Source organism: Legionella rubrilucens (assembly GCF_001468125.1).
GTDB lineage: Bacteria > Pseudomonadota > Gammaproteobacteria > Legionellales > Legionellaceae > Legionella_C > Legionella_C rubrilucens.
In genome coordinates, this window is the sequence record NZ_LNYT01000005.1 from 1 (window position 1) to 57,671 (window position 57,671).

A 57,671-nucleotide genomic window follows, 5' to 3' on the forward strand; every position below is an offset into this window, starting at 1 on the left:
TCTCGAACTCAGAAGTGAAACAGACTCGCGCCGATGATAGTGTGAGGTTTCCTCATGTGAAAGTAGGTCATCGCCAGGGCTTTATTCTAAAGCGGCTCAGTAGAACACTGGGCCGTTTTTTTTGCTTAAATTTTTGCTGGAATGGGGGAAACACTGGGCTTTACCTCACCCCAGCCTGTCCTGCCCGCGCAGGCAACTGTCCATTGGCGTGGCGGGTGTTCAACTCAAAAATGACAACTCTTGCCCGCCATTCCGGGCATCACCATCCGGGATTTGAATAGTTGCCCGCCTGCGCGGGCAAGACAAGGTAGTACCTGACAACCTCCTGAAAACCCATCCTGTACCGGCAGGTTCCTTCTGTCCATCCGTTAATCCAATTCCCCACCGCGATGGAAAGACAACAGAATAAAGGCCACCCACTCAGCCTTTACCTCACCCCATCCTGTCTTGCCCGCGCAGGCGGGCAACCATCCGTCCTGTGAATCCAATGCTTGCCGTCTTAGGATATAGCCCGTTTACGGCTAATGCCATCATGATGGTCGCGTTGCTAACTTCAATTCATTTCTTAGTCAATCTGAATCTGCGTATCTCCCCACTACAGGAGTAAGCTCTCCCGAAAACAGGGGTATCCTCATCCTGATTTAAGCCTTACCAGCCTATTGGACTTTTACCTAAAACGATGTCTGGGAAAGGACGCAACTCAGGTAATAACTTCGGCTTTGAGTATTTTTTAACTCGTAAATGAGTTTCATTTACGATAGAATGGAGAACCCTATTTTGGGAAGCAGGGTAATATGTTAGTAAGTCGTATACATGAATTTCTCATCCTATTTTCTAATAAAGAGCAACCAATACATCCAGGCGATGCTGCTCTCATTGATGAAATGGGGCTGAAATATGCCAGTTTATCACCCGATTCTGCTCTCAAGGAGCAAGACTTCAATGCACTCTTGGGCTATTACGCCAAACGATGGGAGGGTATTGTTGATGGTGATGCGGATTATACATTTAATGCGTCGGGTGTTAATCAGCCTTGGGTTGATCTTGCCCAGGATTTAGGCCGAGAACTGAAAAAGAGTTATCTCGAAGTCTTAATGCCTGTGACCAGATTCGATCCGGACAGCTTTTCTAAAATTTCATCCCACTCACCCAGTTCACTTTTTTTAGGTGACGATGATAAAACCTGGCATAGCGTTGAAGCCCTGATCAAACAGTTGAAATTAACAGGGATGCTGGCAATCCATGATATCCCCAAAGACATCAGTCCCCGAATTTTATCAATAAAAGAAATGTATCGTTTGCAAAGTAAAACGGGCGAAGGGTTATCTTTTAATTTGGGTAATAAGCAATACGAGAGCTTTTGGGATTATTTACTTAACGAAATTGCACCTGGCTGGAAAAAGTCAGAAGACTATTCCCCTCAATTACTTATGAGCTTGTTGGATGTACTCAACGCCGTAGAGAATAAAAATCCTAAAGAACTTCGCTTTGCTTTGCTCAACTTACAAGCTGAAATTAATAATTGCACCTTGAAACAGGCCAGCAATTTTTATGGACTTAAGTTCATTTATCAGAATAAATCCATCTACCTCTTCGAAATTCTGATCGCTTGCTGGAAAAACGACGCAGACATTGAAGACAAGCTTGTACCCGTGGCGCAGTGGCTGTCGGTTAAAAATCCTGCCTTTATCTCCACAAGTCCTGCGTTTAGCACAGGTTATGAGGCAATAAACGCCGGTCCGTTTTTTACTATCTCCAATCTGGAGGAACTGCTTAATCAACTGGACTGCCGACCTTACGCTCATCTGAATGCCCCTTTACAGAAAATCAGGGACATGTTGAAAAAAAAATCAACCATTGATAAGGAGGTTTCGGAAGAGATCGCAGCGCTTTTCAAGTCGCGATGGAATAGTATTATTGATACGTCTAACGATTACCTGCGTTTAACATCAGACGTGAATAAAGGCTGGATTACGCTGGCCCAGAGGCTGGCGGGAGCTGGGCTTATCAACCGTAATTATTATCGCATCCTCATCCCCAGCCTGTCCCATGACACCGATCCGATTACAGCGGTTTCGTTAATGGCTTATCCCCTGACGTCATTTATCCTGTCGAATGATGGGACTCAATTGATATTGTTGACTAATTGTGTCTATCACCATAAAACCCACGGCACCTTTTACAATTGTAATCCGCAGGTCCCTGTACCCCTTACGCTGAAAGAAGAACAACGTCTGAAATTTACTAAATTTTATGATGATTATCTGCGGGCTGAGGAAGGCAAATCGATCCCTGCCATTCAAAAAAGCACCGTGGAGGCGTTGACTAAACTGGTTAATGGGGCTTTGCACCCGATCGGTTTAATTTATGGTAAGGAATATACCCTTAAAGAATCGGTCGAGGCTGAAATAGCCTATGGTGAATTCAACGAGTTTGTGAGAACACTGCCAGAGGATGAGCGCGAGCGCTTGTATCAGCAAAAAATCACCTGGCGTCAGGATCGCTACACAGTGGCTCAAATTATGTTTGATATTCAAAAAGGTAAAAGTCATGAGGATACGAGTCGTGAATGTGTTGCGGTGTATACGAAACATTTAGCGAAACTGGTCTGTGATTACAATCCGCAGGCTGAGTTAAAAAAATTCAGTGAATTAAAGGACATGCAGGCTTTTTCCGCGCGACGGGTTTATCGAAGTTATGATGGCATTGATGAGGAAGAGGCTACGCGTCGCGTTCTGATTATTATGGTTTCGTTGATGACCCATAAATTTAATTGTGCTTTAGCCGGAGGGTATAATTTATCTTTATGGGATTCCAGTAATTCAGTCACTAAAACGGGCAGTGAACTGTTTGCTGCCGCCGAAGAAGCACTCAAAAATGGTACCAATAACATGCGTTTTGTTTATGCTTCTATCATGGAGAATATCATTATCCCTGCTCTGCAGGATGAAAGGGTGAGGACTGTCATATTGCGTTCTACCGATACCCATGAATGGCTGCAGAGTGTTAAGAATGGCTCTTTGTTTGATAGCAATCGAACTGCTTTTGATCCGAAAATTCTGGTTGTAGTGTTATCGGAGCTGGCAACTCAAAAGCCGGAATTAAGAAAAAGCATGGAAAATTTTATTGAGGAAGCACTCCATACCTTGGCCCAGAATCAAAACAACTACCAGATCTGGATCAGGGTGAATATCAAATTGGTCGACCTGTTAACTAAATTGGGAACACAGAAAGAAGATGTTTTAAGAAAGTTACGCGGTTATAAACTGGAGTCACCCCACCTGTTTTATGAAAAGGTGTTCGACTTTTTACTCTATCGCTGCGTTTATCAGAAATTTAAAAACCAGCATGGCGGGTTTTTTACCCCGGATGTTGATCATGGTGTTCAATCCATCAAAAATAAACTGGGTGAGGTGAAATTTAACAATTTAGCGGATTTGTCATTCACCGGCGTATTGAAGAAATTCAGCGAGGTCATCAACTCCAACGTCGAAACGTCGCAACACAGGTCGTTTTTAAACGAGTACATCGAGAAAACATTAGGTTTGGAAATTTCAGAAAAACCAGCTCACTCGCTTGTATTGTATTCCTCCTAGTAGGAGGCAGGCAAACGCTGATTGATGAGTTTCATCAAGCTCTCATAACGGCGATGAAAGCGGTTGTCCTGGCTGCTTGCAGCCACGATTGCACACCCTGGGGCGTCCACGTGATTGCAGTTTCTGAATTTACAGGAGGCGGCGAGTTCCCGGAATTCTCTGAAACCGTAAACGATATCAATCACCGGCATTTGCCACAGACTGAATTCCCTCACGCCCGGCGAATCAATTAAATCCCCCCCATGCGGCAAGTGATAAAGGCGTGAGTTGCTGGTGGTATGGCAACCTAATTCGGAGATTAAGGAAATCTCGGCGGTTTGAATGTTGTCCTCCTCCGGTAAAATTTGGGATATGATTGACGATTTGCCGACGCCGGATTGACCCACAAAAACACTGGTTTCATTAGCCAGTAACGACTCAAGGCATTCATAGCCAAGGTTTTGTTCGCGGCTGATAAATAAAACAGGATAATCCAGGGGGGCATAGGTTGCCAGGAATTGTTCTTTTAAGGTATCGCAGGGCAAGTCCACTTTATTAAGAAGAATACAGACTTTCAATTTCAGGTGCTCCGCCATCACGAGGTAGCTGTCAAGCAGCGGCCAGTTTAATTCCGGCTTCACTGCTGCAACCACCATCAATTGCGTTATATTGGCGGCTACTGCACGCAGCGTACCCCGTTTGTCGGGGCGTTCGAGAACGGTTTTGCGAGGATAGCAGCTCACAACAACGCCTTGATCAGTCCCCTGGGTCTGCCAGATCACCCGATCGCCTGCAACGAGCGACTCGATATTAGGTCGAATGGAGCAATGCACACGCCGCCCATCCGGGGCTTCGACTTCGGCATGGCGGCTATATCGCGTTAAAACGAGACCTTCTTCACTGTTTGACAAGTCATTGGTGACATCAACACGGTAGCTGGCCTGTATTTTCTGGATGCGGGCGCTTTGTTGTTTATTGATTCGTCTTTTACTCATAATCAATGAAGTCTATAATGGCTGAAACTGCAGTATGATGGCAAATTGAAATGAAAGACAGTCTTGCGTCAATGTATTCCTGCTTTTACATGAGCAATTGAGCACGTGTCATTGCTCTGTTGATATGCCAAATTTTTGCCTTATTGACTTTTTATTGGTAAATTTCCATAAAGCAAGTGTATGAAAATAATCGCCCGTTTTCAAAAAAAACGACAGTCGTTAAGAAAAGGTAGAGTATGAAAGTATATCTGGTGGGCGGCGCTGTTCGTGATCGACTGCTTGGTTACCCGGTCAAAGAACAGGATTGGGTGGTTGTTGGCGGTACGCCTGAACAATTATTACAGCAAGGCTATCAACGGGTCGGCAAGGATTTCCCGGTTTTTCTGCATCCTGAGACGCGGGAAGAATATGCGTTGGCACGCACGGAACGGAAAAAAGGGCCGGGGTATTATGGTTTTGATTGCCACTACGACGTCAACGTGACATTGGAAGAGGACTTATTGCGGCGCGATTTGACTATCAATGCCATGGCCATGGACGAACAGGGACGACTGATTGATCCTTACCAGGGGGTAAAGGATTTACAGGATAAATGGTTAAGGCATGTGTCACCGGCGTTTGCGGAAGATCCGGTGCGTGTATTACGCGTGGCGCGGTTTGCCGCACGGTATGCTCATTTAGGCTTTCGGGTAGCCGATGAAACCCGCCTGATGATGTACAGGATGGTTAACAATGGCGAGTTGCATCACCTGGTCGCTGAGCGGGTCTGGCAGGAGCTGGAGAGGGCCTTGTCGGAAAAAAATCCGGACGTGTTTATCATGACCTTACGATCCTGTGGCGCCCTGTCAGTGGTATTACCCGAAATTCAGGCTTTATTTGGTGTGCCCAACACACGCCGTTACCATCCCGAAGTCGACAGCGGCATCCATACGTTAATGGTTTTACAGGCGGCTGTTGAATTAACCGATGACACCACGGCTCGTTTTGCCGCTTTGGTGCATGATTTGGGTAAAGCGTTAACACCGATGCGCAAATGGCCAAAACATCACGGTCATGAAGAAAGCGGTGTGAATGTGATAGAATCCTTATGCCGCCGTCTGCGTGTTCCGGCTGAATACCGTAAACTGGCTGTGCTGGTTTCGCGTTTTCATTTACTGATCCATCGGGTGGACGAGCTGCGGCCTCAGACCATTGTTAACGTGCTGGAGCGAACGGATGCCTTTCGCCGGCCGCAGCAGTTTGAAAAATTATTAACTGTTTGCGAAGCAGATTCACTGGGGAAGGGAAAAAATCGCTACGGACAAAGCGCTTTTTGGCGCGCTATGTACGCGGTCTGCAACCAGATTTCTGCACAGGCTTTGCTTAACGAAGGCTATCAGGGCGCTGCCATCAAGAATGAGTTGAGCAAGCGTCGTGCGGCAGCCATTAAATCGAATCTTGATTCGTGGGAAAATTATGAAAAACAACAATAACTTAATCTGGCTGGATTTGGAAATGACGGGGCTTGAACCCGAACGCGACCGAATTATCGAAATCGCAACCATCGTGACCGATTCCAATCTTACTATTCTGGCCGAGGGTCCGGTCATCGCTGTTCATCAAAGCGAGGCGGTGCTGTCAGGGATGGATGACTGGAATACCCGGCAACACAACCAGTCCGGACTGGTGAAACGGGTTCAGGAGTCAACCGTCAATGAAGCCCAGGCGGAACAAATGACCCTTGATTTTTTAAAGCAGTACCTGGACAAAGGCAAATCACCCATGTGCGGCAACAGCATTTGCCAGGACAGGCGTTTCCTTTACAACTACATGCCGGAACTCGCAGCCTTTTTCCATTATCGCAACCTGGATGTCAGTACACTCAAAGAACTGGTAAAACGCTGGCGGCCGCAATTAATGAATGGCGTCATTAAAGAATCCAAACACCTTGCCCTGGATGACATCAAGGATTCCATCGCTGAATTGGTTTATTATCGCGAACATTTTATTAATAGGGGGGAAAGTACATCATGATTGAACGTGAACAACTGGTTCTTCCCAACGGCGCAGACAAATTGCTGCTGCATTCCTGCTGTGCACCTTGCTCCGGGGAAGTCATGGAGGCTTTGCTTTTTTCAGGCATCGATTTTTCCATCTTTTTTTATAACCCGAATATTCATCCCGTGCAGGAATATGAAATTCGTAAACAGGAAAATATCGCCTTTGCCAAAAAACATAATATTCCTTTTATTGATGCGGATTATGACAAAGACAACTGGTTTGCTCGCGTAAAAGGGCTTGAGTGGGAGCCTGAGCGAGGTAAACGCTGTACGGCCTGTTTTGACATGCGTTTTGAACGCACGGCACTGTATGCGCATGAACACGGCTTTCCCGTCATCAGCAGCTCACTGGGTATTTCGCGCTGGAAGGACATGAATCAGATCAATGACGCCGGCACCCGCGCAGCAAGCCGGTATCCCCACATCGAATACTGGACTTACAATTGGCGTAAAAACGGCGGCGCGGCGCGCATGTATGAAATTGCCAAGCGCGAAAATTTTTACAAGCAGGAATACTGCGGTTGCGTTTATTCGTTGCGTGATACGAACAATTGGCGTAAACAAAACGAGCGCGATCGGATTAAAATTGGTATTAATTATTACAGCAATGAACTGGATTCATCGGATTCCAGTTCAGTCGAGCAATAGGACGGCGAATGGGGCATCATCACCATCATCATTCCGGAGAAGGCCATGCTCATGAGCATCATCATGGGCCCGCTGAATTTAATCGAGCCTTCCTGATTTCCATCATCGCCAATGGCGTGTTTGTGATCATTCAGGTTTTGTATGCTTATTGGGCTAATTCAACCAGCCTGCTGGCGGATGCCATTCACAATCTGGGGGATGTGCTCAGTTTGATTCTGGCCTGGATAGCCAATGGGCTGCTCAAACGACTACCGACAGAACACACGACTTACGGCATGAAAAAAACCTCCATTCTCGCTGCCTTGGCCAACGGGGTCTTGCTGGTGTTTTCCTGTGGTATTATTGCTACGGAAGCCATGTATAAACTGTTCTCTCCTTCCGCAATCGAAGCCCTGTCAGTCATGATGGTGGCGGGTCTTGGTATTGTCGTTAATGGGACGACAGCGGCCTTGTTCATTCGTGGCAGTGATGATTTGAATATTCGCGGTGCCTACCTGCATTTGTTTTATGATGCGCTGATTTCTGTCGGGGTTGTGATTTCGGCTGCCTTGATGTACTGGACCCAGTGGTTGTGGATTGACCCCCTGGTGGGCTTATTGATTGCCTTTATCATCCTCAAAGGAACCTGGACGCTGTTTACTGACAGCTTTCGTCTGATCATTGATGCGGTTCCGCGCGGTATTTCCTGGACTGCGGTGCAGCAATTGCTGCAGGCGGAAAGAGGGGTGGAGCAGGTGCATGATTTGCATATTTGGGCATTAAGCACCAAGGAAAATGCCTTGTCGGTGCACTTATGGATGCCCGAGCAGGAATTAAGCGATGATGCCCGTTTGCGGTTGGTCAGGCAGCTTAAGGAAGAGCATAATATTCACCATTCGACCATTCAGGTAGAAAAAAGCCTGGCTTATTGTGATGACGCCTGTGCGGGGACTAACAATCCCTGTTCCAGTTAACCATTCAGCAGCGCTTTTCGTTTTTGCCAATCAGGAAGGAACTGGTTCATGAAGCCGTGGAAGCGATGATTATGGCTTGCTTCCAGCAAATGCACCAGTTCATGCACCACCACGTATTCAACACAAGCCAGGGGTTTTTCAGCCAGCATCAAACTGAACCACACGCGTGCGGTGCGGGTGTTGCAACTGCCCCAGCGGGTTTTCATTTTTTTAATGCCAATGGCATGGGCTTTAACCCCGATTATTTTTTCCCAGCGAGGGATAAGTTCATTCAATTGCTGCCTGAGTTGTTCACGATACCACCGCTGGACAAGCGAGGCTTTGTCGTCGTAAGACGCTTCGGCTGCGATATTCAAACACAAGAATGGCTCATTAAGTGAGCAAAAAGGGCGTTTCGAGGTCGGCTTGATCGTTAAGATGCAAGGATGGCCAAAGAGATAATGAATTTCCCCGTCATTGTAGTGTCGCTGGGTGGATGGCATCCGGGATAAAAAGCGTTGACGGCTTTGCTCAATCCAATCCTGTTTAGCGATAATAAATTGTTCAATGGTCTTTTGATTCATGCGCAACGGCGCACTGACCCGAATGCGCCCATCAGGAGGGTAGACACGCAGGTGTAAATTTTTTATGGGTTTGCGGACCAATTCACAACGCAGGCCGCGAATTTCAAAAACGGAATGAACCACTTGCTGAAACAGTCAGGTAAATAAAAAAGTAGATTACCACCAATCCCCAAAAAAAGCCGCTTGATTTTGGTATGTTTCTACGCAAACAGACTTGTATTTTATAAAGTCCGGTTTACCATAGACTATTACATGACTTTATTGTGAGGATCACATGAAGATTGAGTTAAAAGCCAATATCCCCCTTGACGAGCAAATTAAAACTTTTTTTATGAATCCGACTCAAGGGGAAAAGAAAGAAGAGGATGCTCGTGACAAGACACTGGATTTGGCTGGCTCGAAACTTGGAAAAAGGAAAATTTCAGAATTAATTGCCATGGTGGAAGCCATCAAGCAGTACGCGCCTGGCATTGAAACCGTCGATTTATCGCACAATGGCCTGGGTTTTCTGAAGGCGGAGCTGGCCCTGTTGATTGCGGCCTTTAAAGATTCCAGCATTAAAAAATTAATTTTATGCGTTAACAATTTAGGCGCAAACAAGGCCGAGGATTTACTGGTCATCGCCAATTCCTTAGCCAAAAGCGGGCTGTTAATGTTTGATCTTGCCAATAATTCGCTGCAAAAACTGGATTTACATACGCTTGAGCAATTCTTGAAACAACTCAATACGCCCAAGCTTGAAAGCGTGAGATTGGATGATTCGAGCCTGTCTGGGTTAACCGGTGCAGACAAAGTCGCCGAGATTCTTTTTGAAGCGCTGGGTCAGAAAGTGAAATTTGAGGCTGACGAACAAAAAGAATTAAGTTTTATGGGAAGGGTAAAGCAACGCTACGAAGCGCTGGTGAAAGGGGAGTATCCCAATCACAATCCCTATTCCTTTTACCAGAATCAATCAAAAAAGGGTGATAACAGCTCACCTGTCGGCCAAAGTAACCGCTTTGTATAAGCCTGCACCCCGAAAATGGGGTGTTATGGAATGGCGAAAAGAAAGGAGAATCAAGTGGATAAATCAGCCCTCATTATACGCAATGTGTCTGCACTGACGGACTCGGAAGTTGCGTCGATCATTGCCTTATGCCAGTTTAAAAAACCGCTGGTCATTAACGACGCCTCGCCCGCGAAATTGAAAGAATTTCAGACCAAGCTGAATAACAATGAAGCCATTCCTGCCAGTCTGATGCGTGAAACCAGTGTCAGGGATTTTATTTACGCCGCCACCCGGCAAAATACGGGGGATCATTTGATTCTGCATCTGGATCACAACAAGGAGGATGCTGAAGCCTACATTTTAGGTAAACTGGAAGACTATGAGCAAAATCGCCACGTCAGCGTGTTTTATCTGGGCGGCGGTCACGGCGGCGGATTTAATGGCCAGGTGGATGAAGAGACAAGCGGACTTAAGAAAAAAACCGTCCAGGCGATTATTGCCAAACTGGAAGACAAAGGCATGAATACGGGGGCTGCCATTTTTGGTTCCTGTTACAGTGCTGCCTTTACCAATGAGTTTCGGGATTTTTTGTTAGATGACGGCATCATGCTCGCCGATTCCGTGGAGTGCGGCCATAACGGATTTGATAACCTGGTTCGCTGGCGGCAGCATGCGGACAATATTCCGTTTTTCAGCGTCGAAGAAATTCAGGCGTTTAAGGTCAAGCCCAGCGACATGCGCACCAAATTTAACGAGTTGGTGGGCATGCATGACGCACTGGCTAAACAGCACCTGGTGGAAGCCTACGCACACCATTCCCAGCAAAATCCGGCCAACCTGACTTATCAGGGTGTGAAATTAGTCCTGGATCAAAACAGCCAGTTGGCAGATACGGTAAAAAATCTGCGCACCGATCTGCTGGATCAACAGATTCTCGCCTGCAGCACCGAATTGCAGGCGTTGGGGCCTAATCCTGTTCTGGCAGATGTGCAGAATGCGCTTGGTCACTACCCCTGGGTCAACGCCTACGTGCAGCAGGCCACCGAAGCCTGTGCTTATCGTGATAAGACCGATGACTTCGTCGCCGCATTGACAAAAGAAATTAATCTGTATGAGACGCAACATAATCCGGGTGCTGACGATGATATTTCAGGTGCGTTATTGACTCATTTGCAAACCAAATTTCCCAGCGCACCCGCGAAAAATTTTTTTAAAATATTTGATGATTACGCTAAAAACATAGTCTTAAGTGAAAAATTAGGGGAGTTTAAAGAGGCGGCCAATGGTTTTAAAAACTACTTAGACACCCAGTACAACCCAGACTACGGTGCTCATGTTCCGGTCCATGCTTCAGAGGGCGACCTCTACAAACAAGTCGTCGTGTCCATGCAAAAGGAAACCGTGACCAGCAAAGTACTAAGCAGCAATGACGACTCGCAATTGATGGAGCTCGATCCCACGACTGGAAAACCGCTGCACACCTGCGATGATGCCTTCGACCGGGTGAAAAAAGTCATCAATATCATCGGTAAGAATCAAAACATCAACCTGGTGGTTGAGCACTCCGTCGACACCTTTAACCAGTCCAGTGTCATGAGTGAGTTCAATGAAAGTTTTGCTGCCGCCATGCTGGAATCCGCACGTCTACTTAAAGCGGCGCGTGAAGCCCAGGTCATTGTGGTGAAGCCTTTGCCGATAGACAATGGCGCGGTTGACCATTTGCATTCCCTGAAAGATCAGCTGGGAAAAATAAAAGACGATGCCAATGCCGTTGTGGAGCAGCACGGCAACGGTGACGACGAACATCCCAACGTTTAATGCGGATAGAATCCTGATCAGGCAGGGAGTGCCTCTGCCAGGTTCTTCTTAAAAAAATCCAATATGTATAATTGTTGGCTTATATGGTATTATTTGGTCATTTCGGCATTGACCTGTGGTTTAATGCGGTGCAGTGGATTAACCTGAAACGAGCGGATGAATAGATTGTTTTTTAAAAAAACCTTATTAATGATAGGCTTACTGTTGTGTCTGACGACCACAATCACTCAGGCCCAGCGTGCGGTGGCGATTACTATCGATGATCTTCCTTTTGTTGGTGAAAGCAAAAATTTCCACCTCAATAAAATCATTGAAACATTAACGGCGAATGGTGTGCCTGCGACAGGGTTTGTTATTGCCAGTGAAGTCACCGAAGGCAACATGCCCATGCTTAAGAAGTTTCGAGATTCGGGATTTGGCGTCGGTAATCACACGTTGACCCATGCCAATCTCAATCGCATGGACACCCAAGCCTACATCGACGAGATCAAACAGGCCGATAACATTTTAAAGCCGGTGTTAACCCGCCCTAAATATTTCCGCTTTCCTTATCTGGTGGTGGGACAGGGTGAGAAAAAAGAGCGTGTGATGAATTACCTCGCTGAAAAACATTACCATGTGGCCCCAATCACCATCGACAGCCGTGATTTTGTTTTTAACCAATTGCTGATGTCGGTTCCTGAAAAAGAGCGCCGCTTTTTTATGGGCGTGCTCAAACCCTGTTATATCGATTTCATCTGGGAACAGACGCTCAAAGCGGAAGAACACAACCGGGTTATCCATAAACCGGATCAACCCCAGATTTTATTGATCCACGCTAACCTGCTGAATGCATACGCCCTGCCGGATATTATTAACCTTTATCGTCAGAATGGATATCACTTTGTGAGCCTCGATGAAGCGCTTTATCCTGAGTCTGCCGGTAAAACCGGTTCCATTAAACGCCGGCTTAGGCAATTTTACGATACTCAAATAGAAGAATTTATGGCTTGGGATTGATTATCCCCTGATAAGTACGTGTATGCCAGACGATCAAAAAATGTCGACTTATTGGCTGTCCTTTTGTCAATGGCGAGGGCAGGATGCTGCCATGAAAGAACAACACCTGCTGAAATCGGCCCTCTTGCTGATTGATTACCTTAAGGAGAAAGGGGTAGAGCCGTCGATAATTGATGCTCATTTAAACGAAGCACCTTTCGGTTTATTCAAGGCGCTCGATCAATTCAATGGCCGTTCTTTCGGCACCTTGTTATTCGCAAAATTACGTTTAAGCGATTACCTGCAAACACTGAAAGACACCACGAGCGCAGAAAGCCTGTGTCTAAAACCTCTTGAAGCCATTATCACCGGGCTTTATGTCGAGCCGCGAGAGAACCCGAAACAAGGGATTTTCGAGCTGATTGCTCATTTAAACCGATGGTTAACACTGAAGCCTGAATCCTACCAGGACAGGGATGAAGCAAGAAAATTATGCCTGGTCTTTTATCTCTTACTGAAACTGCTAACCGCGACCGTATCCAACCTGAGTGCCCTGAACAGAACACTGGCTTCGCGTTTTATTCCATTACAAAACGTAGCCAATGACGCATTTAAATTATTGAAAGCTGTCAATGAACAATGGCAGCAATTGGCCCCGCAGGGCGATCAGAAATCGCCTGTGCCGGAAGAGGCACTCCTGCAACAGCAATCTTGCTGGCTCGTGGCTTTCCGACAAAGATACCAGTCTATTGCTCATCAAAAGAAGACGCATCAGGGCAAACTGGCTCAATTGCATGGCGTCATTAGCGAGGATTGCACAACCTTGCAGACCCTTGAGCGTCTCCAACTCGAAAAGCAGCGTATGAAAGCGGTGATGGTGCAGTTACACGCTCTGGAATACGCCTTAGCGAATTCAAAATTAACCCTGGCCGCTATTCTTTCCAATTATTCCAGTGCCTTTCAAATGGTGCTGGACCACTCGTCTGTTCAAGTCAAAAAAGAATTGCTGTCGCCCGATGAAGCCAGGCAAAGCCCCAGGCTCTTGATGCCAGGCCTGCTGCTTTCCACTGCCAACTGGTTTTTTAAACCGGTAGCCGATCCTCGAAAGATTAAATTACAACAGGCATTGCCGCTTGTGGCGTTGTCATTCGCTCAAACGATTAAAACGCTGGATGACGCCATCGTCCACCAGATTAGCAAGATTTTTCCTGACAACGTGGGTTATCAAGGCCTGTTACTTCGCCTGGGAACGGACGGACTCACCGAGCTGATTGGCTACAATCAGCAATTACAGGCACTCTGCCTGCTGGCCCAACGTGTCATGCAACTTCATTCATACCTGAATAAACTCCACCTGCCGCCTCAAAGTCAATTATTCATCACTCAGGAAATGCCTGGAAAAGAGAAGCAGGAAGAAGCCGTCATCCAATTGCTGAACTTTTTTACTGAGGGTGCAGACAGAGAAGCCATGGTGCCGCTTAAAAACAACTTAAAGGCTTTGTTCACTCGTCTCGAAATCGGTGTTGAGTTAGTCACCAAAGGCTTCTGCACCATCACGGCGTGCAACGACTCAGGGATGCTGTCGTCTCCTTGAGGCAATAAGCGGACGACTCATTGCCAGGACTATAATTTAAATACAGCCCTTGCAGCTCAGACATGATGGATAAAAAAAGGTATTACAGGGCAGCGATCCGCTGGTTGCCTCAAGGCAGGGAAAATCCGCCTCTGATACAATATTTGCTTCTGGATGCCGATCTTGATTATTTAATTTTTCCAAAACAAATCAAGGTCAGCAATATTCAACCAACCCTTGTGGCTATTCTGGATGAGATGCAGACCCTTGCTTCGGCAAAACACCCTCTGAAAGTGCATTTCAAATCCATTAACGTCCATTATGGCGGCCATCGGCGGGATTCGGCACGGTTCCATTCGCTCATTAGGAGGCTGTTAAAACGTCGAGGTTTACTTACCCCGGATTCACGTATGGCTTATTTACTTAAAAAAGACGAATTGAAGCGATTCAAGCAGGCCCTTTATTGGCTGGATATCGACACAAGGACACGAGGCTGCGCTTTTATTGCCCATTTATGGGCTATTGCTTTGAAAGCCACTCGCTCCCGGGTTGAACTGGCCATTCGACAAATCTGGAAAGCGCGTTATGGAATCCAGCGCATGTCCAAACATGATAAGGAGCGCTTTGCCGAATTTTATGCCCACTTGCGATGACGCCCGTTACTTTGCCTACTATTTGGATAAAAAGCAGCAATAAGTATAAAATACCCGAGTTGTTGTTACTTTTATGTTAAGGATGTTTATGCTTTCCTGGTTAAAACGCGGAAAAGGTGCCAATCCCTCATCAGCTGCCCAGCAGCCTTTTGTGTCTCAAGGCGACATGCTGCACGCCTTGAATAAAGACGACGAGAATGGACTGTGCGGTCCTTTAACGAACATGGTGGCTGAAGAGCATCTTCGTGGGGCAAAAAAAACCACTTTATTTTCACAAAGTAATGAAACGGTTTACTACAAAGCAGTTGAGGTAGAAAGTCATCAGGAGGACATTCGCAAAATCGATCGAAGTAATGGTAAGCATTCGGCCTTTATCGATACTGAAACGCCGTTTCAAGTCGACCAAATTCCGGCGGCCAACCTTAATAGTCTGACGCTTAATGATTTGGGCGAGCATAATCTGATTACCTTTCCCGTTGAAGGCGAAGCGAAAGGGAGCGATCCTTATCATCAAATTTATTTTAAACGCCAACAGAAGGATTGTGTTAAATTTGATGCAGAACAACGGCATGGAGAAAAAAAAGGAAATTGTCAGGAATTGTTTGACGCATTCAAGAAAAGCGTGAGTACTGGGTCTGATCCGTCACGCCCGCCAAAACAGGTCATTGTCGCCCGGAATGTCGGATTTTTCCCGGCAGTGAATGAATCCCTCCTTAAGCCTGTTGAGTCTGTCAAACCTCTTTTACAAGTATAAAAAAAGCGAGGCAGTTCTTTAAGAACTGCCTGCTGTATTATTTATTGATGGAGAATTTAATTTTGAATTCCTCAGAAGGCAGCATTTCCTGGCTGATACCGTCTGATAAGCCCTTACTGAAGTGAATAAAGGCGCCAGCCAGATTTTCGGTCTTGTGCGACGAGTTCTTGCTTCCCAGGAAAAAGGCATACGCATTGTGATTTTCCTGTCGTTGGCTATAGGCATGGGATTGAAAAGGTGATAAGCCTTCTTGGTGGTTTTGTTTTACCTGATCTAATAGGGATTCTTTGGCTAAGGGATACAAAGGCGTTTCAACCATGTCATGACCGTCATTGATGTCGGAGATGGATTGATGATGGTCTGGGCCAAATTGTTTCAATTGGTCATTTAATTCTTTGCGTTGCGGACAATGGTAACCTGGGTAATCGGCTCCGGTTTCATCCTTTATTTTTCTCACTTCCATTGCCTGAGTAAAGTTGCCAAAGATGGCCTTACCAAAGTCTTTAAAGAAGCTTACTTTTTCGCTTTTGCCGTTGTGTTTCATGGTACTACTCTCGTTAAATTAAAAAACAGTAAGTTCATGGTAAGGCTTGCTGTCTTAAGAGAGTCTTAAGTGCAACAGGATTAACACAAAATTTGCATATACTTTGCAAAAAGTTTATTTTTTATTCTTTTTGGAGGGTTTAATTGCTACGGATCTCAGCGTGCTGCAGGCGATTCTGCCTGCAGCCGGAAGGAAAATCAGACGTTGAATTGCAAGTTTACGGACACTTCCTGTTTGCCATCTGAAGGGGGCATTTTTTGTTTCAGAAGGCCCAGTTTTTTTAATTTATAGGTCATTAACTCGCGCTCATGCTTCTCAATGCCCCCATCAATTTGCTCCAATCGCTTTTTATGGCCTTCCATCTGCTCGGCCGAAGGGGGCTGTTCCTCCAACGTGGGGGAAAAGTGCATTCTTGCATCAGGAAATAACAGGGGGAGAGGTACAATCACCAGAGGGCCATGAGGCCTTTCAGAGGTTGCCACAAACTCTCGATGCTCCCTTAGTCGACTCAACGCTTCCTTTTCTTCCTTTATCTTCTGTTTAATATCAAGATAGGCCTTATCGTCTTTCAATTCAGATTTAGCCTGATCCATCTGTCGTTCATGCTGAATGTGTCGAACCTGTTCCTCAGACAACGTTTCCTCCCAGGGTAAGGGCATGGGCTCTGGCTGCCGCTCGTCTGCCTCATCGGATTTAAAGCAATAGGACAGGCCTTGAAACAAGGCGACACCCAGAGCAATGACAGCCAGGGGCAGTACAATCGCCGCGGCAATGGCCGTATAAATCGATGCAAAAAGAAATGGAAAGACCACCAGCGCAACCACGGTGAGTACCAGCCAGGCGCCGAAAGCGGTCATGGCGCGCGGATGGCGGCTGGCAAACGAGGGCAGTTCAATCCGTGCTTCCTGCATGGCTTCGAGTAATTCTTTATCCATGAAGGCTGCGGCGCTGGAATAGGAGGGGCCGCGTTTGACATCGCCCAGGAATTGTCCAAATTGCACTTTGTGATTGGTGCGGTTTGCGCGCCGTATCTCTTTCTTTACCTGCTCCTGCAGGGCGATATTAATGGCGCGGAGGCGTTGTTCCTCATCGGCCTGAGGAGGAACGGCCAGCGATTTTGCTGCGAGGATGGTGCGTTCCACACCGGCATTGAAGGCGCGATTAAACGGCACGCCTGAGCCGGCGTCGCCTAAGAGAATGACACGTTTGTTGCCAGGTAATTGTTTAGCGAAGGTGGCGGTGCAATAGGTCGACAGTTCCACACCGGCAATGGCGTCGCTCTTTTCAATCAGCTGGTCTTTCAGTGCTGCGCGGCGAAGCGCCAACCAGGGGCGGATGCTGTTGGCCAACCGCGCCATGTTGCGGGTTTCGGGTTGAACAAAATCATTAAGTTTTAGTTTCTTTTTGGCATACACTTCCTGATAAGTCTCTTTGTCCACAAAAAAGAAAAGAGAAACAGGGGTTTTACCGTTTTTCTTACGTCCTATCTGTTCGGACACGAAATGTTCAGTCTGGCTTAGCGCCGGAGCATAAGTCGTGAGTGGAATCGGTTTGGTTTTACCGCGAACATGGTACTTCACTTCCACAATGTATTGCAGATTCTTGTCGACTGATTTTTTATCGTCAAAGAATTTTTTTCGGACCGTGCTGTGTGCGCCATCCGCCCCGATCAAGGTGTGGGCAGAGGGGAAACGATCAAGGAGAGCCTGAGGATCATCGATTTTTTCGTATTCAATTTTAATGCCCAGATCATCCGCCAGTTTCTTGAGTTTCGACTCGATAGTGGAGGTGGGAACAGGGCCATGAAAATCCTTTAAAATGGCCTGCAAGCGTTCATCAGGATGAGAGCCCTTAAATGCGTTGGGGTCGACCAGCAGGGTATGATGCCGGGTGTATTCCTTATTGCGTTCAAAAATGACAACCTCTGCCTTAGGATTGTGTAATTTCGCTTCAATGGCGCTTAACAATCCAATAGGTCCGGCACCTATAACAAGAATATCAGGTTTCATGCACTTGCCCTAATTCAGTGAAGACGGCCTAGTATAGTTACCCGGTTGTAGAAAAACAATGCAGTCAGTGGATTATAAACTCGCCATGTCAATCACAAAACGATAGCGTACATTGCTTTGAATCACCCGCTCATAGGCTTCATTCACCTGCTGAATTGAAATTCGCTCAATGTCGCAGACGATATTGTGTTGCCCGCAAAAATCAAGCATTTCCTGCGTTTCCTGAATACCGCCAATAAGGGAGCCCGCAAGGCTTTTTCTGCCGCCGATGAGTGACAGGGCTTTAACCGGGATATCGTGCTCCGGAATCCCCACAATGACCATGGTCCCATCGCGTTTGAGCAGTTTCAGGTAATCATTCCAGTTTATTTTGGCAGAGACCGTATTGATCATCAGGTCAAAGGTACCTGCCAGTTGACTGAATGTTTTGGCATCAGCAGTTGCGTAAAAGGCATCGGCGCCTAAGCGTTTGGCATCGTTTGCCTTACTTAATGAGTGACTGAGTACACTGACCTCAGCACCCAGGGCATGAGCAATCTTAACCCCGACATGACCTAAGCCGCCAAGACCAAGGATAGCCACTTTTTTGCCTGGCCCGGCTTTCCAGTGTTTGAGTGGTGAATACAGGGTAATCCCGGCGCAAAGCAGGGGCGCTGCGGCATCGGGAGGGAGATTGTCCGGTATACGCAGCACATAATGTTCATCCACGACAATGCGTGAAGAATAACCGCCCTGGGTCAGGCGGCTGCCGTCGCGTTCCATGTTGTTGTAAGTGGTGGTCATGCCTTCGCTGCAGAATTGCTCCAGGCCATCCTGGCAGTTGACGCACCGCCGGCAGGAATCGACAAAACAACCCACACCCACTCGATCACCGACTTTGAATCGAGTGACTTTTGCGCCGATTTGACTGACAACCCCGATGATTTCATGGCCAGGCACCATGGGAAAGAGGGCGCCGCCCCATTCTTCGCGGGCCTGGTGGATGTCGGAATGGCAAATACCGCAAAATTGAATATCAATCAGCACATCCTGCTCACCCACATCGCGTCGTTCGAATGCATATGGGGTGAGGGGGGCTTTAGCCGTTTGCGCGGCGTATCCTTTGACCGGAATCATGCTGATCTCCTTCAATGACATGAGCAATAAGAAACAATCAGTCTAGCAAAAATTGATGGGATTGTCGCAGGTATTGGCCGATTTACCAGGGGACACTGCCAAGGATGGCTCAAGCATTTTGCAGGTGAGCAGCAAGGGCAAACTGCTCGCGGCGAGCATGGCTAAGAAAAAACCGGGGTACCCCATGAGATGCTGAATCAAGCCGCTTAGTGCACCAAACACAATGTAACTCAATGCCATAATGGAGGTGCACAGCGTGTACATGGACATGGGATAAGGGCTTTGATTGGCGATGCGAAGGAGGTAAGTCATGTAGGCGCCATTCAGGATCCCGGCGATGAACTGCCCAGGCAGAACGAACACCCAGATCAAGGGATAAGTATGAATCTGGGTCATTAAGAAGAAAAATAAATGACCAGGAACCATGAGAAATGTTAACTTCTTAAGACAGGACGAAGTACCCCATCGGCTTGACAGATACCCTGCAAAAGAGATGCCTGAAATCAGCGCCAGACTGCCAAAAACCCCATAAAGCGCACCAAATTGCGGCAACGACAGGCCGATACCCTGAGGGTCAACGAGATAAAGTGGCAGCATTTTTTGAATCTGGGCATCGGTCAGATTGTAGATAAAAATAAAAAACAGCGGAGTATGCCACTTTTTCTGCAGGAACAATGCCTGAATGCGCAGGTATTTTTCCTCAGGCACAGGGCGGGATTGATGGGTGTTGGGTATAAAAAGGAGATGAAACAGGATGAATACCACAAGAAGCAGGGTGAGCAAACTGAAAAACCACGGCCAGACAGGGTAGGAGGTGCGGGAGGCCAGGACGACAGCCAGCGTCAGTAAGCCGCCTTTCACGGTCAGGCGGCCCAGTTGGTAGAAGCCACTGCGAAGGCCGACATAACGCTTTTGCTCTGTCTCGGATAAATTCGACAGGTAAAGCCCGTCAGACAGAATGTCATTCATGGAGGAGAGCAGGGCAAGAGCCAGGAAGGCAGGAATGGATAGCGGCAGAAAAAAGGACGTGTTGGCTGTCAGGGCAAGCAGAGAAACCACGCACACCAGTCCGCCCTGGATGATGAGCAGGCTGGTTTTTTTATTCGGCTGCTTTTCAAGCATGGGAGCGAATACGGGTTTGATACACCAGGGCAGCATGAACAGGCTGGTTAGCAGGGTCGCAGCGGCGTTCCCGAGGCCATAGTGCTGATAACACAGCGCGGCCATGGTCGCGACCACCATGTAAGGCAGGCTCTGAAAGAAATACAGGCAGGCTATCCAGCCCCAGTGCGTTAAGGATTGACGAGACACAAACGGCCTTGTGTTGACCAGGATGCGGCATATTGTACATTAATTGTTCATTTTGAGGCAATGCCTGTCGATCCTAAAAAAACCAGTCATGAATTGGCAGGTGAGTGCTATACCCGCTACTATTGAAAGAAAAGGATAAAATAAAACATGCCCATGCCAGTCATTAATGAAACATGGTTATGGTGTCTCTTTTTCCTCTTGGTAACGATCGTCCTCAGTATCGATCTGTGGCTTCTCAGAGGGCAGAAAAGTCATCGGGTTTCAACGCGCGAGGCACTGTCATGGACCGCCGTGTGGGTGAGTCTCGCTTTAAGTTTTAATCTCGTGCTTTGGGTTTATCTTTACCACACCTTCGGACCGGCTATTGCCTATGAAAAGTCGCTTGAATTTTTAGTCAGTTACCTGATTGAAAAATCACTGTCTGTGGATAATCTCTTTGTTTTTATTTTGATTTTTCAGTATTTCTCCATTCCTGCCCATCATCAGAGAAGACTCCTGCAGTATGGCGTCATCAGCGCCATTTTCATGCGTTTAATTATTATTTTGTTTGGTATCTGGCTTATCAACCGCTTTGAGTGGATATTTTATGTCTTTGGGGTGTTACTGTTGATTTCAGCGCTTCGTATTCTTTTTTTGGGAAATGAAGAAAAAAGCCTTGAAACCAATCTTTTAATCCGTTTGTTTTCAAAAATTTTTCGCCTGTCTCATGAGAAAATCGATGGCCGATTTTTTATCATGCACAATAAAAAATGGTATGTGACACCCATGTTTATTGCGTTGTTGTTTATCGAATTCAGCGATTTGATTTTTGCTATCGACAGTATCCCTGCGGTTTTTGCGATTACCCGTGATCCATTCATTGTGTTCACGTCCAATGTCTTTGCCATTTTGGGCTTAAGGACCTTGTATTTTCTCATCAGCAACATGAAAGAGCAGTTTGCCTATTTAAGCCATGGGCTGGCCATCATTCTGATTTTTATCGGTATTAAAATGCTTATCCATGATTACATTGAAATTCCCGTGTTGATGACCCTGGGTTTCATCATTCTGGTGCTGGCCGCTGCCATCACCTTAAGCTGGATGTTACGCAAACCCCATTGAATGCGGTGAAAGCCGTTTGAACAGGTAATTAATTAAATTATCAATTTAAAATCATAATCCCTGATATAATTAGGTATACCACGCGATTTATTCTTAAAAAAACCGGGGTCGTTCTGGTAACGAGTTTAAGCTTGGGCGTTTCAGGGCAGGAGAAGAATAAAATGGCTATGAATCGCTACAAAAAATACCGCAAATTTGCAGGGAAAATCGTCATTCTTGGATTTGGCAGTATTGGTCAGGCCATATTTCCGCTTCTTGCCCGACATCTGGTTATTGAGCCTCAACAGGTACGAGTGGTTTCCAAATTAGCAGAGGAAGAAACGATTGCTCAGGAGCTGGGGGTAAACTTCAGATTGCTTGAGGTTACACGCGAGAATTACAAGCCATTTTTTGATGAAGAGCTCTCGGTTGGTGATTTTTTAATCAATCTGTCAACTGGAATTTCCAGCGCTGACTTAATCCGGTTGTGTCAGGTAAAAAAAGTACTCTACCTTGATGCCAGCACTGAACCCTGGGAGGGTTATTATACCGATGAATCCCTGTCCCCTCCCCAACGCACCAATTATGCCTTGCGGGAAGAAATGCTCGCGATGAAAGGAAAAGCGGGGAGTACTGCGGTGATCACCCACGGGGCTAACCCTGGCCTTGTGTCTCATTTTGTTAAACAGGCTTTATGGAACATGGCTCGCGACAATGATTTGCCGATACGCCCTCTTCATACTGCCCAGGATTGGGCTTATCTGGCACACCAATTGACCATTAAAGCCATTCATATCGCTGAGCGGGATACGCAAATCACTTCAACACCTAAAATGCCGGGTGAGTTCGTGAATACCTGGTCAGTGCCTGGTTTTATGGCGGAAGCCCGGCAGCCGGCGGAATTAAGTTGGGGAACGCATGAACGCCATTGGCCAAAAGACGCGCATCACTACGATTTCGGCTCGAATTGCTCCATTTATCTCCACAGGCCAGGGGCCATGACGCAGGTGCGTACCTGGACCCCCGCACTCGGACCGTTTCATGGTTTTTTAATTACCCATGCCGAATCAATTTCCATTGCTGACTATTTAAGCATCCGATGCAATGGCAATGTCATTTATCGTCCCACTGTTCATTATGCCTATTTCCCTTGTCCTGATGCGACCCTGTCATTGCATGAATACAATGGTATGGAGTGGCAGAATGGCATGAATCAGGAGGAGCATAACCGCTTGATTGTTGATGACATCATTGATGGCATGGATGAATTAGGCGTGCTGTTGATGGGAAACAGGAAAGGGGCTTACTGGTTTGGATCACAATTGTCCATTCACGACGCCAGGAAGCAGGTTCCCTATAACAATGCGACCAGTTTGCAGGTGGCCGCCGGGGTACTCGCGGCGGTGCTGTGGGCCATGGAGTACCCGGAATGCGGCATTGTCGAGCCTGAAGATCTTGACTACCAATACATTCTAAAAATCGCTCTGCCTTATCTTGGCAAAGTGTCTGGCTATTACACGCATTGGAATCCGCTGAAAGATCGGCAACAGCTTTACAACGAAAAAATCGATCAAAGCGACCCGTGGCAATTCTTAAATATTCGCGTCATTTAAGTGAATATTCTCAGAAATTTACCAGTAATTTTTTGGGGGAAAACGCTTGAATATATTCCATGTTTTCTCGTGTATTTATCCAGCCATTAATAATAATTTTTCGAATGACTAGGGGCGCTTTACGGCAGTTTTTTAAATGATCATAGGCTGTATGTAGCCGGGCTTCATGATCGGCAATAATTGAAAAAATCATAGGGTCATTAAAAAGCGATGCAAAAATCACTTCGGACTGAATGAATATAAGCGATAATTCCGCCGGCTCCACCCGAGGAAGTTGTCTGGTCTTTAAAAACGCGGCAATTTCATCACGAAAGCCAAGGTGTTTTGCCTTCATCTCCGCTATAAAGGAGCGAATGGTGTCCGATTCAATGTGTCGCAGTGCGATAAACAGGACTTCAATAACCGTAACCTCCAGCGTATATATTTCTGATAATTTAGAAAAATAGTCATCATTTAATGTCATAAAACTCTCCATGTTTTTATTGAATTAATGAAAATTAATTTTGGAGAATTATGATATTTTTTAGTAATAAAAATTTCAATTTATTTTTTAATAAATTATTAAATTATTTAAATATTTTGCAGTGCATTTTACCGTCATTAATTATCCAGGCTCTTTTCATGACTTCAGTATTAAATGACACACTGACCTCACCTTGCGTGTTAACGGCAATCACGCCCATTTCCCTGTGGGATGCCGGGGGACGCTTTTTTATAACCTGGTCACAGGCCTGTTGCAGGGAATACCCCTGAAGTTCGATGAGCATGGCAATCGAATGAGCCACTACGCCGGTAATCAACGCTTCCCCTTCGCCGGTGCCTGAGACGGCGCAATTGCTGTTGTTGGCATAACAACCTGCACCAATTACACAACTGTCGCCAATGCGTCCCGGCAGGCAATGGCTGGTGCCTCCGGTTGATGTGGCGGAAGCCAGATTGCCTTCACTGTCTAAGGCGACAGCACCCACTGTGCCGCTACAGCCTTTTGTAAGGATGTCGTCAAATGTTTCCTTTTGATGCCGGCTTTGATGTTGCTGGTATTGATAATCCGTCATGAAATAAGACTCAGGCAATAAGGGAAGGTTGAAATACTTCGCCACGTCAAGGGCCCCATAGCCGGATAAAAAAACATGATGGGTTTTTTCCATGATTTTTCGCGCAAGGCTGACGGGATTTTTAACTTCACGAATCATGGATACGGCGCCGGCTTTCAAGGTTTTGCCATCCATGATGGACGCATCCATTTCAATTTCTCCATGGCAATTCAGCGCGGATCCCCGTCCCGCATTAAAGTGAGGGTCGTCTTCAAGCACGCAGACAGCGGCCTCTACGGCATCGAGCGCACTGCCGCCGTCTTTAAGAATCCGATGACCGGTGAGCAGCGCATCCTGTAACCCTTTCTCGCATTTTTTTTCATTGGCTATTAAAAAATCCGAGGCTTCTCCCGCACCGCCGTGAACGGCGATAGCGATTTTATTCATGCTGAACTCCTTACGGTTATTCCTTTAACGTTGGATTGTAAAGTTTACGTGTTTTAATGGAAAACCGACAATTTTTAACTAATAAATGCACCTTGAGGTTTTCCACATACACGGCTTCGTCTTCCTTAACGGTGGGGATGTTGGTTTGGCGAATTGATTTGCCGTCAATGATGACAACCATGCCAGAGCCCCGGCATTCGGCCTCCGAACCGTTTTTAATGATAAGCGCCGTGTCCTCACCTAACCCAACACCTAATTGATCCGGATTAATGATGATGGCATGCGCCAGGCGGGCGAAGCGCCCGCGTTTAATAAAATGGGTATCGATGATGCAGTGTTGCAGAAAGCCAAGCCCGGAAGAGGTTTTTAAATCGCGTTCCATCAGCGCTTCTTCCACACCGCCTTCGGTGATCATAATGGATGACATGACCATGGCTCCGGCACTGGTTCCAGCCACGATAAAAGTTTTATCCTCGATATAGCGTTCCCTGATTCGATCAATCAGCGGCGTGCCGCCAAGAATGGTTGCCAGGCGGAATTGATCGCCGCCTGTGAAGAAAATGCCGTCAGCCTGCTCAATGCGATCAAGGTAAATTTTTTCCCTGGCTTCCATTTTGTCTTCAATCTGAATAAAGCCTGAGTTTAAGTAGCCAATGTCGCGAAACGCTCTTTCATAACGCTGCCTGACTTTTTCCTGATACCGTGAACCCGAGGTAATGACTTCAATTTTTTTATTGCGCGACGCGTTGAACAATTCGCGTAAAATCTCATACCGCTGCAATTCGCCCTGATTCTTCTTGCTTGCGGAGGGGATCTGGTCTCCCATGTCTTCCGCGCCGCCAATGATGAGTAATTTTCCTTTGGCATACATAACCGCTCCTTAAGCCGAGGTATAATCTGCATTCCATTCCTTGTGAAGCGTCTTTAAGTGTGCCGTAGCGGCCAGGACATCCTCAGGAAAATACACTATAAACGTCCCGGGTTTGGCCCTTTCCAGGGCATGGCTGAGTGCTTGCTTTTCGTTGGGGATAATCTGGATGTCCTTAACCAGTTTGGAGTCAGCCTCATCAATGCCCTGAACAATCAACCGAGTCAATTCTTCATTGCTTCGACCACGTCCATCGCTGTCGTGGCGAATGATGATCTCATCGTACATTTGAGCTGCAAAAAACCCCACTTTTTTAATGTCGTCAGGACTCCTGTCGCCGGTGGCGGCGATGATGCCGATTTTTTTTGTGCATTTCAGTTGCTTCAAATACTTCTGCAACTCAATAAACGCCGCCTCATTATGGCAATAATCCAGCATGACTTGGAAATGGTTAAAAGAATAGACATTCATACGCCCCGGAATCATCTCGGGGATGGGATAAAAGGTGGTGAGCCAGGCGGCAATGTCCGTTTTATTGAAATTCATGGCCACAGCAGCCAGGGTAGCGGCTAATGCATTTTGTATCATGCAGGACGCTTTGCCGCCGTGGGTTATGGGAATGTTTGCCAGGCTTTGTAGAGGGATGATCTCATCGTGTGCACGGATTATCAGTCGGCCTGAATCAATGTAAGCGGCGAGTCCTCCCGTGTGGCAATGGTCATGGATGCGTTTATTGTCCTTGTGCATACTAAACAGGGCAATCTTGCATGCGAGGGATTTTTTCATTGCGAATACCAAATCATCGTCGGCATTGAGTACCGCATACCCTGTCGGCGCGGTACTGCGGGCAACCACTTCCTTGACGCGGGCCATGTCGCTTAATGTGTGAATGTCATTCTGTCCCAGATGATCAGATGATACATTGGTGATGATACTGACCTGGCATTGGTCAAATCCTAAACCAGCCCGTAAAATACCTCCTCGCGCGCATTCCAGTACAGCAAAATCAACCAAGGGATCACGTAACACCAGATTGGCGCAAAAAGGGCCGCTGCAGTCACCAAGGTAAAGGGTATTCTGATTAATGTAAACGGCGTCTGTGGTAGTAAAACCGACCTGATGCCCCGCTTCGCGGGCAAAATGAGCCATCAACCTGACGGTGGTGGTTTTTCCATTGGTTCCGGTCACGGCAACAAGGGGGATTCGCCCGGATTGATTATTGGGAAAAAGCATGTCCAGGATGGGTTTGGCCACGTTAATCGCTCGACCGTGGGTTGGGCGCAGGTGCATTCGTAACCCCGGACTGGCATTAACCTCCAGTATTGCGCCATGACCTTCTGTAATGGGTAAACGGATGTTCTGTGCCATGATGTCGATACCGCAGAGATCGAGGTTCATCAACCGCGCAATGCGTTCAGCCATAAAGACATTATCCGGGTGAACGTCGGCTGTGACGTCGGCTGAGGTACCTCCGGAACTGATGTTGGCGGCATGTTTTAAACGTAAAACCGTACCCATGGATAAGACACTGTCTAAATTCAGGTTCTCTTCTTTAAGAATGTCCAGAGTCACGTCATCAATGGTAATGGCGGTTAAGTAATTCTCATGGGATCGTCCCCGCTCCGGCTGTTGATTGATGGCATCAATCAGTTGCTGAATAGTCGATGTGCCGTCGCCGACAATGGCGGCCGGCGAGCGTTGGGCCACGGCGACCAATTGATAATTGATCACCAGAAAGCGATAATCATGGCCTTCAATTAATTGTTCAACAATGACTTCGGAAGAAACCTGCTGTGCCAGACTAAACGCCGAGCGTGCTTTTTCCTTATTCATGATGTGCGTGGTGGCGCCGCGGCCATGATTGCCGCTGAGCGGCTTAATGACACAGGGAAAACCTATCTCCTCAAGCGCTGCATCAAGTTCAGACAAGCGGGTAATGACCACGCCCCGCGGAACAGGAATGAGTTCGGCGGCCAGCATGTTTTTAGTGAGTTCCTTATCGCTTGCGTTATCGACGCCGAGGGTGCTGGTATCGGACGTGATTGCAGCGCGGATCTGTTTTTGCTGCCTGCCATGACCTAACTGGATCAGTGATGCCGAGTCAAGGCGGCGAAAAGGAATGTTACGCCTTGCGGCTTCAGTGAGAATAGCCTGGGTGCTGGGACCGAGGCTTTCCTGGTCCCTGATTGCTCGTAGACGGCGGATGTCGTCAGCCAGGCGCGTGTATTTTTTTTGGCAGGCAAGGGTTCTGACCAGTTCAACGGCACGATACGCCGCGTATACTCCGGCTTTTTCAAACTCATAGGAGAACACCACATGATAAACACCAGGCTCGGCTGCCGAACGAGTACGGCCAAAACCGCATTCCATACCCGCTAACCATTGCAACTCAAGGGCTACATGCTCAATAACATGCCCGAGCCAGGTGCCTTCATTAACGCGCTTTAAGAATCCGCCTTTATGATTCTCTGAACAATAGTGTTCATGCAAGGACGGCAGCAATTTGCTTAAATCAGCATAAAAACCGGGAAGGCAGTGTGTAGGTAATCGCTCGAATTCATGGAGATCGAGTTTGATAACAATGAGTCTGCAACGGGTATTCGACCAGTAATTAGGGCCACGCAAGATGTTGATTTTTAAAATTTCCATGTCAAAATCTCCAAAAAATACACTGTTTTACTTTCAGAAATATATTTTTTTAAGGCATCATGTTTCCAGGAAAAGTTGTCGGAAATGCGTCGACCGTAACAGGATTTGATTTAAAGAATATACCAGCGATTGAGGTGTGCCGAAGTCAAGGACTTTTTTTACCCATAACGGAATAATGTAATGTTCATCTTCAATCATCCGTTGATACACATCAAACAAAGGATTTCTGCTGATGTTTGCACTCGGTTTTATTTCGATGAGGAAGTTGAGTAATTGACGGGTATTTTTAATAAAAAAAGTATCGATAAGTGCGTTGTTTGGAATAATTCGTTGTTGCAGTGATTTCACTCTGAAATCCTGATCATCCACTTCGGCAAACATCAATGAGGGATTGTGTGAATGATAAAGCAACAGGGCGCCGTCAATTTGCCATTCAAGTAGGATTTGCCAATTAAAATCAACCTGAATATAGGTGTCGCAGTTGTGGATGAGGGAAGGTAATTTAAGGTCGAGATAGGGCGCTGCTGTTAAAAGCGTTTCGGCCAGTGTCCGGGGCTCTTCTTTTAGATTAACAATGGTACAGGGGTAAAATGCACTGTAATGAGCGCGTATATCTTCGACTAAAAGGGTAGAAAACTCATCTTCCTGTACGATGAAAATCAATTGATTGGCCAAATGCAGGGGCAGTGAATCCACCGCCTGCCTGTACATGGGTTTATCGGCTACTATGATGAGGGGTTTTGGTCGCGTAAATCCTGAGTTTTTGAAACGTAATCCTGATCCAGCCATAGGGATAACGATATTCATTATTCATTCCTTTATTTTGGTCATACGTCTCGAAATACAGTGCCTGGCGTGCTTTAATTATTAAATATAGGAGTATTTGTGAATTAATAAATAGCAGTTTTAATGAAGTAAATTAGGGTTTTCCATGGTTTAAATTCGGTTGATATACAATGAAAAAAGTTATAAAAGAGGTAAATGAATTGTAAAAGATGTTCCCTTGTTTTCACCCCCACTGCGAGCGTTAATCGAGCCGCCATGAAGTTTAATTAAATTATTGGCCAGGGCCAGTCCGAGACCAAACCCTTCTTTTTGCTTTATAAATCCCTGGTTGAAAAGCATAAAAATGCTGGATAAAAATTCGGCTTTTATGCCTTTGCCATTGTCAGAAACAACAATTTCAGCGAAGCGCTGACGGGGTTGGACGTGCGATTGCGATTGAATTGTTATTTCTCCCCCTTCAGGCGTAAATTTAATCGCATTGGCAAGCAGGTTTGAAAAAACCTGCTTTATCCGGGTCGGATCACAGGAGACAATCAGGGGTTTTGAACATGACAGGCGGAGAGACACTGATTTTTTTTCCGCGGATGCCCTCATGGAGTCAACGGAAATATGAATGAGCTGATTCAGATCGGCCGGTTGCATGTCCAGGGAAATCTTACCGAGAATAGTTCCTGAAATGTCCATTAAATCATTAATAATGGTGTTTTGTGTCATCGCGCTGTCTTCAATGGCATTCAAGCCAATAGCCAATTTTTCTTTAGAGATGTGCTTGCTTTTTAATAACTGAGCCCAGGTCAAAATCGCCGTCAGCGGTGAACGGAGTTCATGGGAGAGTGTGGCTAAAAATAAATCCTTGGCATGGCGGCTCTCTTCTGCCTTGATTTTTTGCGCCTGGAGTGTTTCTTCATGTTGCCGATGCTGAATCAGATTAGCGGTTTCATGGGCCAGCAAATCCAAAATTTTAAGCACCTCACGATCGGGGTAATAGCTGCGTTTCCAATAGAGGGCAATAACTCCCAGCAGGCGGCCATAGGCGATAACCGGCATCGCCATCATACTGCAAATTCCGCTTCTCTGCAGCAAGGCCATTGCGGGATCATTTTGATTCAATGCAGGATTGTTTATCGTATCAATATGAATGGTTTTAGCTTCCATGGCGGCCCTCCTGCAAGGGCTTTGTCCCTCATTGAGAAGCGGCAGTGATTGCCGCATTTCTTTATCAAAGCCATGGCTTGAAACGGTATGGAGCGTATGTGAGATCGGATCATAAAGCTGTAGATTGCCCTTATCCGCCTGGGCAAATTTCACGAAGGCCCTGACTAACGTTTGTAGCAGGGAGGAAAGCGCATGGCGGTCACGCAGACGCAGGCTTATTTTGTGAAGATAAGTGAGGTAATCCTTGTCAGATGATGGCCTTGAAAGGTGTTCGTCGACAGCGAACTGACCTGGGGTTTGAGTTATTTTTTTTACCACATAGTCATCCATTCAATGTCCGGAAAAATTAGATAAAAATAGCTTTTTTTGCTTTTTTTAAATTTATATTTTTAAGCACGGAATTTTATATTGTAATTTAGTGTCAAGCAAATATATTATTGATAATTATTTGAATTAATGATTCGTAATAAATAATAATTGGATAATTTGCCCGCCATTGGTATTAGGATGATGAAATGATGAATAGAAATGTTCTCCGTGTGTATTTGGTTGAAGATGATGCGTCAATCAGCCGAGCCCTGGTTGCCTTGTTTGAGTCAGTTAAAATTGAAGTGTGCAGTTTTTCTGATCCTGCGGCCTTTCTTGAGGAATTTGAAAAAGGGAGTATTCAAAATGGCTGCATCCTTTTAGACATTCGTCTTCCCAACATGGGCGGTTTGGAGCTGTATCAAAAAATGAAAAAACACACCACGCTGCCTGTCATTTTTATCACGGCTCATGGCGATATTGAAATGGCAGTTAAAGCCATGAAACTAGGGGCATTCGATTTTATTTCCAAACCGTTTAATAACCAAATTCTACTCCAGGCTGTGCAGCGATCATTTTCCTTAATCCCTTTGGCCAATATTATCAGTCAATTTAAAACCAATTTATTGACATTAACACCAAGAGAAAAAGAGGTGCTCGAATACATTATTAAAGGTAAAATGAATAAAGAAATCAGTTATATGCTCGACATCGCCCTGTCAACCGTTGAAATTCACCGTTCCAACCTGATGAAAAAATTGAAAATAAAAAATCTCTCGGAATTAATTCATTATTATTTAATGGCCAAGGAAGCGGCAGCCAATGAGGCGTTGCTTGAAAAAAAACCGGAGACGTATTAGTTGCTGGCTTTTCACCTGGCCGAAGCTAAAATTGATTTAAACCATCGATTCTTCACAGGGGATAGGGGGTTATGAACCGGATCAGGGATGTCTTGGCCTATCTTAAAGAGCATAAGCTGGTTTTAACCACAGCCGAATCCTGTACGGCCGGAAGAATCATTCATCTGCTGTCCAAAATCTCAGGCAGCGGTACCTGCCTGGATGTGGGCTATGTGGTTTATTCCGAGGCCGCCAAGAAGCGGTTATTGGGCGTAAAACAAAAAACCATTGCTTACTGTGGATTAACCAGCGAGGAAGTGGCACGCGAGATGGTTTGGGGTGCACTCAGGCAAAGCGCGGCAAACGTCGTTGTCGCCACCACGGGGGTGGCCGGACCTGGAGCCATGGATGGCATCCCTCAAGGTACCATTTGTTTTGCCTGGGGATTTAGGATGGATAAAACACCGGTTATCTATTCACAAACCCGGCATTTTCCTGGAAATCGCAGCGGAGTACAAACCCGAGGGGCGGAATATGCCCTGGTGCATATTCCGCCTTTTCATCAGCGCTGCCTTCATGAACGCTCCGCCTGATGACCCTCACGATGGTGAAACAGTTTAAGCATGGCCTCGTTAAACTGCGGAATATCATCCGGCTTCCTGCTGGTCAATATCTGGTCATCACAAACCACGGCTTTATTGACCCAGTGAGCACCGGCATTGATTAAATCGGTTTTAATGGATGGCCAGGACGTCACCTGATGGCCTTTGACCACATCCGCATTAATGAGTAGCCAGGGGCCATGGCAAATGGCGGCGATGGGTTTATGCTGCCTGTGCATGTCACTGACAAAGGACACGGCCTCTGGAAAGAGGCGCAGCCTGTCCGGATTGGCCACGCCGCCAGGCAGCAATAAGGCATCGAATTCGTCTGCCCTGGCTTCGTTTAAGGGGATATCGACGTTAAATGTATCGCCTTTTTCCAGATGATGAAATCCTTGCAGGGTGTCCTTTTCAGGAGAGACCAGAAACGTTTCTGCACCGGCTTCTTTAAGGGCCTGCTGTGGTTTAACCAGTTCGACCTGTTCAAAACCATTGGCTACCAGAATAGCCACTTTAAGACCATTGAGGTTTTCCATGTTTTTCTCCGTTTATCTCGGTGATCTAATTATAGACAATGAGTAAAATGCATTATTAATTAATGGGTTGTGATGGCGATGTGGCTTGCTCGAACTGGCAGCATCCAGGCATGCGATGATTGATTAATACCGGCTTTAGACGTTTAATAGTGCCACTCAGGCGAAAGGGGGCGTGTGATGGCAAAATTGTATTTTTATTATTCGGCAATGAATGCCGGCAAGAGCACGGTGCTCCTCCAGTCAAGCCATAACTATCAGGAGAAAGGTATGCAGACCCTCCTGCTGATGCCGGCTCTTGATAATCGTTACCAATACGGGACAATCACCTCACGCATCGGCCTGTCCGAACCAGCCTATGCCTTTCATCCGGAAGACAACCTGTATGCGCATGTTCTGAAAAGCCGGATGGAAAAGCAGTATGCCTGTGTGTTGATTGACGAAGCGCAGTTTTTAACGCGGGAACAGGTTTATCAACTGACAGAGATTACCGATCAACTGTCTATTCCTGTACTGACCTACGGTTTACGGACTGATTTTCGGGGGGAACTGTTCACGGGCAGTCAATACCTGCTGGCCTGGGCTGATGAATTGGTAGAAATTAAAACCATCTGTCATTGCGGTCGTAAAGCGACGATGAACCGACGAATCAATGCGGCCGGTGAAGTCGTTGCTGAAGGTGAGCAATTGTTTATCGGCGGCAACGAAAGCTATGTTTCCACCTGTCGACGCCACTTTAAAAGCCGTCAAACGGTTTCTGAAACTGAACCTGTGCCATAAAATTGTTCAATAACGATACCTTTTCGCATTATTTTTTGATACAATAGCGCGCAACTTTGGCGCGCCGTATTAAGGAGTAACATTGTCTGATTCAGCGACGGTGAATTCGAGGGTCGTTTTGCCTCGTGGTGGCCTGATGGCTTGGCTTGTGTGTCTGTCAGCCGGTTTGTTCTTCTTTTATGAGTTTTTCCAGCTCAATATTTTTGATGTCATCAATCAGCCCCTGCGTGACGATTTTCATCTGGATGCGACGCAGCTTAGCTGGATGTCAAGTTCCTACCTCTGGGCCGATATTCTTTTTCTGTTGCCTGCCGGAATCATTCTTGATCGTTATTCCATACGCCGGGTTATCCTTTCCGCCATGTTCATCTGTGTGATTGGTACGGTCGGTTTTGCAATGACCGATTCCTTTTTATTGGCTTCGTTTTTTCATTTTTTATCCGGCATCGGTAATGCGTTTTGTTTTCTGTCCTGTGTCGTTTTAGTCTCCCACTGGTTTCCGCCGCGTCGTCAGGCGCTGGTTATCGGCAGTCTGGTAACCATGGCTTTTATTGGCGGCATGATGGCTCATACGCCCTTCGCCCACCTGAATGAAACCTACGGCTGGCGCAATTCATTGCTTATCGACGGCGCGGCCGGTGCCTTGTTGCTGGTGTGGATTTACATCATTGTCAAAGACAGCCCCAATGCAACGCGGCTTGAGCGTAAAATCCAGACCCAGGCCGTGCTGCCCGGTTTTGTTAAGGCCCTGCGCAATCGCCAGAATTGGCTTTCCGGGCTATACACGTCCCTGCTCAATCTTCCCATCATGGTTCTCTGTGCTTTATGGGGCGCAAGCTACCTGCAGGTTGTTCATCGCCTGCCGGAAATGGCCGCCAGTAACGTGGTCAGTCTGATTTTTATCGGCAGCATTATCGGCTGCCCATTGGTGGGCTGGTTGTCTGACACCCAGGGGCGCCGTAAGCCCTTGATGATACTGGGTGCCTTGGCGACGTTAATCACGGTCGTTCCCCTGTTCCTTGATGTGGCTCTTTCACAAACCCAGTTGGGCCTTCTCTTTTTTGCCCTGGGCTTGTTTACCAGCACCCAGGTCATTAGCTATCCCCTGATTGCGGAAAGTAATGATCCGGACAATACCGGCTCGGCAACGGGTGTGGCGTCTACTCTGATTATGGGTGGGGGCGGCGTCGGCCAGGTGTTATTCGGCTGGCTGATGCAGCATCATGCCGGCACGTCGGCACAACAGTATACCGTCGCTGATTTTCAATTCGCGATGTGGATGTTCCCCTTGACGGTGATCGCTGCGCTGATAGCGGTATTGTTAATTCGTGAAACTTACTGCAAACGTTAGGACAGAGGAGTTTTTTATGCAGATGGTCGGTGAGTATAGGGAAGAAACCAAAGCGTCACCTCGTATTTTACCCTGGGTGGTTTGTTTTAGCGCATCGCTTTTTTTCTTTTATGAGTTTATTCAAGGCAATATGTTTGCATCCATTGCCGACAACATCATGCACGACTTTCAGATTCAGGCGGATAAAATGGCATACCTGTCCAGTATCTATTATCTGTCCAATGTTCTGTTCCTTTTTGTCGCCGGTATGGTGCTTGATAAATACTCCAATAAAAAAACCATTTTGTTTGCCATGTTCCTCTGTGTGGTCAGCACGTTTATTCTGGCCCACGCCCAATCTTTTTATCTAGCCCTGCTGTGCCGGTTCATCACCGGCATTGGCAGTGCTTTCTGTTTTCTTGGGCCTATCCGGATTGCCTCGCGCTGGTTTCCCCCGCGCCGTATGGCGATGATTACCGGAGCGGTAGTGACCATGGCCATGACCGGCGGCATGCTGTCGCAATACCCGCTCACCAAACTGGTCGCACAGGTCGGCTGGCGTGACGCCTTAATTCAGGTCGGTTGGCTCGGCACGGCCATGCTGATTTTCATGTGTTTCGGCATTGTCGATAAAAAACAGACGGTCACTGGCGATTCTAAAAAAATTGACATCAAAACCATCATTCGCAAAGCCTATCTGAATTCCCAGAATCTCCGTGCCGCGCTGTATACCAGCCTCATGAACATGGCGATTGCTGTTTTTGGCGCCATGATGGGATCCTTGTATCTGATGCAGCGGCTGGATATCAGTAAAGAAGATGCCTCGCTGGTCAACACCATGCTGTTCCTTGGCGCCATTTTCGGCGGCCCTGTGATTGGCTGGATGTCTGACAAACTGGCGCTGCGTATCATGCCAATGAAAATGGGGGTTCTCGCATCACTGGCCACAGTACTGGTTATTTTATTCGTTCCCGTGTCGCTGCCTGTAATGAAAGTATTGTTTTTCCTGCTCGGCTTTTTTACGGCGGCGCAAGTGATCAGTTATGCCCTGGTGGCAGAAAGCAGTTCGCCGCTGATGACGGCGACGGCCGTGAGTGTCATTTCCATCCTGACCCAGGGCGGTTACATTGTTTACCAAAATGTTTTCAGTCAACTGCTGATGCACCATGGCGAGATGCAGATGGTGCAGGGCGTGCCCGTTTATTCGCTGGGCGATTATCAATACGCGGCCCTGATGTTGCCAGTCGGTTTAATTATTGCTTTACTGGCATTAACAGGTTTGCGTGAAACACATGGTCGTCACATTGAGGGGTAAGCCGGATGCCGGGACGTGTATGTATACTTTTATTGGATTCCCTGGGGATTGGGGCAAGTCTGGATGCCCATCGCTACGGCGATGAGGGCGCCAATACCTTTGCTCACATCCACGAAGCCTGTGCAGAGGGCCAGGCTGACAGGCCCGGTCTGCGTCAGGGACCGCTGACGCTTCCTAACCTGACCGCCGCAGGGCTATACCATGCAGCCATGGCCAGTTCGGCCGCCACCAGTTTTTCGCTGGAAGGCCTTGCCGATCCCATTGGCTATTACGGCTATGCTGTGGAGCAAAGCCTCGGTAAAGACACGCCCAGCGGGCATTGGGAATTGGCGGGTGTGCCGGTGACCTTCGAATGGGGGTATTTTCCGGATACGGTTCCCTGTTTTCCTGAAAAGCTGATTGCTGAATTGATTCGTGATGCGAATCTGCCGGGCGTGTTAGGGCAGAAGCATGCCTCCGGGACGGTCATCATTGACGAACTGGGGGAAGAACACATTAAAACAGGCAAGCCCATTGTCTACACGTCGGCAGACAGTGTCTTTCAGATTGCTGCGCATGAAGTGCATTTTGGTCTTGATCGCTTGTATGAACTCTGTGAAATTGCCCGCCGCCTGGTCGATGAGTATCAAATCGGACGGGTGATTGCCCGTCCCTTTACAGGACATCCAGGGCATTTTTCTCGCACTGGCAATCGCCGTGATTATGCCACTTTACCGCCTGCGCCCACGTTGCTTGATGAGTTGAAAAAAAGAGGCCGGGAAGTCATTGCCATTGGCAAAACCGCCGATATCTTTGCCCATCAGGGCATCACCCGTACCATCAAGGCCGATGGGAATATGGCGCTGTTTGATGCCACGCTGGACGCGATGAAATCCGCACCGGCAGGCAGTCTGGTGTTTACCAATTTTGTTGATTTCGATTCGTCCTATGGTCACCGCCGCGACACCGCCGGTTATGCGCATGCGCTGGAGCAATTTGATGCCAGGCTCCCCCAACTGCAGGCTTTACTGAATGACGACGATGTGATTGTCATTGCCGCTGATCATGGTTGCGACCCGACTTTCCCGGGTTCGGACCATACCCGCGAGCATATCCCCGTTCTCCTGTTTGGGCCTAAAACACCCAGCTGTTTTATCGGGCGACGCGACAGTTTTGCGGACGTGGGCCAGAGTCTTGCCCGCTACCTGGACATCGAGCCCTTGCTTCATGGGGTTTCTTTTCTCTGATGGGCTATCCGGTTGCTTTCCTCGATTTTTGCGCTACGGTAGAACACAAGCCGACGTCGCTGCGCAAAAATGTGCTTTATATTTTATGGCGCAGCAGCAAGCCGCTTAAGGCTTACGATATCGTCGAACAATTGCTGCAGTTTAACGCCAATGCCAGGCCGCCTGCTGTTTACAGGGTGCTGGATTATTTTGTCGCCTTGGGTTTAGTCCACAAGATCGAATCCATTCAATCCTACTCGCTATGTCAGGAGCATGAAAAAAAATACCATTGTGAATTATTAATGGTATGTAATCACTGCCATACGGTCGCGGAAGTGTATGATGCGGATTTGCATGCCCTGATAAAACAGTTAGGTCTCAAACAGCAATTTGCCCTGCAGGAAGACAGTATTGAAATCAAGGGATTGTGTGAACCCTGTCAGCAGCTACAGCGGACCCCCCGTTTAAAAAAGGCATAAAAAAGTCATTAATGGCTATTGAATTTCTAACGTCATGCCCCCACATAAGCTCTTTCAGTATGTATGAGGAATTATCTTGGAACAATACCGTGGAACAACCATCCTGTCAGTGAGGCGGGGAAACCGGGTCGTGATCGGCGGAGACGGGCAGGTCACTATGGGCAACACCGTGATGAAAGGCAATGCCAAGAAGGTTCGACGCCTCTATAAAGACAAAGTCATTGCCGGTTTTGCCGGCGGTACCGCGGATGCGTTTACCCTGTTTGAACGGTTTGAACGCAAACTGGAAATGCACCAGGGGCATCTGGTACGTGCGGCCGTGGAGTTGGCCAAAGATTGGCGTACCGATAAAATTCTGCGTCGTCTCGAAGCCCTGCTGGCGGTGGCTGACAACAAGGCTTCTTTAGTCATTACCGGTAACGGCGATGTCATTGAACCCGAAGGCGGCCTGATTGCCATTGGTTCCGGCGGTCCATTTGCCCAGTCAGCAGCCCGCGCTCTTTTGGAAAATACCGAATTGCCGGCGGTGGATATCGTTCGCAAAGCCCTGGCAATTGCCGGCGATATTTGTATCTACACCAACCATAATTTAACCATCGAAGAATTGGATAGCGACAGTGAATAATGCAATGATGACTCCTCGGGAGATTGTGCAAGAGTTGGATAAGCACATTATTGGGCAGGATCAGGCGAAACGGGCAGTTGCCATTGCGCTGCGTAATCGTTGGCGGCGTATGCAGATTGCAGACTTAGCCTTACGCAGTGAGATCATGCCAAAAAACATTTTAATGATTGGACCGACCGGTGTGGGTAAAACTGAAATTGCCCGTCGCTTGGCCAAATTGGCGCAAGCCCCCTTTATCAAGGTTGAAGCCACCAAATTTACTGAAGTGGGTTATGTTGGCCGCGATGTCGATTCCATCATCCGGGATCTGGCGGACATTGCCATCAAGCAGGAACGTGAACTGGCCATGAAAAAGGTTGAAAACTTAGCCGAAGAAGCCGCCGAAGACCGCGTTCTTGATGCCTTGCTGCCACCAGCGCGTGGCAGTCTGGTTCCCAGCGAAAAAGAAAGCTCGACCCGCCAGATCTTTCGCAAGCAACTGCGCGAAGGGACGTTGAACGACAATGAAATTGAAATTGAAATCGCGGCCTCACCCGTCGGCGTGGAAATCATGGCCCCGCCTGGCATGGAAGAAATGACCAGTCAATTGCAGGCCATGTTCCAGCAGGTCGGCAGCGGCCGCACCAAAACGCGTAAAATGACCATTGCCAAAGCGATGAAAATTATTCGTGAAGAAGAGGCCTCAAAACTCATTAACGAGGAAGACATCAAAACGCGGGCCATTGAAAAAGTGGAACAGCACGGGATTGTATTCATCGATGAGCTTGATAAAGTGGCCCGGCGGGCAGAGCACGGCGGTGGTGGGGATGTGTCTCGGGAAGGGGTGCAACGGGATTTGTTGCCCCTGGTGGAAGGCACGACGGTTTCGACCAAATACGGCATGATCAAGTCTGATCATATCCTGTTCATTGCCTCCGGTGCTTTCCATGTTGCCAAGCCGTCTGATTTAATTGCTGAATTGCAGGGTCGTTTACCCATTCGTGTGGAATTGGCTGCACTCAGTGTGGAGGATTTTGTCCGCATTCTGACAGAACCCAGTTGCTCATTAACGCAGCAATACACATCCCTGATGGAAACGGAAGGATTGACATTGACCTTTGATGCCTCGGGCATCAAGCGCATTGCCGAAGTGGCCTGGCAAGTTAACGAGCGCACCGAAAACATTGGGGCCCGTCGCCTCTACACCGTCATGGAGCGTTTGCTGGAAGTGGTCTCTTTCGAAGCCACCGACAAAGCAGGCGAATCAGTGCACGTGAATTTGGCCTATGTCAATGAGCACCTCGGCAAGTTGGTTGCTGATGACGATTTGGCGCGTTACATTTTATAAAAAAGCTTCCGCGTGCAGCGGAAGCGTTTCAATTATAACGTGCAGGTCGACGAAGGATCGCCTGAGTCGGCCATGTAATTCACGGCAATGGCTGCTGCTGTCAGCACTCCAGCACCAAAGAATAAAAACGAACACTGCCTGTTTCGTTTCTGACGCTCCAGCTGCTGTTTCCGTTCATTCTCCTCTCTGACCTCTTCCTGGCTCTTGTATTTTGTTATTTCCGTTTTGATTGTATTGACCAGGCTGGGGACATCATCCACATCGAGCATGGGTTGATTAGCCAGCTTCTCCATGGCTGCGAAAACCTCGCCGGCCTGCGCTTTAGTTTCGTCAATGAGGTCTTGGGAGGCGCCGGTGTCATTGGCAGAAAAATGCTCAATACAGGTTTGCAGTGGCAGGGTTATCTCCAGAGGAGAGTAGGACGGATTGATGATCTGTTGATAGACAAGAGAAAAGCCCAATCGACAAAAGAGCGCGGCTTCGGAAGGGGCATTTCGTAACTGATAGTCAAAATTGACCAGCAGTTGCAAAATCTGCTCGATCACAGGGTAGGGGTCATCCATGTCAGCATATTCAATGTGGAAATGGGGGTACTCATTATGCGCATTGATATTGTGATAAAAATTGGGATCATGCGCATGGATAGTATCTTCGCCAAACAGTGAAACATGGCCATCGAGCACCTTCGCGGGAGGCAACTTGTGAGCAAAGGAAAATTGGGGGCACTCACTGCCATCCACGTGGCCGCTGCATTTCAGCAACAGACTAATAAGCCCCTCCATAAAATAGCTGTTGATCGTCTGTTGTTTCTCCGTTTCACCGCGTTGATGAAAAAGTGTAAACGTCAGTGTGCGATCATCGTAGACAAACTCCACTTTCCTTAAAAAGGCGCTTTCGCTGAAGTCAATGATGGCACGTGTGCCTGTGTGTTTATGGTAAATCGTGGATAATTTCATGAAGACCTCCGAAAGTCATTAAATCAGTGCCTTGTGTAACGTAAGTTTACATTTGTGTTAAGAAAGAACATAATGGGGCAATTTATAGCGACTATGGTGCATTATGATTGCCATCATTGAATCTTTCAATGCCGGATTGTTAAATAAGAAACATTGGTTGTCCAATGTTATCGCAGGAATAATTGTCGGTGTGGTCGCCCTGCCTTTGTCCATGGCCTTTGCCATTGCTTCCGGCACGAAGCCTGAGCAGGGTATTTACACGGCCATTGTTGCGGGTTTAATTGTTTCCCTTTTCGGCGGCAGTCGCGTGCAAATTGCCGGTCCCACCGGAGCGTTCATTGCCATTTTAGTAGGCATTACTGCCAAATACGGCATTGATGGCCTGCAAATTGCGACCATGATGGCCGGTTGTATGTTGTTACTCATGGGACTTGGCCGCTTGGGTACGGTCATTAAATTCATTCCCGATCCGGTGATCGTCGGTTTTACCTCAGGGATTGCCGTGGTGATCTGGGTGGGACAATGGAAAGATTTCTTTGGCTTACCGACGGTGAATGGCGCTCATTTCCACGAAAAACTGTGGCATTTGCTGCAAGTCTTGCCGCAAATGCACTGGGCTACCACGGGCCTTGCTGTTTTTGCCCTCGTACTGGTGATGTTCTCCTATCAATTGCCGGGTTTAAAGCGGGTTCCAGGGCCGCTGGTCGCGTTGCTGGCGATTACCCTGCTGCAGGCGATTTTTCATTTTAAAGGGGTGGCGACCATCGGCTCGCAATTTGGCGGCATCCCACGAGGCTTGCCCGCTTTTCACTGGCCTGAAATCAGCCTGGATCGGGTATTGGAATTGATAGGTCCAGCCTTTGCCATTGCCATGCTCGGAGCCATCGAATCCCTGCTCTCCGCGGTGGTGGCCGATGGCATGGCTGGAACACGTCATGACTCCAATCAGGAATTGGTTGGTCAGGGGTTGGCCAATATTGCAGCGCCCCTGTTCGGCGGATTTGCAGCAACTGGCGCAATTGCCCGCACAGCCACCAATATACGTAACGGCGCCAACAGCCCTTTAGCCGGTATTATTCATGTCATTACCCTGGTGTTGGTCCTTATTTTCTTAGCACCGCTGGCTGTTCATATTCCCTTGGCGGTATTAGCGGCTATTTTATTCATGGTGGCCTGGAATATGAGCGAGGCCAGGCATTTTATAACCATTCTTCGTAAAGCGCCGCGTGCGGATGTGGTTATTCTGCTGGTTACTTTTTCTCTGACGGTATTTGTCGATCTGGTTGTAGCGGTCAATATTGGTGTTATTCTGGCGGTCCTGCATTTTTTAAGGCGCATGGCGGCGAGCGTCGAAGTGGAGCAAATCCCTCATGAGCAACTGCGGAATGACTGCGAGGAGAACGGCCTGGCTCATTTGCCTGATGACGTGCTGGTGTATGCGGTGGAAGGACCATTCTTTTTTGCAGCTGTAGAAAATTTTCAATTGGCTCTGGCCAATACCCACACGGATCCCCGCGTCTTGATTATTCGATTGGGCTGGGTTCCTTTTGTTGACATCACGGCGCTCAGGACGTTGGAGGAAGCGATTATCGAACTGCACCATCGTGGAGTACGGGTTATTCTCGCCGGTGCCAATCCCCGGGTTTACAGTAAATTGAAAAAAGCGGGCATTATTCAACGCATTGGCGAGCAAAATAACCTGGCCACGTACACCGAGGCATTGCACCGTGCGCGTTAATCACTCCTTAAGACTAAAAAGCTGCTCAAGGTTAAGCGATAAGCTGTCTTTAAGCGCCTCATTGGCTTGATTGAACACCGCCTGCCAGGATTTGGACAGGCTTTGTACGTCCTTTGCTGCGGGCAGACGGTAGGGAATCAGTTGCGACAGCGCATACACCGACAGTTTGCTGATGTCCCTGCTGAGCATGTATTGATCATCGGCGGTGCAATGGATTAGATGAGCACCGGTCAGTCGTTCAATGATTTCATCGGCATCCACCGCATAGGGTTGTGCGCTGCTTTCAATCAATTGCTGTAAACACAGCCCCTGTCCCTGTTGTTGAGCGAACCACAATTGTTGAAGCCACAGCAACACGTGAATAAATCCTTGCAGGGGTTCGCCTTCCCGCCGGCGATACGTGACGGACAGCGCGTAACAGATCTCAGCCCCGAGCAGGGTAATAAACCAGACCCAGTAAACCCAGATGAAAAAAATAGGCACGGTAGCAAAGGCGCCATAAAGCAGCTGGTAAGTATTGTATTGCGTCAGGTAATAGGCAAAGGCCAGTTTGGCTGACTCGAAAAGAATGGTCGCCACGATCCCGCCAATTAATCCATGACTTAATTTAACCGGATGATTAGGAACCACCACGTAAAGAAACGTAAAGCCAATGAGCGACAACAGGTAGGGGGCTGAGTTAAGCAACAGGGAGGGGGCGGAATTATCACGGATAAAGGGTACGGAGATAAGGTAGGAACTTGCCGCAAGACTTAAGCCCAGGAAGATTGGGGCTAAGGATAAAATAGCCCAGTAAAGCAAAAAGGCGGTTGCGCCATGACGCGGGGTGGTGACATGCCAGATTTTATTCATGGCCCGTTCAATGGTGAACATGACCAATAACGCCGAGATGATAAGAAACACGATACCCCAGGTCGGTAAACGTGAAACCTGGGCAGTAAACAACTGCAGGTAATTTTGAATCATTTTACCGGTGGCCGGGACAAAATTCTGAAAAATAAAATCCTGCGTGGGTTGAACCAGACCCTGAAACACTGGAAAAGATGAAAAAATGGCCAGTCCCACGGTCATCAGTGGGACAACGGCCAGAAGGCTGGTAAAGGCCAACGCCGAGGCGCGGTAGGTGCAATCGTCATTAATAAAATTAATAATGACGAAGCGGGTGAAGGAAATGAGTTGCCTGATTGTGTTTTTTAGCCAATCCATGGATGAACCATTCCTGGTATCAAGCCGGCTTGGCGTCCAACTCCCCAATGGCCACGTGTTTACGGGCAAGCGAGAAGGTCCAAGCCAGACCAACGAGGTAGATAACCCCTACTATCGCACAATACAGGCCAAAATGGCTATTGTTGTGTTTGGCATAAACCGCACTGGCTGCCTCCACGCCAATGGCTTGCTCACACATGCTCATCATGCTGATCACCGCATAGGCCGTGCCTTTACTGACCGGTGTGGAGAAGAGAATGAAGCGGCTGAGCGGCGCGCAGGCGACCCCAATACCGAATCCATACAGCGTTAATCCCGGCATCAGGTAGATGAAATGCGGGTTAATCATCATCGGCAGCAGCCAGGTCAGAAACATGCCGGCCACCGTAATGGCTGAGCCGCGTAGAATCATTTGCTTGACAGTGCGTTGTTTGGTCAGTTTGCGCAGGTACCAGTTACCGAACAGGCCGGCGGTGAAAATGGGCAACTGCCACAACGCATAATGAATAACGGTCAAATGCGCGTCAGTGACGATAATAATCGGTGAAATGGCAATCCAGGCAATGCAGGGAATGCCCAACAATCCGGAAGCAAAGGCCCCCATCATGAAGGTTGGGTTAGTCAACAGCCTGCCATAATTTTTAAACACCGTTTTCGGGGTGAAAGGAATGCGGGGAATGGGTTGCCCGTCGTTTTTCACCGCACCAATGGGTTCCGGCATAAACCGCCACATGCCCCAGAGTGAAATAAGAGCCAGCGCGCCGATTAAAATGAAAATGGCCCGCCAACTGAAATAGAGAATAAACGTTGCGCCTGCAAGAGGGCCTAGCAAGGGGGCTAGCGAGGCGATATTGGTCAGTACCGAGGTAATGCGGATAGCATCCATTTCCGCAAAAATTTCCTGCAGGGTCGCGTAACCAATCACCGTGGTAAAGCAAAGTCCTAAGCCTTCAAAATAGCGGGCCAGCAAAAATTGTCCGATACTGCCTGAATGGGCGATAAAAAAAGTAAACACGGTAAAAATCACAACGCCAATCAGCATCACTGAACGTCGCCCATAGCTGTCGGAAACAGGGCCGAGAAACAGTTGCAGGCTGGCTCCGCCAAGAATATAGGCCGTCAATGAGGTGGCAATGGCTGATTCCGGCGCATGAAACGAAGACACCACGTGAATCATGCCGGGCATGATCATGTCGTTGGCGATGTAGGTTAAGAATTGGTAGAGAACCAGAAAGGCAGCAAACCAGAGTGCTTGCCTGCGAGTAATATTAATCAAAGGTTTGGACATGGTGCACACAAGGTAGGGGTTAAAAAGCGCAGGCCAGTTTACACAAAACGGGGGCAAAAAGCACGGCCAATTCGATTTATAACGGCACTGAGATCAAATTCATTGCCAGTGTGTAAAAAAATTACACATTTATGGTATAATATGCGGTTCACAATGAATGACTTGATTACCATGCTAGAAAAAATTTTCCCTTTGATCCCTTCGGATGAGCTTAAAAAACGGTACCGTCGCTTAAAAGCGGACACCTTCCTGATGCGGGCGGAAAAACTGGATTGCGCGCAGTCGGTTTTTGAGGACTTGCTGAGCAGTGTGCAAAAGCCAGACGAGCTATCCCAAAAACGGTTTGAAGCCATTCTTTATGTCAAGGCTCAGATTTATACCCTTTTGATCAGTGACAAGGTCTTGATTGATTCCCTGCTGGATAAGCTTGAAAAGGAGTGTGCTGACAATTTCAAGGCTTGCTCTATCAGCACGGAACAACTCCTGGAAAGGAAATTATGCCCTGCGTACTATCAGACTAAGCGCTTTACCTATACCCATGGTGAACGTGAACTGGAAGAGTACCTTTATTATCCCGTCATTTCACAGGAAATTTTAGACGTTGATTACCCCGAAACGATTTTAACCACTCCGCTGTTGGAACAACTGCAAAAAAATGGCATTAATTTTCATTCCAGAGTTCCGGGCCGGAAGCGTTTTCTTGAGAGCGATGGCTGGGTACGCTTTTTTGGTATTGTGTCCGATGCGTCCTCAAGCGCCATCTTGTCAAGAGGCCAGATTTTTATAGAGCCGCCCGAATTTCCTCATACGGTCAGCCGTTTGCACGGTCCTTTTGGCCATGCCCTGCAGGAATATTTAATTTCAAAATTGCTTGAGGGAAAGCATTTGGACATTCCCAACGAGTCCGACGTTGGCGAAATCACTGAGCTTGACCTATTGAAAGCAGACGCCTGGCCGCTTAAGGGTGTAAAAAAAGGAGAATTTGCCACGTGTCTTTTTGATCTGATGCGTGAGCGTTTGCCAGAGAAGTTGCGCCGGTTTTGTGTCGTTCCTCATCAGGCGTTTGCTTTTACTGCCTCTGAGTTTATAACCCAGTACCTCCTGTTGAGCCCGTACCGTTTCCCCTGCCTGTCAAGCTTCATGTATTTCGTTTATGCAAAGGGAACAAAAACGTATTTTCAGAATGTACCCGGCTTTTCAAGCCTTGAGCCTGAAAAACAACGGCTCATTATGAATAATTACTGTGATAATGTCGCGCTGGATATGGATGTGGGTGCCTTTATTAAAAAAAATCCAGATTATTTTCGATACAATAATGGCTCAAGCCAGGATCCCATTTTTCTTAAAGACGCATCAAAACCGTTTATTTACTCGTCCATGGATGATGATGCCCGCACCATTCGCGCCCGGAAAACCGCGGCGCAGGCGGGCATTGCTCCTGAAAGGAAGTACAGCGCAAAAGATCTGTACAGTGATTTGTTATTCTCAACTTCGCCACGGCTTACAAAAAAAGAAGATCGAGCCGACGGACCTAAACCATTCTAATGATCCGATATTGACCTTGACCGGAGGTGATCCATTACAATGCGTTTTCAATTCTGGAGTTAAGCAGTATGAACCCTGTGAAGGAGCAATATAACCATGCGGCGGATGCGTCCGAGTTAGGCAGAAAATCAGACTACGACGCGTCTTATAATCCACTAAGGCTTTATCCAATCCCGCGTGCGGGCAAACGCCAGGAAATTGGAATTCATCCTGAGCAATTGCCGTTTTATGGTTTCGATTGCTGGAATCATTACGAGGTGTCCTGGTTGAATGAAAAGGGAAAACCCATTGTTGCTATGGCAGAAATCGATTATGATTGCCGCACGCCGATGTTGGTTGAATCCAAGTCACTGAAACTTTATTTTAATTCGTTCAACAATACCCGGTTTAAATCCCTCGCTGAGGTAGTTAACACCATCAAAAACGATCTTGAACAACGTGTTCAGGGGGAAGTGAGAGTCGCTGTGCATCCGCTGGGTTCCGGTATGATTTTACCTCTTTATGAGCATTTTAATGGTGATTGCATTGATCATCTCGACGTGGAGTGCTCAACCTACACGGTCGAACCTTCCTTTTTGACGGCGACAGGCGAATGGGTTGAAGAAACCCTTTATTCCGATTTGTTAAAGTCCAATTGCCTGGTCACTAACCAGCCTGATTGGGGGAGCGTGCAGATTAGCTACAAAGGGAAAAAAATAAACCGTGAAGGGCTGTTGCAATACCTGGTTTCTTTTCGCAACCACAATGAGTTCCATGAGCAATGCATCGAACGGATTTTCATTGATATCATGCGGCAGTGTCAGCCTGATGAGCTGACCGTGTATGGCCGTTACACACGGCGGGGTGGTTTGGACATTAATCCTTACCGCAGTACGAAGCAACCGGTCCGTCAGGGACTGAATTTCAGGCTCCCGCGCCAGTAGCGCTGGCAGGTGGTCTGTATCACAATAATGGAGTTCAGGCAGTAATGAATCAGGAAAAAACATTAGTTTCCATGTTGCCCCTTTTTCTGGTGCTTTTTATTGACGGGATGGGGTTGGGATTATTATTTCCTATTCTTAATTCCATTTTGATTGACCCCGCCGCTGGTTTTTTACCTTCAGGTACCAGCGAGGCCATGCGCGATTTCTATTATGGTTTAACCATTGGCATATTTATGATTTGCTGGTTTTTTGGTGCAGCCATCCTTGGTGATTTATCAGACAGTGTCGGTCGTAAGAAATCGTTGATGATTTGCCTGATTGGGGCTTTTCTCGGTTATCTTTTGTCAGCCATTGCAGTGGTTTTTCAAAATTACTGGGCTTTGCTTGCCGGGCGTATTATTGCTGGCTTCACGGCCGGCAGCCAGCCCATTGCCCAGGCGGCCATTGTCGATGTCAGCTCGGAGGAGCACAAGGCCCGCAACATTGGCTTAATTTTGCTGTCGGTTTCCTTAGGCTTTGTTTTTGGGCCTGTGTTTGGCGGAATTTTATCCGATACACGCATCGTCAGCTGGTTTAATTTTGCCACACCGCTTTATTTTGCTTCGTTGATTTCGCTGTTGAATGCGATTCTGCTGCAATTCACTTTTAAAGAAACGTTTACGCGTGCACATGATAAAATCCGCATCCGCTGGCATCACGCCATTCATATTTTTATCTCGGCGTTTAAACACCCGGCCATTAATCGTTACTCGCTGGTGCTGCTGGTGATGATTTTTGGCTGGAGTAATTATTTCTCCTTTATTCCGCTTTACCTGCTGCAGACTTATCACTACAGCGCCATGCAAAATTCGTTTTTCCTGGCAGTCATGGGCTTAGGCTTCAGTATTGGCTGTGGCTACATTGTGGATTGGTGTACCCTGCGTTTTAATTATGATAAAACGGTGGTGGTCGGTTTATTAATTACTGCGGTGAATGTGCTGTTTGTTCTGTTCAGCCAGCAGCAATGGGTGGCCTGGGCCGCGACCTTTTTTATCGGCATCAGCCTGTCCGTCGCCTATTCTGTATTATTGACCATTTTTTCTAACCAGGTCACGGACAACGAACAGGGTTGGGTGATGGGCGTGACGGGGTCGATTATGGCCCTCTGCTTTGGTTTAACCTCCCTGTTCACCGGATTAATAGCGCAGGTGGGGGCTCAGTTGCCCATGATGCTGGCATTTGGCGGTTTAAGCGTGAGCGCCCTGATGCTGTGGTTTTTTAAACGACCCCATCATGCTCTGGAAAAAAAAGACAGATCCAATATTCACCTGTAAATCGATTTAAAAAGGGAGTGGAATGATGGCCAGGCCTTATGTCTTAGTGCTTTATTATTCACGCAGCGGCGCGACAGCGCAGTTGGCGCAATACATTGCCCGAGGCATTGAATGCGTTGAAGGCATGGAGGCCCGCATCCGCACGGTTCCTCCGGTATCCACCACCTGCGAGGCAGTGGATAGTCCTATACCCGACAAAGGCGCACCGTATGCGACTCTGGATGATCTAAAAGAGTGCAGCGGCCTGGCCTTAGGCAGTCCGACACGCTTTGGCAATATGGCCGCGCCACTGAAATATTTTCTGGATCAGACAACCCCCCTGTGGCTGGCTGGCGATCTGGTGGATAAACCCGCCTGTGTGTTTTCGTCCTCCGCGTCCATGCATGGCGGCCAGGAAACGACCCTGACCAGCATGATGATTCCTCTGCTGCATCAGGGTATGATTATTCTGGGACTCCCGTATACTGAGCCTCAATTGAACACCACCCAATCCGGAGGGACGCCGTACGGGGTGACGCATGTTTCCGGCGTGGCCAATGACAGGCCCATCAGCGAGGATGAAAGGGTGCTGGCAAAACGTTTGGGCAAACGGCTGGCAAGCCTTGCGCTGAAAGTGAGGGGATAAGTCCATCCTGAGCTTGTGTTACACTAATAAGGAATTAGTCCGATAAGAACAATACGTCTTGCAATTATCACTCAGTCTCAGTAAGGTCAGTTTTTTTTAGTAATTGGATATGCAGTGAAAGTTATCAGTTTTAATGCCAATGGTATTCGCGCCGCAGCCAGAAATGGTTTCTATGAGTGGTTGCTGACACAAGATGCGGATTTCGTCTGCCTCCAGGAAACAAAATCCCAGGTCTGTCAATTGCTGCCTGAGGAGCTGTACTACCCCCGCGATTATTATTGTGATTTCTATGATGCTGAAAAAAAAGGATACAGCGGCGTTGCCATTTTTTCCAAACACAGACCCGAGCGTGTCATTAAGGGGTTGGGATTTGATTATTGCGACAAAGAAGGGCGTTACATTCAATTTGATTACCCCAAATTGAGCGTCATTTCCCTGTACCTGCCCTCCGGAACCAGTGGCGATGGACGTCAGGAGGTAAAATACGATTTTCTCAAACGCTTTGCCGAGCACCTGCTTCGTCTCAAGGAAGAGGGTAGGGAGTTAATTATTTGCGGCGATTACAACATTGCCCATAAAAAAATTGACTTGAAAAACTGGCGCAGCAACCAGAAAAATTCCGGTTTTTTGCCGGACGAGCGGGCATGGATGGACCAATTGTTTGGTGCGATGGGCTTTGTCGATGCGTTCCGTGTCCGCAATCAGGAAGAAGAACAGTACACCTGGTGGTCTTATCGCAGCCGTGCCTGGGAAAAAAATGTCGGGTGGAGAATCGATTACCAGGTCATTACCCCGGGTTTAACCGAGAGCGTGGATACCGTGTACATTCACCGTGAAGGCCGCTGGTCGGATCATGCGCCTTTGATTATCGATTACAAGGGGGATTGGTGCTAAAGTTAGCCAGTTGGAATGTCAATTCCTTAAAAATTCGTCTGGATCAGGTATTAGCCTGGCTTGATGCCACGCAAACGGATGTTTTAGCCCTACAGGAAACCAAGCTCATTGATGAACAATTTCCGGTCCAGTGCTTTACCGAGCGCGGCTTTGAGGTCGTGTATTCCGGTCAGAAAAGCTACAATGGGGTGGCTGTCATCAGTCGTTATCCCATGACTGAGATTGCCCGGGATATTCCCGGACTCGATGATCCGCAGCGGCGTATTTTGGCGGTGACTGTCGCAGGGATACGCCTTATCAATCTGTATATACCCAATGGTTCGATGGTGAATTCCGAAAAATACCATTATAAATTATCCTGGTTAACCCGCGTAAAAGGCTACATTGAAGAACAATTGGCCCTGCATCCCAAACTGGCGGTGGTGGGCGATTTCAATATCGCCCCTGAAGACAGGGATGTGCATGATCCGGCCGAATGGGTGGGTTCTGTGTTAGTCAGTCCGCTGGAGCGGCAAGCCTTTTTTGACATGATTAACCTCGGTTTGACCGACAGCTTCCGTTTATTTGAACAGGAAGAAAAACTGTTCAGCTGGTGGGATTACCGCGCGGCCGGGTTTCGACGCAATCGCGGGTTACGTATTGATCACTTACTTTTAAGTCATGAATTGACCGCCTGCTGTCTTCGCTCTACCATTGATAAAGAGCCGCGTAAACATGAACGACCTTCTGATCACGCGCCGGTGATGGTTGAACTTGACATCTGATTCAGATTCATAAGGAAAAGAAATGAGAATAATAAAAGGAATTAGTCTGGCCATGCTGCTGTCAACGTCTGCTTTCGCAGCCAATGAAACAGCCGCTCCCGTTGCGCCCGTGGATGATTCACTGCCCATTGCCAAGGTCACCACAGCATCAAAGCTGCTGCGTATTACCCCACGGCAAGCCTTGTTGCGATTGAAAGAGGGGAATCAGCGTTTCTTAAGCGGCAATCTGCAAAAGCGTGATTACCTGGCCCAGGCCAAAATGGCTTCTTACGGGCAATATCCCTGGGCTGTGGTGCTGAACTGCATGGATTCACGCAGTGTACCTGAGTTGTTTTTTGATCAGGGACTGGCTGATTTGTTTATTTTGCGTGTGGCTGGTAATGTGCTTAACGATGATATTTTAGGCAGCATGGAATTCGCCACCAAGGCTGTGGGCTCTCGTCTGATTGTCGTTCTGGGCCATACCTCCTGCGGCGCGGTGGTGGGTGCCTGCAAAGACGTTCATTTAGGTCATTTGGACAGCGTTTTGGATAAAATAAGTCCGCTGGTTGCCCCGACCAAGAAGGAAACCCAATTGGATAGCTGCACGGATCCAACCTTAATTAATGCCATTGCTAAAAACAATGCATTACGGGTTGTTCAGCAAATTGTCCAGCGAAGTCCTATCATTAAAGAATTAATTGATAAGGGACAAGTCGGCATTGTTGCCGGTATTCACGACATTAAAACCGGTCAGGTCACTTTCTTTGAAGAAGGACGCTTGTTGCCTGATCAAAAAAATTGATTTAAAAGGCCATTTCTGGTAACCTTGCCCGTCATTTACAAAAGAGTATGGTGCCCGGCAGGTGACCAGGTGGCGATATTCATTTTACAAACAGTGAGAGTGGTATTATGCAAGCTTCAATACATCCAGAATACAAGACAATTAAAGTCAGCTGCAGTTGCGGCCATACTTTTGAAACCGGTTCAACGTTAGCGCAGGATCTGGCTATCGAGGTTTGTGCTGAATGCCATCCTTTTTATACCGGTAAGCAAAAGCTGGTTGATACAGGCGGACGTGTTCAGAAATTCCGTGATCGTTATAAAAAGAAAGATTAATTTCGCTGTTTAGCAATGCTATAATGGCATGATAATATTGATAAAAAATTCCAGGCGCAGTAACTATGCGCCTTTTTTTTGCAAAATGACTATTCATGTTAATTTTTTTTCTATATGATTTTTCGCTGGATTTTGTGAGAAGAGAGTGAGCACCTTGGATAAAGATGAGTTAAAGCAACGCGCCCTGCATTACCATGAGTTTCCTAAAGCAGGGAAACTCGCCGTCAATGTAACCAAGCCTACGAATTCCCAGGATGATTTATCCTTAGCTTATACTCCGGGTGTTGCTGAACCCGTGCTTGTCATTGCTGACAACCCCAACGATGCTTTTCGATACACCGGCAAAGGAAACTTAGTCGCCGTGATGACCAATGGAACGGCGGTCCTTGGGCTTGGGAATGTCGGACCCCTGGCGAGCAAGCCGGTCATGGAAGGAAAGGCCGTTCTTTTTAAACGGTTTGCTGACATCGATGTTTTTGACATCGAAATCGATGCGGATAATCCCCAAGCCTTTATTTCAACGGCCAAACGCATTGCCCCAACCTTTGGCGGCATTAATCTTGAAGACATTAAAGCACCGGAATGCTTTGAGATAGAACAGGCCCTGATTGAACAACTGGATATCCCTGTCTTTCATGACGATCAACACGGTACAGCCATCGTGGTTGCCGCCGGTTTGCTTAACGCGCTGGATTTGAAAAAGAAAAAACTGTCTGACGTCCGTATTGTCTGCATTGGTGCCGGTGCCGCTGGTATTGCGTCCATGCGCTTGCTGGTTGCTTTGGGTGCTGACAAGGAAAACATGCTATTGCTGGACAGCAAAGGCGTCATTCACACGGGCCGGGAAGATCTTAATTCGTATAAATTTGCTTTCGCACGTAAAACCGATCGCCGCACCCTGGCGGATGCGCTTGTGGACGCGGATGTGTTTATCGGTGTGGCCAAACCCGATTTATTAAATGCGGATTTATTAAAATTAATGGCGCCTGATCCCGTCATTTTTGCTCTGTCTAATCCTGATCCGGAAATCAGACCGGAGATAGCTCACCGTTACCGTGATGATTTAATTATCGCCACAGGACGCAGTGACTATCCCAATCAGGTGAACAATGTCTTGTGCTTTCCATACATCTTCAGGGGGGCGCTGGATGTACGTGCTACGTGCATCAATCAGTCAATGCAGATTGCTGCTGTTGAAGCCATCCGTCAATTGGTTCTCGAACCAGTACCTCAAGTCGTTAAGGACAATTATCCCGGTGTGGAAAACTGGGATTTTGGACCTCACTACATCATCCCCAAGCCGATTGATCCCCGTTTGAAAAACAAAGTAGCCCAGGCGGTGGCCAAAGCTGCAATAGCAAGCGGCGTCAGTCGGATTGAGCGCGCACCGAATTATTGAAGCATTTATCCATTCTTGTGCTTAACCAGTGAGTAAGTTAAGGAGTCAGTTTTGCGTACTATGAATGAAAAAAAATACATGGTCATGGCCTGGTTAATTTGTGGTCTTGGTGCTCTGTATTACAGCTATGAGTATTTATTAAGAATATCCCCCAGTGTGATGGAACCTGCATTAAGGGAACATTTTAATCTGTCTGCAACCGGATTCGGGTTGTTATCCGCCTTTTATTATTACGCTTACGTTCCTTTGCAAATTCCCGTGGGCGTTCTGTTGGATCGCTACGGTCCCCGCCTGTTGCTGACGCTGGCCTGCATGGTTTGTGTCATCGGTACGTTTATTTTCTGCGGTACACAACTGTTCTGGGTAGCGGCAATTGGCCGTTTTCTTGTGGGTTTTGGATCCGCTTTCGCTTTTGTCGGCGTATTGAAACTGGCCACCATCTGGTTACCGGAAGACAAGCTGGCAATGGTGTCTGGTATGGCCTCCGCGCTAGGCACCATTGGTGCCATGCTTGGCGATAATTTATTGGGATACATGGTTATCAAACTCGGTTGGCGTGAAACAGTAAACTACACCGCCATTTTTGGCATTGGTTTAATTTTTGTCCTTTGGTACGGTATCCGTGACAGGCATCGCAACCAGCGTCAAAGCGGTACGGTGGAAAATTTCCGTCAAAGCATGACCGATTTAGGCATCATCGCCCGCAACAAGCAAATCTGGATCAATGGCATGTATGGCTGCCTGGTTTACCTGCCGGCTACGGTGTTTGCTGAACTCTGGGGCATTCCTTATTTAAAAAATGCACATGGGTTATCACTGGAAGCCGCTGATTTGGCGAATTCCCTGCTTTTCCTTGGTTTTACGATTGGCGCACCGTTATTCGGATTGCTCTCGGATAAATTGAAACGGCGTAAATTACCGATGGTTATCGGTGCGGTGGGAGCGGCCATTGTTATGATGATGGTTCTTTACATGCCAGGACTGACAGAGATTGGCATTGACGTACTGATGTTTGTGTTAGGCCTGCTTTACAGCGCGCAATGCATCGTATTTGCCGTAGGCCGTGAGTTAAGTCCCAATGAGGCGACGGGAACGGCCATTGCCATGACTAACATGATTGTCATGCTGGGCGCCATGTTCCTGCAGCCCCTGGTTGGCCGCTTACTGGATTTCAGTTTGTCAGTCCATACGCACGCTGCCGGTTTGGATGCTCTCTCCACGGATAAACTGGCGCAACTTTATACGGCCAGCGATTATCAATTTGCATTATCCATTATTCCTTTAGGGATTGTGCTTGCCGCCATATTAACTTTCTTTTTAGATGAAACTCATGCAGACGCTAACCATTAAGTCAATCAGTAAAAAACAGGCTATCCTGGGTAGCCTGATTTGTGCAGTAGGAGCCTTCTTCTACTGCTATGAATTCGTCTTACGCATTCTTCCGGGGGCCTTGCAGAGCGAACTGAGCGCTGCTTTTGGGCATATTTCAGCCACAACCTTTGGTGAATTATCCGCCTTTTATTATTTTGCCTACTCACCCATGCAGTTGCCGGTAGGAATGTTGATGGATCGCTTCGGCCCGAGACGCCTGCTGACGTTTGCCTGCCTGTGCTGTACCTTGGGCTCCTGGATGTTTACCATCACCTCATCCATGATCATTGCCGGAAGCGGTCGATTTTTAGTGGGCTTTGGTTCTTCCTTTGCGTTTGTCGGCGTTTTGTCTCTCGCCCTGCAATGGCTGCCTCGACGTTATTTTTCTCTCGTTGCAGGATTAATCACCACACTGGGTATGCTGGGTTTAGTCTATGGTGAAGTAAAAATCACGGACATTGCCGGGACCATGGGCTGGTTGCATGTGTTGAACCTGATGGTCACTATTGGCGGTGTACTGACGTTGATTATTTTCCTAATCGTCCGCGATGGCCCTGAAGGAAAACCCGCCAGTCAGATTCCCATGCCTGAATTCTGGCAGAATGTCCGTTTTGTGCTGTTGTCGCCGCAAGTCTGGCTTGTTGGTTTTGTAGGGGCCTGCCTCTATACCTCCCTTTCAGTTTTTGGTGAATTATGGGGCAAAACTTACCTGGAACAGGCACATCACTTAAGCAAAATTGAAGCGGCGCATTCGATTTCCGCCATGTTCCTTGGCTGGGCCGTTGGTGCGCCTTTAGCTGGCTACTTCTCCGACTTAACAGGCCGCCGCGTGTTGTTCCTGGTGATGGGAGCGGTTCTGGGATTGGGATGCATCAGTCTGGTGCTTTATTATCCGGGATTGTCCTATTTCTGGCTCAATGTCTTGTTGTTTCTTTATGGGGTGTTCAGTGCCACCGAAATTATCGTGTTTATCATGGGTAAAGAAAACAGCGGCGCCAAGTTGTCAGGAACCGTTTTCGCTGCAGTGAACATGATTGTGACTTTAGGCGGTGTGATTTTTCAGCCGTTGGTGGGTAAATTGCTGGATACGTTTGGCGACAGCCATTTAGTCAATGGCGAGCACGTCTACACGGTAGTGGATTATCAGGTTGCGCTTTCTGTGCTGCCCATTTCGTTACTGTTAGTGGCAATTTTTGCCTTTTTCATGAAAGACGCTACATCCACTCACCACTAATCCTTACCGAAATACGGCGACCAGTTCTTGAACCGGGAGCCGTTGATGCGCTTTGCAGCTGATCATACGCTTGACCGGAAAGGAGATGATGTCGCTATCCCGGTAGTGATAACGGGTAAACGCAGTATCATGATTAGAAATGACCACGGTGACGCCTTTGTTTGCTGAGGCTATGGCCAGTTCCGCCAATTCAATTTGATCACGCTCGCTGAATCGCTTGTCAATGTAGGACGAAAAACTGGCACTGGCCGACAGCGGAACATAGGGTGGGTCGCAGTACACGATGTCCCCTTTTCCTGCCATGGCAAAGGTCTCGCGAAAATCAGCGTGAATAAACTGCACCGACTGACTGCGCTGATGAAACAGCCTCATTTCCTGTCTGGGAAAATAAGGCCGTCGGTAACGGCCAAAAGGCACGTTATAAAATCCTTTGAGGTTAAACCGGCATAAGCCATTATAACCATGGCGATTTAAGTAAAGAAACAAGGCTGCGCGTTCGCGCGACGGCAGGGTTTGATTGAATTGTTGCCGCAGGTGGTAATACTGTTGTGGCGAATTGTTGAGCGGAATAAAATAGTGTTCGCAATAATCGATAAAGTCATTGCCTTCTTCGCGCAGGTGATTGTAAAGCGTAATTAAATCAAGATTGCGCTCGGCGAGGAGATAGGAGGCGTAACTCGAATTGATAAAGACCGCGCCGGAACCTGCGAAAGGCTCAATCAGGCGTTGACCTGGGGGAAGGGATTTCAAGATGAATTCCAGGCAGTGGAATTTGTTTCCTGCCCATTTTAAAAAGGGTTTGGTTTTGTTCATAACTGGATAGACAGAGTGTAAACCGCTCCATTTAAACAGGGATTCAGCCCCCGTGTGCCTTAACCCGAATTGTGATCCTGTTTTTCCCTGAATGCAAATTTTCTTTTTCTTTAAAAAACTGCCCGGGCTTTAAGGTTGACGCTGTTAGTCGGCTGTGGGTATGATGCTTCTGCATCAATGAAAAGGGGTTTTAACAGTGAGTGAGCTTAATGAATTTCTCCGTACGGCCTGGGGTTCTGAGCAATGGATTTTAGAAGGCTGGAAAAAAATCACGGAAGAGGAAAAAAATCTTATCCGCCAACGTATGGATGAACTGTTCAAAGACGGTCTGCCTTTTGAATTAAAAAATCATAAGCTATTGTATGTTTTTACTTTTTCCTTACTGGCTCAACTCGAAGTCCTTGCCATTCAGGTGCCTTTAAAATTTCAGGACAAAATGTCCTCTGAAGAACACAGGCAACGCATGCGGGTGCAGTTTCTGGATGAAATTTTCCATGGCTTGGTGTTTACCAAAATTGTGTACATGCTTTCAGCCCCTCACGCGTTGCCGCCTGCCTACAATGAACACATTGAGGTATTGTGTAATTTTATCCGTAACGAAGACTGCCCTAAAGTGGCGGTGATGCTGCTTAATCTGATTGGTGAAGGCTGGATTGAAGAAATTTTTTATAGTCTTAAAAAACAAGGCGTTGCTCCGCGGGTGTTTGATACCATCATTGATGATGAGCACCGCCATGTGTGTGAAGCCGATCTGTACAAAGACATTGGTTTGCCCGATATGGATGAAGTCCGTCAAAAAATGGCCTTTCTCGAAGAGCAGTTGCTGACCAATATTTTTCTGCAGTACAAGTACATGTTTTCCGTCTGTTCATTACTGGGTGTGGACGGCACCATTGATTTCCTGCAGTCGCTTAACCAGAAACATCTTCAGCAGCTTGAAAAAATTAATTTAAAGCCCAGCGACAACTGGCAATTTTTCATGAAAGTAGGCGAAGAGCTTTTCCCACGAATTCG

Annotated in this window: 51 protein-coding genes, 1 rRNA gene and 1 pseudogene (1 of these 53 running past the window's edge); 36 read left to right on the forward strand and 17 right to left on the reverse strand. The window is 47.4% G+C overall.

All coding sequences use genetic code 11. The features are described 5' to 3' along the window. Both rrf and Lrub_RS01850 read left to right on the forward strand, forming a co-directional pair. A 5S ribosomal RNA gene (gene rrf / locus Lrub_RS15295) occupies nt 1–79 on the forward strand; the annotation flags it as partial. Between the two features lie 715 nt (nt 80–794). Beyond that, the gene (locus Lrub_RS01850) at nt 795–3,596 is read left to right on the forward strand and encodes a hypothetical protein (protein ID WP_058530507.1); all 2,802 of its coding nucleotides are present in this window, start codon (nt 795–797) and stop codon (nt 3,594–3,596) included. Here Lrub_RS01850 and rsgA read toward each other — a convergent pair. Then, complete coding sequence (gene rsgA, locus Lrub_RS01855; protein WP_058530508.1) at nt 3,593–4,570, reverse strand: ribosome small subunit-dependent GTPase A; 978 nt, start codon at nt 4,568–4,570, stop codon at nt 3,593–3,595. The two genes, Lrub_RS01850 and rsgA, sit on opposite strands and share 4 nt — an antisense overlap. A gap of 236 nt (nt 4,571–4,806) precedes the next feature. On the opposite strand from rsgA, the gene Lrub_RS01860 reads away from it, so the two are divergent. From Lrub_RS01860 to Lrub_RS01875, 4 genes are read left to right on the forward strand one after another with little or no spacing between them, the layout of a single operon-like run. After that, a complete protein-coding gene (locus Lrub_RS01860) occupies nt 4,807–6,042 on the forward strand; it encodes a multifunctional CCA addition/repair protein (protein ID WP_058530509.1) in 1,236 nt (411 codons plus the stop codon). Further along, nucleotides 6,026–6,583 carry an oligoribonuclease gene (orn, locus tag Lrub_RS01865; protein ID WP_058530510.1) on the forward strand — a complete coding sequence of 186 codons (558 nt, stop codon included), beginning with the start codon at nt 6,026–6,028 and terminating at the stop codon, nt 6,581–6,583. The genes Lrub_RS01860 and orn overlap by 17 nt, the downstream gene beginning before the upstream one ends. Next, nucleotides 6,580–7,257, forward strand: a complete 678-nt coding sequence (locus Lrub_RS01870; protein ID WP_058530511.1) for an epoxyqueuosine reductase QueH — start codon at nt 6,580–6,582, stop codon at nt 7,255–7,257. The genes orn and Lrub_RS01870 overlap by 4 nt, the downstream gene beginning before the upstream one ends. Nucleotides 7,258–7,265: 8 nt before the next feature. Next, nucleotides 7,266–8,210, forward strand: a complete 945-nt coding sequence (locus Lrub_RS01875; RefSeq protein ID WP_058530512.1) for a cation diffusion facilitator family transporter — start codon at nt 7,266–7,268, stop codon at nt 8,208–8,210. On the opposite strand, the gene Lrub_RS01880 is transcribed toward Lrub_RS01875, so the two are convergent. Next, nucleotides 8,207–8,896 carry a M48 family metallopeptidase gene (locus tag Lrub_RS01880; protein ID WP_058530513.1) on the reverse strand — a complete coding sequence of 230 codons (690 nt, stop codon included), beginning with the start codon at nt 8,894–8,896 and terminating at the stop codon, nt 8,207–8,209. The two genes, Lrub_RS01875 and Lrub_RS01880, sit on opposite strands and share 4 nt — an antisense overlap. Before the next feature lie 151 nt (nt 8,897–9,047). On the opposite strand from Lrub_RS01880, the gene Lrub_RS01885 reads away from it, so the two are divergent. The 6 genes from Lrub_RS01885 (at nt 9,048) to Lrub_RS01910 (ending at nt 15,537) form a co-directional block, all read left to right on the forward strand. After that, nucleotides 9,048–9,779 (forward strand): leucine-rich repeat domain-containing protein, encoded by a 732-nt coding sequence (locus Lrub_RS01885; RefSeq protein WP_058530514.1) that lies wholly within the window; start codon nt 9,048–9,050, stop codon nt 9,777–9,779. A gap of 54 nt (nt 9,780–9,833) precedes the next feature. Continuing rightward, nucleotides 9,834–11,579 (forward strand): hypothetical protein, encoded by a 1,746-nt coding sequence (locus Lrub_RS01890; protein WP_058530515.1) that lies wholly within the window; start codon nt 9,834–9,836, stop codon nt 11,577–11,579. Between the two features lie 189 nt (nt 11,580–11,768). Further along, nucleotides 11,769–12,578 (forward strand): polysaccharide deacetylase family protein, encoded by an 810-nt coding sequence (locus Lrub_RS01895; protein WP_237760733.1) that lies wholly within the window; start codon nt 11,769–11,771, stop codon nt 12,576–12,578. A gap of 22 nt (nt 12,579–12,600) precedes the next feature. Then, nucleotides 12,601–14,151, forward strand: coding sequence for a hypothetical protein (locus Lrub_RS01900; protein WP_133134163.1), 1,551 nt, complete (start codon nt 12,601–12,603; stop codon nt 14,149–14,151). A 62-nt stretch (nt 14,152–14,213) separates the two neighbouring features. Continuing rightward, entirely contained in the window at nt 14,214–14,783 is a 570-nt protein-coding gene (locus Lrub_RS01905; protein WP_237760729.1) for a hypothetical protein, read from the forward strand. Nucleotides 14,784–14,871: 88 nt separating this feature from the next. Continuing rightward, nucleotides 14,872–15,537: a hypothetical protein gene (locus tag Lrub_RS01910; RefSeq protein ID WP_058530517.1), complete on the forward strand. Its 666-nt coding sequence runs from the start codon at nt 14,872–14,874 to the stop codon at nt 15,535–15,537. A gap of 37 nt (nt 15,538–15,574) precedes the next feature. Here the strand turns inward: Lrub_RS01910 and Lrub_RS01915 are convergent, their stop codons facing one another. From Lrub_RS01915 to Lrub_RS01930, 4 genes are all read right to left on the reverse strand, one after another. Then, complete coding sequence (locus tag Lrub_RS01915) at nt 15,575–16,081, reverse strand: hypothetical protein (RefSeq protein ID WP_058530518.1); 507 nt, start codon at nt 16,079–16,081, stop codon at nt 15,575–15,577. Nucleotides 16,082–16,278: 197 nt separating this feature from the next. Then, the gene (locus tag Lrub_RS01920) at nt 16,279–18,090 is read right to left on the reverse strand and encodes an FAD-dependent oxidoreductase (RefSeq protein ID WP_058530519.1); all 1,812 of its coding nucleotides are present in this window, start codon (nt 18,088–18,090) and stop codon (nt 16,279–16,281) included. 72 nt (nt 18,091–18,162) lie between these two features. Further along, entirely contained in the window at nt 18,163–19,206 is a 1,044-nt protein-coding gene (locus Lrub_RS01925) for an NAD(P)-dependent alcohol dehydrogenase (RefSeq protein ID WP_058530520.1), read from the reverse strand. Between the two features lie 42 nt (nt 19,207–19,248). Further along, complete coding sequence (locus Lrub_RS01930; protein WP_058530521.1) at nt 19,249–20,517, reverse strand: MFS transporter; 1,269 nt, start codon at nt 20,515–20,517, stop codon at nt 19,249–19,251. A 153-nt stretch (nt 20,518–20,670) separates the two neighbouring features. On the opposite strand from Lrub_RS01930, the gene Lrub_RS01935 reads away from it, so the two are divergent. Together Lrub_RS01935 and Lrub_RS01940 are read left to right on the forward strand one after the other, a co-directional pair. Beyond that, nucleotides 20,671–21,618, forward strand: coding sequence for a TerC/Alx family metal homeostasis membrane protein (locus tag Lrub_RS01935; protein WP_058530563.1), 948 nt, complete (start codon nt 20,671–20,673; stop codon nt 21,616–21,618). A gap of 161 nt (nt 21,619–21,779) precedes the next feature. Beyond that, nucleotides 21,780–23,210, forward strand: a complete 1,431-nt coding sequence (locus tag Lrub_RS01940; protein ID WP_337589121.1) for a homospermidine synthase — start codon at nt 21,780–21,782, stop codon at nt 23,208–23,210. Nucleotides 23,211–23,220: 10 nt separating this feature from the next. Here Lrub_RS01940 and Lrub_RS01945 read toward each other — a convergent pair whose 3' ends face one another. From Lrub_RS01945 to Lrub_RS01970, 6 genes are all read right to left on the reverse strand, one after another. Continuing rightward, nucleotides 23,221–23,673: a hypothetical protein gene (locus Lrub_RS01945; protein WP_058530522.1), complete on the reverse strand. Its 453-nt coding sequence runs from the start codon at nt 23,671–23,673 to the stop codon at nt 23,221–23,223. A 103-nt stretch (nt 23,674–23,776) separates the two neighbouring features. After that, entirely contained in the window at nt 23,777–24,691 is a 915-nt protein-coding gene (locus tag Lrub_RS01950; RefSeq protein ID WP_058530523.1) for an isoaspartyl peptidase/L-asparaginase family protein, read from the reverse strand. Between the two features lie 16 nt (nt 24,692–24,707). Beyond that, on the reverse strand, nt 24,708–25,562 hold the full coding sequence (locus Lrub_RS01955) for a cyanophycinase (RefSeq protein WP_058530524.1): 855 nt from the start codon (nt 25,560–25,562) through the stop codon (nt 24,708–24,710). Between the two features lie 9 nt (nt 25,563–25,571). Then, entirely contained in the window at nt 25,572–28,208 is a 2,637-nt protein-coding gene (gene cphA / locus Lrub_RS01960; RefSeq protein ID WP_058530525.1) for a cyanophycin synthetase, read from the reverse strand. 57 nt (nt 28,209–28,265) lie between these two features. Continuing rightward, nucleotides 28,266–29,015 carry a glycosyltransferase family protein gene (locus Lrub_RS01965; RefSeq protein ID WP_058530526.1) on the reverse strand — a complete coding sequence of 250 codons (750 nt, stop codon included), beginning with the start codon at nt 29,013–29,015 and terminating at the stop codon, nt 28,266–28,268. 159 nt (nt 29,016–29,174) lie between these two features. After that, nucleotides 29,175–30,479 (reverse strand): GAF domain-containing sensor histidine kinase, encoded by a 1,305-nt coding sequence (locus tag Lrub_RS01970; protein ID WP_058530527.1) that lies wholly within the window; start codon nt 30,477–30,479, stop codon nt 29,175–29,177. Between the two features lie 185 nt (nt 30,480–30,664). Here Lrub_RS01970 and Lrub_RS01975 point away from each other — a divergent pair, with 185 nt between their 5' ends. Continuing rightward, nucleotides 30,665–31,315: a response regulator transcription factor gene (locus Lrub_RS01975; protein ID WP_058530528.1), complete on the forward strand. Its 651-nt coding sequence runs from the start codon at nt 30,665–30,667 to the stop codon at nt 31,313–31,315. 71 nt (nt 31,316–31,386) lie between these two features. Then, entirely contained in the window at nt 31,387–31,887 is a 501-nt protein-coding gene (locus Lrub_RS01980) for a CinA family protein (RefSeq protein ID WP_058530529.1), read from the forward strand. Here Lrub_RS01980 and Lrub_RS01985 read toward each other — a convergent pair. Continuing rightward, nucleotides 31,869–32,432: a type 1 glutamine amidotransferase domain-containing protein gene (locus tag Lrub_RS01985; protein ID WP_058530530.1), complete on the reverse strand. Its 564-nt coding sequence runs from the start codon at nt 32,430–32,432 to the stop codon at nt 31,869–31,871. The genes Lrub_RS01980 and Lrub_RS01985 overlap by 19 nt on opposite strands. Before the next feature lie 177 nt (nt 32,433–32,609). On the opposite strand from Lrub_RS01985, the pseudogene Lrub_RS01990 reads away from it, so the two are divergent. The 7 genes and pseudogenes from Lrub_RS01990 to hslU all read left to right on the forward strand — a co-directional run bounded on the left by Lrub_RS01990 (nt 32,610) and on the right by hslU (nt 39,490). Next, nucleotides 32,610–33,256 (forward strand): annotated as a pseudogene (locus Lrub_RS01990) (thymidine kinase). A 35-nt stretch (nt 33,257–33,291) separates the two neighbouring features. Then, entirely contained in the window at nt 33,292–34,560 is a 1,269-nt protein-coding gene (locus tag Lrub_RS01995; RefSeq protein WP_058530532.1) for an MFS transporter, read from the forward strand. 16 nt (nt 34,561–34,576) lie between these two features. After that, nucleotides 34,577–35,854: an MFS transporter gene (locus tag Lrub_RS02000; protein WP_058530533.1), complete on the forward strand. Its 1,278-nt coding sequence runs from the start codon at nt 34,577–34,579 to the stop codon at nt 35,852–35,854. A 5-nt stretch (nt 35,855–35,859) separates the two neighbouring features. After that, entirely contained in the window at nt 35,860–37,080 is a 1,221-nt protein-coding gene (locus tag Lrub_RS02005) for a phosphopentomutase (RefSeq protein ID WP_058530534.1), read from the forward strand. Next, entirely contained in the window at nt 37,080–37,538 is a 459-nt protein-coding gene (locus Lrub_RS02010) for a Fur family transcriptional regulator (RefSeq protein WP_058530535.1), read from the forward strand. The genes Lrub_RS02005 and Lrub_RS02010 overlap by 1 nt, the downstream gene beginning before the upstream one ends. Before the next feature lie 76 nt (nt 37,539–37,614). Beyond that, entirely contained in the window at nt 37,615–38,163 is a 549-nt protein-coding gene (hslV, locus tag Lrub_RS02015; RefSeq protein ID WP_058530536.1) for an ATP-dependent protease subunit HslV, read from the forward strand. Between the two features lie 4 nt (nt 38,164–38,167). Further along, entirely contained in the window at nt 38,168–39,490 is a 1,323-nt protein-coding gene (hslU, locus tag Lrub_RS02020) for an ATP-dependent protease ATPase subunit HslU (protein WP_237760730.1), read from the forward strand. 32 nt (nt 39,491–39,522) lie between these two features. On the opposite strand, the gene Lrub_RS02025 is transcribed toward hslU, so the two are convergent. Continuing rightward, nucleotides 39,523–40,446: a hypothetical protein gene (locus tag Lrub_RS02025; protein ID WP_058530538.1), complete on the reverse strand. Its 924-nt coding sequence runs from the start codon at nt 40,444–40,446 to the stop codon at nt 39,523–39,525. A gap of 103 nt (nt 40,447–40,549) precedes the next feature. Here Lrub_RS02025 and Lrub_RS02030 point away from each other — a divergent pair, with 103 nt between their 5' ends. Next, nucleotides 40,550–42,184 carry a SulP family inorganic anion transporter gene (locus tag Lrub_RS02030; protein ID WP_058530539.1) on the forward strand — a complete coding sequence of 545 codons (1,635 nt, stop codon included), beginning with the start codon at nt 40,550–40,552 and terminating at the stop codon, nt 42,182–42,184. Here the strand turns inward: Lrub_RS02030 and Lrub_RS02035 are convergent, their stop codons facing one another. Together Lrub_RS02035 and Lrub_RS02040 are read right to left on the reverse strand one after the other, a co-directional pair. Further along, nucleotides 42,185–43,390 carry a YihY family inner membrane protein gene (locus Lrub_RS02035; protein ID WP_058530540.1) on the reverse strand — a complete coding sequence of 402 codons (1,206 nt, stop codon included), beginning with the start codon at nt 43,388–43,390 and terminating at the stop codon, nt 42,185–42,187. A gap of 19 nt (nt 43,391–43,409) precedes the next feature. Then, entirely contained in the window at nt 43,410–44,678 is a 1,269-nt protein-coding gene (locus tag Lrub_RS02040; protein WP_058530541.1) for an MdfA family multidrug efflux MFS transporter, read from the reverse strand. A 171-nt stretch (nt 44,679–44,849) separates the two neighbouring features. Here Lrub_RS02040 and Lrub_RS02045 point away from each other — a divergent pair, with 171 nt between their 5' ends. The 11 genes from Lrub_RS02045 to Lrub_RS02095 all read left to right on the forward strand — a co-directional run bounded on the left by Lrub_RS02045 (nt 44,850) and on the right by Lrub_RS02095 (nt 55,844). Beyond that, nucleotides 44,850–46,223 carry a hypothetical protein gene (locus Lrub_RS02045; protein ID WP_133134166.1) on the forward strand — a complete coding sequence of 458 codons (1,374 nt, stop codon included), beginning with the start codon at nt 44,850–44,852 and terminating at the stop codon, nt 46,221–46,223. A 68-nt stretch (nt 46,224–46,291) separates the two neighbouring features. Next, nucleotides 46,292–47,146: an NADPH-dependent 7-cyano-7-deazaguanine reductase QueF gene (queF, locus tag Lrub_RS02050; protein WP_058530565.1), complete on the forward strand. Its 855-nt coding sequence runs from the start codon at nt 46,292–46,294 to the stop codon at nt 47,144–47,146. Between the two features lie 44 nt (nt 47,147–47,190). Continuing rightward, nucleotides 47,191–48,459 carry an MFS transporter gene (locus Lrub_RS02055; protein WP_058530543.1) on the forward strand — a complete coding sequence of 423 codons (1,269 nt, stop codon included), beginning with the start codon at nt 47,191–47,193 and terminating at the stop codon, nt 48,457–48,459. Between the two features lie 25 nt (nt 48,460–48,484). Continuing rightward, nucleotides 48,485–49,084 (forward strand): NAD(P)H:quinone oxidoreductase, encoded by a 600-nt coding sequence (wrbA, locus tag Lrub_RS02060; RefSeq protein WP_058530566.1) that lies wholly within the window; start codon nt 48,485–48,487, stop codon nt 49,082–49,084. A 114-nt stretch (nt 49,085–49,198) separates the two neighbouring features. Continuing rightward, nucleotides 49,199–49,978 (forward strand): exodeoxyribonuclease III, encoded by a 780-nt coding sequence (locus Lrub_RS02065; RefSeq protein ID WP_058530544.1) that lies wholly within the window; start codon nt 49,199–49,201, stop codon nt 49,976–49,978. After that, complete coding sequence (gene xth / locus Lrub_RS02070; protein ID WP_058530545.1) at nt 49,972–50,742, forward strand: exodeoxyribonuclease III; 771 nt, start codon at nt 49,972–49,974, stop codon at nt 50,740–50,742. Before Lrub_RS02065 ends, xth begins: the two co-directional genes overlap by 7 nt. A 22-nt stretch (nt 50,743–50,764) precedes the next feature. Further along, nucleotides 50,765–51,526 carry a carbonic anhydrase gene (locus Lrub_RS02075; RefSeq protein WP_237760731.1) on the forward strand — a complete coding sequence of 254 codons (762 nt, stop codon included), beginning with the start codon at nt 50,765–50,767 and terminating at the stop codon, nt 51,524–51,526. Between the two features lie 107 nt (nt 51,527–51,633). Next, nucleotides 51,634–51,840 (forward strand): 50S ribosomal protein L31, encoded by a 207-nt coding sequence (rpmE, locus tag Lrub_RS02080; RefSeq protein ID WP_058530546.1) that lies wholly within the window; start codon nt 51,634–51,636, stop codon nt 51,838–51,840. Nucleotides 51,841–51,994: 154 nt separating this feature from the next. Then, nucleotides 51,995–53,239, forward strand: coding sequence for a malic enzyme-like NAD(P)-binding protein (locus Lrub_RS02085; protein ID WP_058530568.1), 1,245 nt, complete (start codon nt 51,995–51,997; stop codon nt 53,237–53,239). Between the two features lie 60 nt (nt 53,240–53,299). Next, on the forward strand, nt 53,300–54,589 hold the full coding sequence (locus tag Lrub_RS02090; protein ID WP_156413024.1) for an MFS transporter: 1,290 nt from the start codon (nt 53,300–53,302) through the stop codon (nt 54,587–54,589). Beyond that, on the forward strand, nt 54,570–55,844 hold the full coding sequence (locus Lrub_RS02095) for an MFS transporter (RefSeq protein WP_058530548.1): 1,275 nt from the start codon (nt 54,570–54,572) through the stop codon (nt 55,842–55,844). Before Lrub_RS02090 ends, Lrub_RS02095 begins: the two co-directional genes overlap by 20 nt. A 3-nt stretch (nt 55,845–55,847) precedes the next feature. Here Lrub_RS02095 and Lrub_RS02100 read toward each other — a convergent pair whose 3' ends face one another. Beyond that, a complete protein-coding gene (locus Lrub_RS02100; RefSeq protein WP_058530549.1) occupies nt 55,848–56,657 on the reverse strand; it encodes a Dam family site-specific DNA-(adenine-N6)-methyltransferase in 810 nt (269 codons plus the stop codon). 196 nt (nt 56,658–56,853) lie between these two features. Between Lrub_RS02100 and Lrub_RS02105 the strand changes: the two genes are divergently transcribed. After that, nucleotides 56,854–57,671 carry the 5' portion of a 2-oxo acid dehydrogenase subunit E2 gene (locus Lrub_RS02105; protein ID WP_058530550.1) on the forward strand. The gene runs 979 nt beyond the window's last position, so the window shows 818 of its 1,797 coding nt (coding positions 1–818); the start codon lies at nt 56,854–56,856; its stop codon lies off the right edge, out of view.

Coding starts and splice junctions, on each gene's coding strand:
- Lrub_RS01950 (WP_058530523.1), bottom strand. CDS start 24,691: ATGAATAAAATCGCTATCGCCGTTCACGGCGGTGCGGGAGAAGCCTCG.
- Lrub_RS01920 (WP_058530519.1), bottom strand. CDS start 18,090: ATGAAACCTGATATTCTTGTTATAGGTGCCGGACCTATTGGATTGTTA.
- Lrub_RS01985 (WP_058530530.1), bottom strand. CDS start 32,432: ATGGAAAACCTCAATGGTCTTAAAGTGGCTATTCTGGTAGCCAATGGT.
- Lrub_RS01945 (WP_058530522.1), bottom strand. CDS start 23,673: ATGACATTAAATGATGACTATTTTTCTAAATTATCAGAAATATATACG.
- Lrub_RS02075 (WP_237760731.1), top strand. CDS start 50,765: ATGAGAATAATAAAAGGAATTAGTCTGGCCATGCTGCTGTCAACGTCT.
- Lrub_RS02000 (WP_058530533.1), top strand. CDS start 34,577: ATGCAGATGGTCGGTGAGTATAGGGAAGAAACCAAAGCGTCACCTCGT.
- Lrub_RS01910 (WP_058530517.1), top strand. CDS start 14,872: ATGCTTTCCTGGTTAAAACGCGGAAAAGGTGCCAATCCCTCATCAGCT.
- Lrub_RS01860 (WP_058530509.1), top strand. CDS start 4,807: ATGAAAGTATATCTGGTGGGCGGCGCTGTTCGTGATCGACTGCTTGGT.
- Lrub_RS01965 (WP_058530526.1), bottom strand. CDS start 29,015: ATGAATATCGTTATCCCTATGGCTGGATCAGGATTACGTTTCAAAAAC.
- Lrub_RS02095 (WP_058530548.1), top strand. CDS start 54,570: ATGCAGACGCTAACCATTAAGTCAATCAGTAAAAAACAGGCTATCCTG.
- Lrub_RS02005 (WP_058530534.1), top strand. CDS start 35,860: ATGCCGGGACGTGTATGTATACTTTTATTGGATTCCCTGGGGATTGGG.
- Lrub_RS01925 (WP_058530520.1), bottom strand. CDS start 19,206: ATGATTCCGGTCAAAGGATACGCCGCGCAAACGGCTAAAGCCCCCCTC.
- Lrub_RS02045 (WP_133134166.1), top strand. CDS start 44,850: ATGCTAGAAAAAATTTTCCCTTTGATCCCTTCGGATGAGCTTAAAAAA.
- Lrub_RS01895 (WP_237760733.1), top strand. CDS start 11,769: ATGATAGGCTTACTGTTGTGTCTGACGACCACAATCACTCAGGCCCAG.
- Lrub_RS01885 (WP_058530514.1), top strand. CDS start 9,048: ATGAAGATTGAGTTAAAAGCCAATATCCCCCTTGACGAGCAAATTAAA.
- Lrub_RS02100 (WP_058530549.1), bottom strand. CDS start 56,657: ATGAACAAAACCAAACCCTTTTTAAAATGGGCAGGAAACAAATTCCAC.
- Lrub_RS02010 (WP_058530535.1), top strand. CDS start 37,080: ATGGGCTATCCGGTTGCTTTCCTCGATTTTTGCGCTACGGTAGAACAC.
- Lrub_RS01980 (WP_058530529.1), top strand. CDS start 31,387: ATGAACCGGATCAGGGATGTCTTGGCCTATCTTAAAGAGCATAAGCTG.
- Lrub_RS01900 (WP_133134163.1), top strand. CDS start 12,601: ATGCCAGACGATCAAAAAATGTCGACTTATTGGCTGTCCTTTTGTCAA.
- Lrub_RS01905 (WP_237760729.1), top strand. CDS start 14,214: ATGATGGATAAAAAAAGGTATTACAGGGCAGCGATCCGCTGGTTGCCT.
- Lrub_RS02090 (WP_156413024.1), top strand. CDS start 53,300: ATGAATGAAAAAAAATACATGGTCATGGCCTGGTTAATTTGTGGTCTT.
- Lrub_RS01940 (WP_337589121.1), top strand. CDS start 21,780: ATGGCTATGAATCGCTACAAAAAATACCGCAAATTTGCAGGGAAAATC.
- cphA (WP_058530525.1), bottom strand. CDS start 28,208: ATGGAAATTTTAAAAATCAACATCTTGCGTGGCCCTAATTACTGGTCG.
- Lrub_RS01915 (WP_058530518.1), bottom strand. CDS start 16,081: ATGAAACACAACGGCAAAAGCGAAAAAGTAAGCTTCTTTAAAGACTTT.
- wrbA (WP_058530566.1), top strand. CDS start 48,485: ATGGCCAGGCCTTATGTCTTAGTGCTTTATTATTCACGCAGCGGCGCG.
- Lrub_RS01955 (WP_058530524.1), bottom strand. CDS start 25,562: ATGTATGCCAAAGGAAAATTACTCATCATTGGCGGCGCGGAAGACATG.
- Lrub_RS01975 (WP_058530528.1), top strand. CDS start 30,665: ATGATGAATAGAAATGTTCTCCGTGTGTATTTGGTTGAAGATGATGCG.
- hslU (WP_237760730.1), top strand. CDS start 38,168: ATGATGACTCCTCGGGAGATTGTGCAAGAGTTGGATAAGCACATTATT.
- Lrub_RS01875 (WP_058530512.1), top strand. CDS start 7,266: ATGGGGCATCATCACCATCATCATTCCGGAGAAGGCCATGCTCATGAG.
- Lrub_RS02030 (WP_058530539.1), top strand. CDS start 40,550: ATGATTGCCATCATTGAATCTTTCAATGCCGGATTGTTAAATAAGAAA.
- Lrub_RS02025 (WP_058530538.1), bottom strand. CDS start 40,446: ATGAAATTATCCACGATTTACCATAAACACACAGGCACACGTGCCATC.
- Lrub_RS01970 (WP_058530527.1), bottom strand. CDS start 30,479: ATGGATGACTATGTGGTAAAAAAAATAACTCAAACCCCAGGTCAGTTC.
- Lrub_RS01935 (WP_058530563.1), top strand. CDS start 20,671: ATGCCAGTCATTAATGAAACATGGTTATGGTGTCTCTTTTTCCTCTTG.
- Lrub_RS01850 (WP_058530507.1), top strand. CDS start 795: ATGTTAGTAAGTCGTATACATGAATTTCTCATCCTATTTTCTAATAAA.
- Lrub_RS01870 (WP_058530511.1), top strand. CDS start 6,580: ATGATTGAACGTGAACAACTGGTTCTTCCCAACGGCGCAGACAAATTG.
- rpmE (WP_058530546.1), top strand. CDS start 51,634: ATGCAAGCTTCAATACATCCAGAATACAAGACAATTAAAGTCAGCTGC.
- Lrub_RS02040 (WP_058530541.1), bottom strand. CDS start 44,678: ATGTCCAAACCTTTGATTAATATTACTCGCAGGCAAGCACTCTGGTTT.
- orn (WP_058530510.1), top strand. CDS start 6,026: ATGAAAAACAACAATAACTTAATCTGGCTGGATTTGGAAATGACGGGG.
- rsgA (WP_058530508.1), bottom strand. CDS start 4,570: ATGAGTAAAAGACGAATCAATAAACAACAAAGCGCCCGCATCCAGAAA.
- queF (WP_058530565.1), top strand. CDS start 46,292: ATGAACCCTGTGAAGGAGCAATATAACCATGCGGCGGATGCGTCCGAG.
- Lrub_RS02035 (WP_058530540.1), bottom strand. CDS start 43,390: ATGGATTGGCTAAAAAACACAATCAGGCAACTCATTTCCTTCACCCGC.
- Lrub_RS02055 (WP_058530543.1), top strand. CDS start 47,191: ATGAATCAGGAAAAAACATTAGTTTCCATGTTGCCCCTTTTTCTGGTG.